Raw genomic sequence first — 57,671 nt, forward strand, 5'->3', positions numbered from 1 at the left:
GCGGCATCGTCAACGACGCCGAGGTCGTGTTCGACCAGGCCAAGACCGGCAGCTACGCGGGCACGATGAGCGGCACGGGCAAGCTGCGCAAGATCGGTGCAGGCACGCTGACGCTGACCAGCGCCAACAGCTATGCAGGCGGCACCTTCGTCGACGCCGGCACGCTGGCCACCGATGTGACCGGAGCGCTGGGCAGCGGCGCGGCCAGCGTGGCCTCGGGCGCCACGCTGCAGTTCGGCGGCAAGGCCGAACTCGGCAGCCTGTCGGTTGCGAACAGCGGCACGGTGCGCCTGCAAGGCAACGCCAGCGCGGGCAGCGCCAGCCTCGTCAATGCTTCGGGAGCCGTGCTGGCTTTCGCGGACGACGCCACGGCCGACAAGGCCACGGTGAGCAACGCGGCCGGCGCGCAGGTGCGCATCGACCAGGCCACGACGGGCGTGAGCATCGGCACCCTCGATGGCGCGGGCGACATTGCACTTGGTGCGAAGGCGCTCACGCTCGGCGGGTTGAATGGCAACGCGACCTTGTCGGGAACGATCGATGGCAATGGCGGTTCGATCGTCAAGGTGGGCAGCGGCACGCTGACGCTCACGGGCGCGAACACCTATACCGGCGGCACCACCGTGGGCGCGGGCACGTTGAGTGTGAACAACAAGAGCGGCAGTGCGACCGGCACGGGCGCGGTGCAGGTGCAATCGGGCGCGACGCTCGCTGGCAGCGGCAGCATCGCGGGCGCGGTCACTATCGACAAGGGCGGCATCCTCGCGGCGGGCAACAGCCCCGGCACGCTGACCTTAGGAGCACTGACCCTAGCCGGCGGCTCCACGCTGAACTACGAACTGGGTCAAGCCGGTGTTCCCGGCGGCGCGTTGAACGATTTGATCAACGTCACCGGCAACCTGAACCTCGACGGCACGCTGAACATCGCGCAGTCGGCAGGCGGCAGCTTCGGCCCGGGCCTCTATAGGCTCATGAGCTACGGCGGCAGCTTCACCGACAACGGCCTGGACATCGGCACGGTGCCGGGCTCCGCGAAGGTGGCGGACCTGCAGGTGCAGACCTCGGTGGCGAACCAGGTCAACCTGGTGAACAAGGCTGGGCTGTCGCTGAACTTCTGGGATGGCGGCGACAGCACCAAGTACAACGACGGCCAGATCGCCGGCGGCTCGGGCACCTGGCGCGTGGGCAACCCGCAGCCCTCGATGGATGCCTGGACCGACATGGACGGCAAGGTCAACGCCAACTGGGCGCAGGGCCAGTTCGCGGTGTTCGGCGGCAAGGCTGGAACCGTGACGGTGGATGCGGCTGGCGGCGCGGTGCGCATCGCCGGTGCGCAGTTCGCCACCGATGGCTATGTGGTGCAGGGCGATGGCATCGTGGTGGACAACGCCAACTCGGTGATCCGCGTGGGCGATGGGACGGCCGCGGGTGCGACGATGACCGCGACCCTCAATGTGGCGCTCAGCGGCACGGGCGGGATCTCGAAGGAGGACGCGGGCCGGCTGATCCTCAGCGGCACCAACACCTACACCGGCGGCACCACCGTCAAGGGCGGCGTGCTGCAGGGCAGTGCGACGAGCCTGCAGGGCAATATCGTCAACAACGCCGAAGTCGCCTTCGACCAGGGCAAGACGGCTGGGACCTATGCGGGTGTGATGAGCGGCACGGGCAAGCTGCGCAAGATCGGCACGGGCACGCTGACCTTGAGCAGTGCCAACAGCTACAGCGGCGGCACGCTGGTGGATGCGGGTACGCTCGCCACCGAAGTGACAGGCGCACTCGGCAGCGGCGCGGCAAGCATTGCATCGGGCGCGACGCTGCAGTTCGGCGGCAAGGCCGACTCGGGCAAGCTCGCGATCGCCAACGCGGGCACCTTGAGCCTGCAGGACACCGCGAGCGCTGCAAGCGCCACGGTGACCAATGCAGCGGGCGGCCAGGTGCGCATCGATCTGACGACCACCGGCACGAGCATTGGCTCGCTCGGTGGTGCGGGCGATGTGGTGCTCGGCACCAAGGCGCTGACCGCCGGTGCGCTCGGCACCGACAACACGATCTCGGGCGCCATCACCGGCACGACGGGCTCGCTCGTCAAGGTCGGCGCAGGCACGCTCACGCTCGCAGGCACCGCGACCTACAGCGGCGAGACCCGTATCGCAGCAGGCACCCTGAAGGCAGGCGCAACCAACGCCTTTAGCGCTGCATCGAGCGCTGTGGTTGCCAGCGGCGCCACGCTCGACCTCGGCGGCTTCAGCCAGAAGATGGCCGGCCTGACCAACGCCGGCACCGTCTCCCTGCTGGGCACCGTCCCAGGCACGACGCTCACCTTGACCGGCCCCTACGTCGGCAACAACGGCGTGCTGCGCCTGGGCGCGAAGCTCGACAACCCCGGCATCGCCGACCGCCTGGTGCTCGACGGTGCATCGGCCAGCGCGAGCGGCAAGACGACGGTGCAGGTCACCAACCTCGGCGGCCTGGGCGCCCGCACCAGCGGCGCGGGCATCGAGCTGATCAGCGCGAAAAACGGCGCGACCACCACCGCGCAGACCAGCAAAGACGCCTTCGTGCTCTCGGGCGGCCGAGTCGACGCCGGCGCCTACGAGTACCGTCTGTACGCAGGCGATGCGGGCGGCGAGGGCGAGAACTGGTACCTGCGCACCGAAGCAGAACCGGGTGCCTCGCTGCCGACCTACCGCGCCGAAGCCTCGCTGTTCGCCGCGCTGCCGAACCAGCTGCGCCAGAGCAACCTGGCCATGCTCTCGAGCCTGAGCCAGCGCATCGGCGACGACGACGTGCGCGGCAGCGGCGGCGCGAGCCAGAGCGTGGACGGCAGCAACCGCCGGGCCTGGGGCCGTCTGATCTCCACCGACATGGACATCCGCCAGGGCGGCACCGTGTCGCCGCATGCCGAGGGCCGCGTGAGCGGGCTGCAGGCGGGCACCGACCTGTGGGCCAATGCGAACTGGCGCGCGGGTATCTACGTGGGCCAGCTCGAAGGCGATACGCGTGTCAGCGGCTTCAGCAGCGGACTCCTGAACGGCGCCGCGGGCCGCAACGACCTGCGCAGCCAGTACCTGGGCCTGTACGGCACCTTCACGAGCGACGACGGCTTCTATGCCGACACGGTGCTGCAGGCGGGCCGCCATCGCTACACGGTGCAGCCGCAGCTGAGCGCGGGCGTGACGGGCAAGGGCAACAGCTTCCTGGCCTCGATCGAGGTCGGCAAGGCCTTCGCGCTGGGCACCGGTGGCTGGTCGGTGGAGCCGCAGCTGCAGCTGATCCATCAGCGCCTGCGCCTGGACGACGTGGCGATCCCCGGCGCGCTGGTGCAGCAGGATGCCGACAGCAGCTGGACCGCACGCGCGGGCGTGCGCATCAAGGGCAGCTTCGCGACCGGGGCGGGCACCTTGCAGCCGTATGCGCGCCTGAACGTCTATCGCAGCTCGAAGGGCAACGACGTCGCGCGCTTCGTGAACCCGGCGGCGATCACGCCGGTGGGCGCGCCGATCGGCGGCACGAGCACCGAGCTGGCGGCAGGCTTCACGCTGGCGGTAAGCCAGCGCACGAGCCTGTACGGTGAGCTCGGCAAGCAGTGGGCTTCGGGCGGCGTCGCTCGCGTGGGCAGCTCGGTCAATGCGGGGGTGGGCGTTCGCGTGAAGTGGTGAGATCGCTCAGTCCAGGGGTTTCCCGCCCTGGGCCTCGGCCCGCGCGGGAATCGCCTCGGTCCACACCGCGATGTCCTCGGGCGTCATCGTGCTCGCGGGCGTGAGGCGTCCGTCGACATAGCCGAGCCGCTCGATGTCGTGCAGGAACTGCTCGCGCGAGAGCAGGGTGCCGGCGCACACGTTGTCCCCCGGGGCCGCCGTCGCGCGCAGCTCGCCGACGAGGCGGCTCATCAGCAGCGTCATCACCCAGCCGGGCACGTGGTCGCGCTCGGCGGGATAGATGTAGCCGAACAGCGTGAGGTGCGCGAGCAGCACGCGCCAGTGCGCGCCGAAGCGCTCGAGCAACCCGGGCCAGTCGAGCCGCTGCGCGTTGACCTGCAGCAGGTGCGCGATGTCGCCGCCGTCGTAGCGCTCGCGCTCCATGATGAAGGCCTTCGACACCAGGCAGTCCTCCACGTTGGCGACGCACACGGAAACGCCGAGCACGTCGGCGCGGCAGTTGCCGAGGAACCAGCGCGCGTCCACGGGCATGAGGCCGTTGCCCGAATTGAAGATCAGGTCGATGAACTCCTGGCCGTCGTAGACCTTGCCGAGCCAATGCGGAAAAGTCATCTCGGTGCGCCAGCCATGCGCGAGCGCGACCTGCGCGATGCGCTCGTAGTCCTCGCGGCGGATGAAGAGGTCGAGGTCCTTGGTCGAGCGGCGGATGCCGGTGTAGCAGGCCTGCGCGAACGCGCCACCGACGAGGAACGGAACGCCGGCCTCGTCGAGCGCACGCAGCGCGCGCCGGTAGAAATCGGCCACCCGCGGCTCGACTTCGTCTTCGAGCGAGGGCGCGAGCATGGTGGAGGGCGTCATGCACGCAGTGAATGCCGCCGCGCCGACGGCAGGGCAGGGGCAAAGGACCCCATCGAATGTCAGACGGGCGCCTACAAGCGCAGCGGGATGAGGCCGATGACGGCGCCCGGCGGCGGGGCGCACGGTGCATTGCATGCCTACCCCCAAATCATCCACCCACGTCCGTTTCGCCGCCGTCGGCGACATCCATGTGCAGAAGGACTCCGCGGGTTCGCTGCGCGACTTCTTCGCGCAGGCCGCCGACGAGGCCGACGCGCTGCTGCTGTGCGGCGACCTGACCGACTACGGCACCGCCGAAGAGGCCCGGGTGCTGGCCGAGGAACTCGGCGGCCTCTCGATTCCCATCGTCGCCGTGCTGGGCAACCACGACTTCGAGTCGGGCACGCCCGAGGTGGTGAACGAGGCGCTGACGCGGATCGGCGTGCGCATGCTCGACGGCTCGGCCTGCGAGATCGAGGGCGTGGGCATCGCGGGCGTCAAGGGCTTCGCGGGCGGCTTCGGCCGCGCCTCGCTCGGCGCCTGGGGCGAGCCCGCGATCAAGATGTTCGTGCAGGAGGCGCTCAACGAGGCGATGAAGCTCGAGTCGGCGCTGGCCAAGCTGCGCACCCGGCGCCGCATCGCGATGCTGCACTACGCGCCGATCGTGGGCACGGTGCAGGGCGAGCCGAGCGAGATCTTCGCCTTCCTCGGCAGCAGCCGGCTCGAGGAGCCGCTGCTGCGCTACCCGATCGATGCCGTGTTCCACGGCCATGCGCACCGCGGCACGCTCGAGGGCCGCACCATCAACGGCACGCCGGTCTACAACGTCGCCAAGCCGCTGCTGCAGCGCAGCCGGCCCGACGTGCCGCCGTTCCATCTCTACGAAGTGCCGCGCGAGCCTGCCTCGGAACCCGAGCTGGCCGCGCACTGAGCCGCCGAGGACGCGGGCTCAACCCTTCGCTCGTTGCAGCCGCGTGGTGATGAAGAAGCGCTCGCCCGGGTGCGTGGCGACCGAGCTCACGAGCACCTCGCCCTCGGCATCGAGGTAGCGCCGCAGGATCTGCAAGGTCGCGCTGCCGGGCTCGATGCGCAGCTTGCGTGCCATCGCCGCCGAGGCATCGACCGCGCGCACCTGCTGCACGATCTCGGCCACGCGCAGGCCGTAGTGCTGCTCGAGCAGCGCGCTGACCAGCGTGTCGGGCGCGGCGCGCACCAACGCCTCGAGCGCGGCGTACTGGGTGTCGACGTAGATGTCGGTCCAGCCCAGCGGCAGGCCCTGCGGGCCTTCCTCCATGCGCAGGCTCGAGATGCGCAGCCAGCGCGTGCCTTCCTCGCAACCGAGCAGGCGCGACAGCGCGGCATTGCTCGCGATGGTGTCGATCTCGGGCGCCAGGCGCAGGTGGGCGGCGCCGTACTGCATGAGGTCCTCCACCGAGGCCAGCGACTGCTGGAAGCCCATGCGCGCCACCGTCGATTCCACGCGCGTGCCCACGTTCTTGCGCCGCGACACCAGGCCCGCGTCCTGCAGCTCCTGCAGCGCCATGCGCACCGTGTGGCGGCTGATCCCGTAGTGATCGCGCAGCTCAAGTTCGGTCGGCAGCAGCGAGCCCAGCGGGAAGCGTCCCGAGGCGATGCCTTCCTTCAGTTCCTGGGCGATGTCGGTGAAGCGCGGCTTGTTCATGGTGGTCCCGATTTTGACCTAAGGGTAAACCCTATTCATTCATATGTCCGGACATATTAAATTAAATATGTCCGAACATATCAAGGCCCGTCCATGTCCTCTGCCTCCCTTCCGATGGCCAGCACCGTCGTCGATTCGATCCTTTTCCGCGATGCCTTCGGCACGGCGGCTATGCGCGCGCTGTTCTCCGACGTGGCGCTGATCCAGCGCTACATCGACGCCGAGATCGCGCTGGCGCGCGCCGAGGCGAAGGTGGGCGTGATCCCGGCCGACGCGGCCGAGGTCATCGCGCGCGAGTCGCGCATCGAGCGCATCGACTTCGACCACATGCGCCACGAGACCGACATCGTGGGCTACCCGATCCTGCCGCTGGTGCACCAGCTGGTGGCCATGTGCGGCGAGGCGGGCCGCTACGTGCACTGGGGCGCGACCACGCAGGACATCATGGACACGGCCGTCGCGCTGCAGGTGCGCGACGCGCTCGACCTGGTCGACGCCGAGATCCGCGACCTGCGCGGCATCCTGGCCGATCTGGCGCGCAAGCACCGCGACACGCCGATGGCCGGGCGCACGCACCTGCAGCAGGCGCTGCCCGTGACCTTCGGCTACAAGGTCGCGATCTGGCTCGCCATGTTCGACCGCCACCAGCAGCGCCTGGCCGAGCTGCGCCCGCGCGTGGCCGTGGTCGAGTTCGCGGGCGCGGCCGGCACGCTGGCCTCGCTGGGCGACAAGGGCTTCGAGGTGCAGGCGGCGATGGCCGAGGAACTCAAGCTCGGCGTGCCCGCGACCACCTGGCACGTGGCGCGCGACGGCTTCGCCGAGGCGGTGAACCTGCTGGCGCTGGTCACCGGCTCGCTCGGCAAGATCGCGCTCGACATCATGATCATGGCCTCGACCGAGTTCGCCGAGGTCTACGAGCCCTTCGTCAAGGGACGCGGCGCGAGCAGCACCATGCCGCAGAAGCGCAACCCGATCTCGAGCGAGCTGATGCTCGCGGCCTCTAAGGCGGTGCGCCAGCACGCGGGCCTGATGGTCGATGCGATGGTGCAGGACTTCGAGCGCGCCACCGGCCCCTGGCATGCCGAGTGGATCGCGATCCCCGAGAGCTTCATCCTCACGGCCGGCGCGCTGCACCAGGCCAAGTTTGCGCTCGGCGGACTGATCGTCGACGAGGCGCGCATGAAGCACAACCTGGGCATCAGCCGCGGCCTGATCGTGGCCGAGGCCGTGATGATGGGCATGGCGCCGCACATCGGCCGCCAGCAGGCGCACGATGTGGTCTACGACGCCTGCCGCACCGTCAACGAGAAGGGCGGCACGCTGGCCGAGGCGCTGGCCGCGCTGCCCGAGGTCACGGCGCATTTCGACCGCGCGGCCATCGATCGCCTGACCGATCCCGCCAACTACCTGGGCCTCGCGCCCCGGATGGTGGACCGCGCGCTGGCGCTGTCCGCGCAGGTCCGGGGCTGAGCCCGGGCACCCAAGGAGACAACCATGCTCAACGATTCCACCCTGGTCGCACCGCCGAAGAAGCAGCCCTGGTACCGCCGGCTCGGCATGCAGGTGCTGGTCGCGCTGCTGCTGGGCATCGCGGTCGGCTTCCTGTTCCCGAAGTTCGCGGGGCAGCTCAAGCTGCTCGGCGACATGTTCCTCTCGCTCATCAAGGCGGGCGTGGCGCCGCTGGTGTTCCTCACCATCGTGCACGGCATCGCCTCGGCCGGCGACGTGCGCAGCGCGGGGCGCGTGGGCTGGCGCTCGCTGGTGTACTTCGAGGTGATCTCGACCATCGCGCTGGTCATCGGCCTGCTCGCGGGCAACCTGCTGCAGACCGGCAAGGGCATGACCTCGGTGGCCGGCGCGGCCGCGGCACCGGCGGTGAAGGCCGCCGCGCCGCAGGGCTTCCTCGAGTTCATGGCCCACATCGTGCCCGACAACTTCGTCGGCGCTTTCGCCAAGGGCGAGCTGCTGCAGGTGGTGGTGCTGGCGGTGATGGTGGGCATCGGCATCCTCGCGATCCCCGAGAGCCGGCGCGAGAAGATCAACGGTGGGCTCGACATCATCTCGGAGGTGCTGTTCTCCTTCATCAACCTGGTGATGAAGCTCGCGCCCATCGGCACCTTCGGCGCGGTGGCCTACTCGGTGGGCAGCAACGGCTCGGCGGTGCTGGTGGCGCTGGCGCAGCTGGTGCTGAGCTTCTATGCGGTGATCGTGCTGTTCATCGCGGTGGTGCTGGGGCTGGTCGCGAAGTTCGCGGGCTTCAGCCTGTGGCGCTTCCTGCGCTACATCAAGGACGAGATCCTGATCGTGCTGGGCACCGCCTCCTCGGAAAGCGCGCTGCCGCGCCTGCTCGTGAAGCTCGAGCGCCTGGGCTGCGCCAAGCAGACCGTGGGCCTGGTGCTGCCCACGGGCTATGCCTTCAACCTCGACGGCACCTCGATCTTCATGGCCATGGGCGTGATGTTCATCGCGCATGCCTACGGCGTGCCGCTCACGCTCGACCACCAGATCGGCATCCTGCTGCTGATGCTGCTGACCTCGAAGGGCGCGGCCACGGTCTCGGGCGGCTCGTTCGTGGTGTTCGCGGCCACCGTCACCTCGACCGGGCTGCTGCCGGTCGAAGGCCTGGCGGTGATCTTCGGCGTCTACCGCTTCCTGTCGATGGCCATCTCGACCTGCAACGTGATCGGCAACAGCGTGGCCACCGTGGTGGTCGCCAAGTGGTCGGGCACCTTCGATGCGCAGCAGGCCGAGCGCCACCTCTATCCCGAGCGCTACCCCGACACCGCGCGCGCGGACCAGGACCTCGACGACGGCGTGGCGCCCGTCGAAGCGCATGCCGCGCGGGCTTGATGCCATGAGTGCCGTGACTGCGATGACCGCCACGACCGCCATGCGCATCGAACGCGACGCCTTCGGTCCGGTCGAGATTCCGGCCGACCGCTACTGGGGCGCGCAGACCCAGCGCGCGCTGGGGGTCTTCGAGATCGGCGAGGAGCGTTTTCCGGCCTGCCTGATCCACGCCTTCGGCCTGCAGAAGATAGCCGCGGCGCGCGCCAACGTGCGCTGTGGCGCGCTCGACGCGGCCCAGGCGGCGCCGATCGTCGAGGCCGCGGCCGAGCTGCGCGACGGCCGCTTCGACGACCACTTTCCGCTCACCGTGTGGCAGACGGGCTCGGGCACGCAGACCAACATGAACGCGAACGAGGTCATCGCCAACCGCGCGAACGAACTGCTGGGGCAGCCGCTGGGCACCAAATCGCCGGTGCATCCGAACGACCACGTGAACGCCTCGCAGTCCTCGAACGACAGCTTTCCGACCGTGATGCACATCGCGACCGCGCTCGAGCTGCGCGAGCGCCTGCGGCCCGCGCTGCAGCTGCTGCGCCAGCGCCTGCAGGAGCGCGGCGAAGCCTTCGCGGACGTGCTCAAGATCGCGCGCACCCACCTGATGGACGCGGTGCCGATGACGCTGGGGCAGAGCTTCGATGCCTTCGCGCGCCAGGTCGGCCACGGCATCGACCGCATCGACGCCACCTTCGCGCGCCTGCAACTGCTGGCCCAGGGCGGCACCGCGGCGGGCACCGGGCTCAATGCGCCGCCGGGTTTCGACGCCGCCTTCTGCGAGGAGCTGGGCGCGCTCTGCGGCATCGCCTTCGCGCCCAATCCCAGCAAGTTCGAGGGCATGGCCTCGCACGACGCGCTGGTGGAGGTGTCGGGCGCGCTCAACGTGCTCGCGGCCTCGCTCGTGAAGATGGCCAACGACCTGCGGCTCTTGGGCTCGGGCCCGCGCTGCGGCCTGGGCGAGCTGCGCATTCCGGACGACGGGCTCACGAGCTCGATCATGCCGGGCAAGCGCAACCCGACCATCGCGGAGGTGGTGGTGCAGGCCGGGCTGCAGGCCATGGGCAACCACCTCACCATCACCATGGCGGGCGCCTCGGGCAGCTTCGAGCTCAACGTGGCCAAGCCGCTGATCATCCAGAACCTGCTGCAGTCGATCCGCGTGCTGGCCGATGCCTCGCGCGTGTTCGCCGAGCGGCTGGTGAAGGACATCGAGCCCGAGCGCGAGCGGCTCGCGGCGAACGTCGACAACGCGCTGCTGGCCGTGACGGCGCTGAACCCGGTGCTGGGCTACGACCGCGTGGCGAGCATCACGCGCGAGGCGCTCGCGCGCGGCATCGCGCCGCGCGCGGCGGCCATCGCGCTGGGACTGATCGACGGCGACGCATACGACCGGCTCGTCGACCCGGCGGCGATGGCGGGAGCCGGCCTCAGGCGGCCTTCGGAATCGTCAGCCCCGCGATGACGGCGGGCCGCGCCACGAAGCGCTCGAGCACGCGCGCCACGTTCGGGAAGCTGTCGAAGCCGACCAGCTCGCGCGCCTCGTAGAAGCCGATCAGGTTGCGAATCCACGGGAAGCTCGCGATGTCGGCGATGCTGTAGTCGTCGCCCATGATCCATTCGCGGCCGGCCAGGTGCTTGTCGAGCACGCCGAGCAGGCGCTTCGATTCGGCCACGTAGCGGTCGCGCGGGCGCTTGTCCTCGAACTCCTTGCCGGCGAATTTGTGGAAGAAGCCGAGCTGGCCGAACATCGGGCCGATGCCGCCCATCTGGAACATCACCCACTGCAGGGTCTCGTAGCGCTTCGCGGGGTCGGCGCTCAGCAGCTTGCCGGTCTTCTCGGCCAGGTAGAACAGGATCGCGCCCGACTCGAACAGCGGCAGCGGCTGTCCGCCCGGGCCGTCGGGATCGATGATCGCGGGAATCTTGTTGTTGGGATTCAGCGAGAGGAAGGCTTCCGACATCTGGTCGTTGCTGCCGAAGCTCACGAGGTGCGGCTCGTAGGGCAGGCCGATCTCCTCCAGCATGATCGAGACCTTCACGCCGTTGGGCGTGGGCAGCGAGTAGAGCTGCAGCCGCTCGGGGTGCCGGGCGGGCCACTTCTGGGTGATCGGGAAGTCGGCGAGGGAGGTCATGGCGAGGGCCTTTCTTGCTTGGAATACGGGAAGAGGGCGCTTCGGCCCGGCGGCCGGCCCCTCGGGGCGAGCCGGCGATATTGCCCGATCCGCGCCTGCGCTGCCGGGCGGCAGGAATGCTTTGGTGTAGCACCGACGTCATATTCGGGCGCCACGATGGCGGGCTTCCAGAATGGCGCACCCATCTTGCCGGCCCGATTCGTCTCCTCGCAGGGTGCGCCCGCTCGCCGCCCGAGGGCAGCGCCATGCCCTGGCGCTGTCGCTGCTGTGCGGGTTCTGGCTGCCCGCGTGGGCCGCGACCGTCGATGGCGACGCGGCGCGCGTGGATGACGCGGCCGCCCTGCCCGAGGCCGCCGCGAGCGGCGTCGATTTCGACATCGCGGCGCAGCCCCTGGCCGCGGCGCTGCAGCGCTATGCCATGCAGTCGGGCCGCCCGACGCTGTTCGACAGCGCGGCAGTGAGCGGTCGCACCTCGGCCGCCGTGCGCGGCCATCACGCCCCCGAAACCGCGCTGCGCCTGCTGCTCGAAGGCACGGGCCTGGCCGCCGAACGCACGCGCGACGGGCCGGCCGATGCCTTCGTGCTGAGGCCGGTCGATGCGCGCGCGCTGGCGGCGCGCCAGCCAGCGGAGGGCGTGGACACCGACTACGGCGCCTGGGTGCAGGCACGCGTCTGGCAGGCCCTGTGCGCCGATGCGCGCACCGCGCCTGGCGACTACCGCACCCTGCTGCGCTTCGAGGTGGATGCGGCGGGCGCGCTGCAGAAGCCGCGTCTCCTGACCTCGACCGGCAATGCGCGCCGCGACGCGGCGGTGCGCGAGGCCCTGCAGCGCGTGCGCGTGGGCCGCGCACCGCCGCCCGCGATGGCGCAGCCGCTGACCCTGGTGCTGCTGCCGCGCGACCCCGCCGACCCCGACGCGCCGCGCTGCGGGAACCGGCCATGACCGAGGATGCGCGCCCGATCCTGTCGGACTACCTGTCGCGGCACTACGCCAGCCTCAAGCGGCGCGTGACGCGGCTTTTGGGCAACGGCGACCTGGCCGGCGACGCGCTGCAGGACACCTGGCTGCGGCTGCAGAGCCGCGAGGAAGAAGACGCGATCCAGAGCCCGGGCAGCTATCTGGTGCGCGTGGCCGTCAACATCGCGATGGACATCCAGCGCCGCCAGAGCCGCTCGCTGTCGATCGACGAGGTGCAGTCGCTGATGGAGCTGTCGGACCCGGCGCCGGGCCCGGCGCGCACCGCCGAACTGCGCTCCGAGGTGACGAGCCTGCTCCAACTGATCGACCGCATGCCCGAGCGCCGCCGCACGATCCTGATGCTGGTGCGCTGGGAAGGGCTGCCGCAGAAGGAGGTGGCGGCGCGGCTGGGACTCTCGGTGCGCGTGGTCGAGCACGAACTCAAGCGCGCCCACGACTTCCTCGATGCGCGGATGAACCATGACAAAAAATAGTTGGGGGTTTGGCGTGTCGCCGTTCGTCTGGATGGGTGAAGCACTTTTCCATCGTTTCCGCGGCGCACCCTTGGCCCGCATGAAGCCATGAGGGCATCGGCCGACGACCGCGACACATCGGGCGACGCGCTGCCGGCGCAGGCGCGCGTCTGGCTGCGCCTGCTCGCTTCGGGCGAGGTCAAGGCCTCGGACGCCGAGGCCTTCCAGCGCTGGCTCCATACCAGCGAGGCGCATCGCGCGGCCTTCCAGGAGGTCAAGCAGCGCTGGGCGGCGCTGCGGCCCGTGAGCGGCGAGTACCTGCGCACCCGCCCGGCGGCGGCCGCGGCGCACGAGCGCGCGCGGCAGGGCCGGAGCTTCGGGCGTCGCGCCTTTCTCGGCGCTGCCGTGAGCGCCGCCGCGGTGGCCGGCGTGGCGGTGGTGGCCTATCCGTCGGGCGGGCTCTGGCCCGCGGCGGGCGAGGACGTGGCCGACGAGCGCACCGGTGTCGGTGAGCAGCGCACGCTGGCGCTGGCCTCGCGGGTGCAGGTGACGCTCAACACCCAGACCCGGATCCGTCGCGAGCGTGTCGCGGGACAGTTCACCGGCATCGACCTGCTGTCGGGCGAGGCCGCGATCGACCTGCTGGCCGAGGGCGGCCCGTTCGGCGTGGTGGCCGGCGCCGGGCGCAGCCTCGCGCACGAGGGGCGCTTCGAGGTGCGGCACCTCGACGGCAAGGTCTGCGTGACCTGCATCGAGGGCGCGCTGCGCATCGAGCATCCGGCCGGCGTGCGCGCGCTGCAGGCCGGCCAGCAGGCGGTGTACGACGCGCGCTCGCTCAGCGGCATCGCGCGCGTCGCGCTCGACAAGGTGTCGGCCTGGCGGCGCGGCGAGCTGGTGTTCGACCAGGCGCGGCTGGCCGAGGTGCTGGCCGAGATCGATCGCTACCGCGCGGGCCGCGTGCTGCTGGTGAACGCCGCCGCGGGCGAGAAGCGCGTCAGCGGCCGCTTCCGATTGGCCTCGCTCGATTCGGCGCTGGCGCAGCTCGAGCACACCTTCGGCCTGCGCGCGCGATCGCTGCCCGGCGGGCTGCTGCTGCTGAGCTGAAACAGCGGCCCAAAAAAAGTTGGGGGTTTGCGCGCGGCCCGTTCGTCTTAGCGCACCGGAAATTCAGCGCGCCGCCCCCGGTGCGCGGAACTCCACGACCTCCACTTTCGGGCAAGCACTTCTCATGAGCACACGCGGATCCCTGGGCGCAAGCACCCCATCGACCAACCAGCCGGCCCGGAGGCGCTTTCGCATGGCACCGATCGCGCGCGCCATTGCCGTGACGCTGGTCGCCAATGGCGCGCTCGCCGATGCGCAGGCGCAGCGCGCCTTCAGCGGCGCCTGGTTCGCCAACAAGACCACCGTGCAGGGCGCGGCCGCGGCCACAGGCCGGCTGCCCAACGGCATGCCCGCGTCGATGCTGACGAACCCCGCCGGACAGCAGCGCGCCAGCGACGAGCTGCGGCGCTCGATCGGCAACCTCGACATGGCGGCGCGCACCATCGCCGCCCAGCAGGCGGCGCAGGCGGCCGCGCGCCAGGCGGCGCAGAACGACGGCACCGACATCCCCGAGGGCCTCGCGCCCGGCGGGCTCGCGGTCGACACCAACAGCCTCACCGCAGGCTGGCTCAACGCCAATGCGCCGGTGCAGACGGCCGCGGGCGGACGCACCCAGGTCGACATCAAGCAGACGGCGGACAAGGCGATCCTCAACTGGGAGAGCTTCAACGTGGGCCGCAACACCACGGTGCGCTTCGACCAGGCCGGCGGTGCGTTGCCCGACGGCAGCAATGCATGGATCGCGCTGAACCGCATCAACGACCCGAGCGGCCGGCCGAGCCAGATCGCGGGCCGGATCAAGGCCGACGGCTCGGTCTACCTGATCAACCGCAACGGCATCGTCTTCAACGGCACCAGCCAGGTCAACACGCGCTCGCTGGTCGCCTCGAGCCTCGCGCTGTCGGACCAGCAGTTCAAGCTCGGCATCAACAACCCGCAGAAGTTCGACGGCCAGGGCAACGACTTCGCGATCCCTCAGTTCGGCCTGTTCACCGCGATCAAGCCCGATGTCTACGGCCCCTCGGGCTTCGTACCCGGCGAGGGCGGCGCGCCCGACCGCATGGGCGGCGTGGACCGCTTCGATCCCGGCGCGGCGCCGGGCGAGGTGCGCGTGGACGCCGGCGCGCGGCTGGCGGTCGAGTCGGGCGGCAAGGTCATGCTGTTCGCGCCCAAGGTGCGCAACGCGGGCCACATCACGGCGCCCGACGGCCAGGTGATCCTGGCGGCCGGCGAGAACGTCTACCTCAAGACGCCCTCGACCCAGGACCCGAACGCGCCGCGCGGCCTCGACGTGGCGGTGTCGGCCGTGCCGGGCTGGGCCTTCACCGGCGGCCAGGTGCAGGGCGCGCTGAAGCTGGTGCCGGTGTATGGCGACGCGAACTTCGTCAACAGCCTGCGCGACGTGGTGATGCCCGAGATGGCCGCGCGCGCCAAGTCCGTGGGCTACGAGGTGGTGAACACCGGCACCGTGCAGTCCGACCGCGGCAACATCACGCTGCAGGCGCAGGACGTGCGGCAGTCGGGCGTGCTGGCCGCGACCACCGCGCTCAACAACCGCAGCGGCTCGATCCTGCTGCGCGCCTGGGGCCTGGGCACGCACATGTACTCGGACGGCGTCGACGATCTGGTCAACTGGTCGGCCGGCACGCTCACGCTGGGCGAGGGCAGTCTCGCGCAGGTGCTGCCCGATGCGGGCGACCGCAGCGAGATCGAGGCCTCGGCGCTCGCCACGCGCTACCAGCCGGGCCGCGTGGCCCTGTACGGCCAGCTGATCGACGTGCGGCCGAAGGCGGGCGTGTTGGTGCCCGCGGGCACCATCGCGGCCGAGTCGGCGGTCAACCCGATGTTCACGCAACTGCCGTATTTCAAGCCCGGCAGCCTCGGCGATGCCAGCCGCATCTACATCGACAGCGATGCCTTCCTGAGCGTGGCCGGGCTGCAGGGCATGCAGGTCGACATGTCGCGCAACTTCGTCGAGGCCGAGCTGCGCATCAACGAGCTGCGCGATTCGCCGCTGCTGCTCGACTCCTGGCTGCGCGGCAAGAAGGTGATCGTCGATCGGCGCGCCAACGGCATGTTCGACGCCGGCCCGATGACGGGCGTGCAATGGGTGACCGGGCCCGACGGCAAGACGCTGGTGCCGGGCGCCTGGGTCGGCACGCCGCTGGCCGACGTGTCGGGCTGGGTCGGCGTGGGCAAGACCGACCTGGCCGAGCTGTCGGCAAGCGCGGGCAGCATCAACCTGCGCGCGGGCGGCGCGGTGATCACGCGCGCGGGCTCGGTGCTCGACGTGTCGGGCGGCTCGGTGCGCTATTCCGACGGCATGAACACCGCGACCAAGCTCATGGGCGCCGATGGCCGCGTGCACACGATGGATAAGGCCCTGCCCGACATCACCTACACCGGCATCGCGGGCGAGTACGCGAGCGAGCACGCGCGCTGGGGCGTGAAGGAGAGCTGGCGCTCGCCGCTGATCGGCGCCAACTACAAGGAAGCCGGCTACACAGAAGGTCGCAAGGCCGGCGACCTGCGCATCTACGCGGGCGACGCGATGGTGCTCGAGGGCGACATGCTCGGCGGCGTGGTGGCGGGCGACCGGCCGCAGGCCAAGGCCGCGGCCAGCCTCGGCGGCCGCCTCGAGCTCGGCGAGAACACGCCCGACGGCCGGCCCTGGTCGCCGGGCACCATCATCGTGAGCCACGATCCGAAGCGGCTGGCCAAGGACTTCGGCGCGCTCACCACGCTCGGCGACGATTTCTACGTGCAACTCAAGCCCGACGAGCAGGGCTCGCGCAAGCTGAGCTTCCTGTCGGACGACATGCTCAGCCGTTCGGGCATGGGCAGCATCGTGCTCAACACCATCAACGGCGACTTCGAACTCGCGGCCGGCGCGGCGCTGCAGCTCTCGCCGGGCGCCTCGCTGACGGTGGCGGGCACCGAGGGCTCGACCCGGGACATCCGCATCTTCGGCCAGATCCGCGCGCCGGGCGGGCGCATCGGGCTGTCGTCGAGCAACGGCGCGCTCGAGATCGGCGCGCAGGGCCGGCTCGATGCCAGCGGCCAGTGGCTCAACACCTGGCGCGAAGGCCCGGCCAGCGGTGCCTGGGCCATCGACGGCGGCGCGATCTCGCTCGGCGTGGCGAAGATCGCGGCCGACCCGGCGGCGGTCTTCGACGTCTCGGGCGGCGGCCGTGTCGACGTCGCGAAGAACGGCCTGCCCACGCTGCGCGTGGGCGACGCGGGGTCGATCACGCTGGTGGGCGTGACGCCCGAGCTCGACCTGGGCGCGCTCAACCTGCGCGCCTTCGCGGCCGGTTCGGCGGGCAGCCTGGTGCTCGACGTGCTGTCGCCGGTGCAGATCGGCGGCAGCGCCGCCACCGATGCCGAGACCGGCAAGCCGCTCGTGACGCTGCTGCCGCCCACGCTCTACGGCGAGCGCGGCTTCGGCCGCGTCACGGTCGCGGTGCGCGGCGAGGGCGGCATCGCGGTGCCCGAGGGCGTGACGGTGTCGCAGCAGGCCGTGAGCCTCGATCTCTCGAACTTCGACTGGCGCCAGCTGCCCGGCGGCGCCAGCCTGGCCGAGGCCGCGCCCATCGGCGTGCTGCGGCCCGAGGAGCGCGCGGCGCGCAAGAACGCGGCGCTGTCGCTGGGCACCGCCAACGGTCCGATCTCGGTCGGGGCGGGTGCGGTGGTGCGCACCGACATCGGCGGCAGCCTGTCGCTCGGCGCCGGTGGCCAACTCGGCACGGTCGACGTGGCCGGGCGCCTCGACGCGCCGGCCGGCGGCATCTCGCTGTCGGGCGGACAGGTCACGCTGCGCTCCGGCGGCGAACTGCTGGCGCGCGGCGTGCCGCTGATCTCCACCGACAGCCGCAGCCGCCAGGTGGGGGAGGTGCGCGACGGCGGCACGGTCGACATCCAGGCCGGCGAGGTGCGGCTCGAGCGGGACGCGCTGATCGACGTGTCGGGCGCCACCGGCGAGATCGACGGCGTGGCCGACACCGGCCGCAACGGCACGCAGCTGCCGAAGCCGACGCCGAAGATCCGGCTCGACAGCGACGGCGGCCTGATCCAGGTCAAGGGCCAGGGCCTGATCGAGAGCACGCTGGTGGGCCACGCGGGCGGCCCCGGCGGTATCGGCGGACGCATCCGGATCAACATGGACGTGCCCGCCGCGCCCGGCGGTTCGCCGCTGGAGCGCCTGAGCCAGACGCTGCAGGACCCAGACTGCTTCGGCTTCTTCGTCGACGGCGCCTGCAACAACTGGCGCCAGGGCCTGGACTACGACTGGGCGCCGGGCCTGCGCAGCTTCGGCTACGAGGTCGAGGGCACGATGATCATTCCGTCGAGCCTGCTGCCGCGGCTCTCGGAGAGCAAGGAGCTGGTGCTGTCCGACCGCCTGCCGGCGCCCGGCCCGGTCGGGGCGCTCGATCCGGCGCAGTTCGGGCTGACGCCGGCCGCGCTCGACCTGTTCCGCGACGCCATGTTCGGCGGCGACCTGCTGCGCGAGATCATGCAGAAGCCGGGCCAGGCCTTTGCGCTGACGCTGCGCCCGCGGTCCTTCGCGAACGGCGGCTTCGCCGACCTCGCGCTGGTGAATTCCTCGCAGGGGCCGATCCGCCTCGACGACGCGCACATCAGGACGGGCCGGGCGATCTCGCTGCAGGGCCGGATCCTCGGACACGCCGGCACCTCGTCGTCGCTGAGCGCGCCGCACCTCACGCTGCTGACCGTGCCGGGGCCGGCCTCGGCCTCGCTCGTGGCCGAGGTGCCCGATGCCCAGGGCGAACTGAAGCTCGCGGGCCGGTTGATCGAGATCGTCTCGGGCAACGAGGCGGGCGTGTCGCCCGAAGGCACGGCGCGCATCGGCGGCTTCGGCCGTACGCGGCTCGAGGCCGGCGAGATCCGCATCGGCGGCGCGCTGCCCGAGCAGATCAACGACGACACCCGGTTGCAGCTGAACCTCGACGTCGACGGGCAACTGGTGCTCGCGGCCGGCCAGGTCTATCCGAGCACCGGCATGACCGGCGTGATCCGCGCCACCGGTTCGATCGCGGTCGAGCGGCTCGGCGAGCCTGGCGACGCGCCGCTGTCGGCCGGCGGCACCCTGCGCCTGGAGGCACCGACCATCGCGCAGAACGGCGTGCTGCGCGCGCCGCATGGCCAGATCGAACTGGCCGCGAGCGAGCGTCTCGCGCTGGGCGCCGACAGCCTGACCTCGGTGTCGGGCGCCGGCGTGGTCGTGCCCTATGGCACCCTGCTCAACGACGAGCACTGGCACGATCCCACCAAGGCGGTGGACGCGGCCAATCCCTCGGCCGGCTCGCTGGCCGCGCCGCCGGAGAAACGCATCACGCTGAAGTCGCCCGACGTGGCGCTGGCGCGCGGCGCGACCGTGGACATCGCGGGTGGCGGCGATCTCTATGCCTGGGAGTTCGTGCCCGGGCCGGGCGGCTCGTACGACGTGCTGAACCGGCCCGGCACCTACGCGATCCTGCCGGGCCAGACCGCCACCGCGCCGGCGAGCGCCGCCGAAGCGGGCCAGCGCGTGTGGCTCGCGGGCGGGCCGGGCCTGGCGGCCGGCTGGTACAACCTGCTGCCCGCGCGCTTCGCGCTCCTGCCCGGCGCCTTCGCGGTGCAGGCCACCGGCAAGGCCTGGGGCGGCGCGCTGGCGCCGGCCACGCTGGCCTCGGACGGCAGCCTGGTGATGCAGGGCCGCGGCGGCAATGCCTTGAGCGGCCAGCAGGACGCGCAGGCCTCGGCCTGGCGCGTGATGTCGGGCGGCACGCTGCGCAAGTACACCGAATACAACGAAGCCACGGCCAACGACTTCTTCTCGTCCGACGCCTTCAAGCTCACGCAGTACCGGCTGACCGGCCAGAACATCGTCACGCCGCGGCTGCCGCGCGACGGCGGCGCCGTGGTGTTCGATGCCGGCAAGCGGCTCACGCTCGACGGCACGCTGCGCTCGGCGCCCGATGCGGGCGGCCGCGGCGGGCTGGTCGACATCGCGGGCGGCAAGATCGCGATCGTCGGCGCCGGCCTGGACGCGGCCGGCCTGCAGGCCGACGGCTACCTCGTGATCGACTCGGCGAGCCTGTCGAACTTCGGCGCCGGCAGCCTGCTGGTGGGCGGCAAGCGCCAGGGCAATGCGCTCGGCCTCGAGATCGACGTGACGGCCACCGACATCGTGGTGCGCAACGGCGAGGGCTCCGAGCTCAGCGGCCCCGAGATCATCCTCGCGGCCAGCGAGCAGGTGGCGATCGAGGGCGGCAGCCGGGTGCGCGCCAAGGGCGCGGGCGGCCGCGGCTCGGGCAACCTGGTGATGAAGCCGAAGGCGCCGGCGGTCTACACCGATCCCGACGGCAACCTCGACGACAACGGCGACGGCGTGATCGACGCCAGGGACGCGGCCGACGACGTGCTCACCTCGCCGACGAAGGACTGGGGCGCGCTGGTGCGCCTGGCCACCGGCGACGCGGTGCAGGTGCTGCGCCAGAACGTGGACACCACGCGCGGCGGCCTGGTCACGATCGGCGCGGGCGCGCTGGTCGATGGCGGCGCCGCGCTGCTGATCGACGCGACGCGCACCACCGAGCTCGCGAGCTCGGCCCGGATCGCCGGCGCCGACCTGTCGGTGGCGGCCGGCCGCATCGGCTTCGGCGGCGGCACCGAGGGCATGGTGCTCGACAGCGGCGCGCTGGCGCAGCTCGCGAACTCGCAGCGCCTGACCCTGCGCAGCTATTCGGACTTCGACTTCTACCGTTCGCTCGATCTCGGCGCGGCCGGCCTGCGTTCGCTGACCTTCGACGGCGCCGCCTTCGTCGGCCGCGGCGCGGGCGACGTGACGATCCGCGGCGATGCGGTCACGCTGATCAACAGCGGCGGCGGCACCGGTGGCAGCGGCACCGGCAACGGCGCCTTCACGCTCGATGCCGGCACGCTGGTGCTGGGCGCGGGCCGCAAGGACTTCGCGGGCTTCGGCGCGGTCACGCTGGCGGGGCGCGACCAGATCGTCGGCGAGGGCGCGGGCGCGGTGGACACCGGCGCCGCGGCGCTGACCCTGGCCACGCCGCTCTTGACCGGCCGCGGCGGCGCGGCCCAGACCATCGCCACCCAGGGTGCGCTGCGCGTGACGGGCGGCGAGGCCGGCGCGGGCACGCCGACCGACCTGCAGGACAGCCTGGGCGCGCGCCTGAGCCTGAGCGGCAGGACCATCGACTTCGGCGGCCGCGCGGTCGCGCTCGGCGGCAGCATCGGCATGACGGCGACCGGCGGCCACCTGGTGGTGGGCGAGGGCGCCCGGATCGACGTGGGCGGCTTCGCCAAGCGCTTCTTCGACCTGGCCGAATACGCCGACGCGGGCCGCATCGACCTCGCGGCCGTGGGCGGCGACGTCCGGCTCGAGGCCGGCAGCCGGCTCGGCCTGGCGGCACACGCGGGCGGCGGCAGCGCCGGCACCCTGGGCCTGGCCGCGTCGAACGGCGGCACCGTGGTGCTCGACGGCACCATCGCCGCGCAGGCCGGCGCCGGCGGCAAGGCCGGCAGCTTCTCGCTCGACATCGAGGCGCTGCCCGACTTCGCGGGCTTCAGCCAGCGCCTGAACGACGCCGGCTTCAACCGCTCGCGCCAGTTCCGCATCCGCCAGGGCGACGTGGTGCTCGGCGGGCTCACGACGGTCGAGGACTTCGGCCTCGCCGCCGACCGCGGCAGCATCGACATCGCCGGCACCGTGGACGCGCGCTCGGCCTATGGCGGCACGATCCGCATCACCGGCGGCAACGGCGTGGCGATGCGCGAGGGCGCGAAGCTGCTGGCCGGCGCGACCGGCGAACTCGGCAGCGGCCGCGTCACGCTCGAGGCGGCCGGCGGCCGGCTCGAGCTGCGCGGCGGCCAGATCGACGTGGCGGGCAACGAGGGCGGCAAGGTGCGCCTGCGCGCGCGGCAGAACGCGGGCCACGACGAGATCGAGGTCGGCGCACTGAACGTCGCGGTCACGGGCGCGCGCTCGGCGGTGCTCGAGGGCACGAGCAGCTACGAGGCGCAGGACGGCACGGTCGATGCGGTCAAGGCCGAGGCGATCGCCGATGCGCGCCGCTTCAGCGCCGCCGCCGGCGCGATCGCCGGGCGCCTGGGCACCGGGCTCGCGGTCATGCCGGGCATCGAGATCCGCAGCGCCGGCGACCTCGCGCTCAACGGCGACTGGAACCTGTTCGCCGATCTGCCGGGCGCGCGCGACGGCACGCTGACCCTGCGCGCCGGCGGCAACCTGCTGATCAACGGCCACCTGAGCGACGGCTTCGACAAGGCGGACCGCGGCGGCGTGCTGCAGCCCGGTGCCTCGTGGAACCTGCGGCTGGTGGCCGGCGGCGACCTCGACTCGGCCAACGTGCTCGCGCTCAAGCCGCTGGCCGCGCAGGCCGAAGGCAAGGGCTCGGTCGTGATCGGCACCGCCAACACGGCGCAGCCCAGCGACAGCGATCCCGCACCCGACAACGGCGCCGGCAAGCTGGTGCGCACCGGCACCGGCGACCTCGAGCTGCGCGCGGGGCGCGACCTCACGCTGGCGCACAAGGAGTCGGCGATCTACACCGCGGGCCGCAAGGACACGACGGCGTGGAGCGACTTCACCACCGCCAACCCGAACGCGAGCTACGGCGTCGACGGTGGCCACCTCGACATCGGCGTGCAGGGCAGCATCGATGCCGCGCCCGCGGGGCAGCGCTTCACCGAGTGGCTCAACCGGCAAGGCACGCTGAACGCGCAGCGCTACTTCGGCCCGTACACCAACGGCGAGAACGCCGTGGGCCCCGACGGCGTGTATGGACCCGTGATCCATCCGACCGAGCAGTCGAGCTGGTGGATCGACTACGGCCGCTTCCAGCAGGGCGTGGGCGCGCTCGGCGGCGGCAACGTGACGGTGCATGCCGGCGGCGACCTGCGCAACCTGCTGGTCGCGCTGCCCACCAACATGCGCGTGCGCGGCGGGCTCTCGGCGGGCGAGGCGATGAGCGTCGAGATGCACAACGGCGGCGCGATGCAGGTCGAGGCCGGCGGCGCGATCCGTGGCGGCCAGTACTACGTGGCGCGCGGCGCGGGCGAGATTCGCGCGGGCGAGACCACGGTGGGCCGCACCGTGACCCTGAGCCGCGACGACAGCGTCGGCGGCATCACGCGCACCAGCTACGGCGTGGCGCCGGTGCTCGCGCTCGGCGATGCCACCCTGAGCCTGCGCACCGCGGGCGACCTGGTGCTGCAGACGGTGGTCGATCCGCTGCTGGTCACTTACGGCGAGGGCCTGCGCGCCGACGGGCAGCAGCTCAACTACGGCGCCTACATGAGCGGCTACACCGACCGCAGCGCGCTGAAGCTGGTCTCCACCGGCGGCGACATCCATTTCGTCAACCGCGACGAGTTCATCTTCCGCGACGTGCTGCTGCGCAGCTTCGACCGCGACACGCTGGTCGGCTTCGGCGGCAACCGCTATCCGGCGCGGCTGTCGGCGGTGGCGCTCAATGGCGGGCTGTCGATCGAGGGGCCGCTGTACGTGCTGCCGGGCACCACCAACGACGTCTCGCTGGCGGCGAAGAACGACATCCGCTTCGCCGCGCCGCTCGCGATGGCCTACGCCACGCCGGCGATGATGCCCTCGCCGACCATGCCCGCCGGTGCCGGTTCGCCCTTCAGCCAGATGAACATGGAGGACATGCTCGACAACATGATCAACTGGTCGGGCGCCTCCTTCATCAAGGACCCCTACCTGCGCAGCGTCAGCAATCCCTCCGTGCTGCCGCTGGCCGGCGACTACCAGCCCAGCCGCATCTATGCCGCGGAGGGTTCGATCTTCGGGCTCGACCTCAAGGCCAACGAGCAGACCTGGGTGCGCGCGGGCACCGACATCCGCGGCGTGCGCGTGGCGGGGCGCAACCTGCGCGCCTCCGACACCACCTTGCTGGAGGCGGGTAACGACATCCTGGCCACCGTGCGGGTGGCGGCGCTCGATCGCGACAACGGCACCGGCACCGGCCTGACCGGCAACATCGAGATGCAGGGCCCGGGCACGCTGACGCTGGCGGCCGGGCGCGACATCTACGCCGACAACCTGCAGGTGCGCACGCTGGCCAACCAGCGCTACGACCGCAACAACCGGCCGGTGCCCGATACCCAGGTCAACGGCCTGCCCGCGAACGGTGCGGCGATCACCGCCATGGCCGGGCTCAACGGCGCCGTGGGCTACGACGCCTTCGCCGCCGCCTACCTCGATCCGGCCCGCGTGGCCTCGATGCCGGACTACCTGAAGACCCGCGAGCCCGACGGCACGCAGGTGCCGATCTACCTGGTGGACCAGCTGGAGACGCGCCCTGGCGGGCAAGAGAAGACCGTGCGCCGCGGCCTTGTCTCGTACATGAAGGACATGACCGGCGAGACCCTCGCACCGCTCGATGCCTGGACCCGCTTCCAGGCCTTGCCCGGACCGGCGCGCCAGCAGTTCCTGCGCCAGGCCTTCCTGCTCGAGCTGCGCGAGGCGGGCCGCGACCAGAACGAGCCGGGCACGGGCGGCCTGCCGCGCAACGGCGGCTACAACCGCGGCTACGCGGCGATCGACACGCTGTTTCCGGGCAAGGACTGGAAGGGCGACGTGGCGGCCAACACCCTGATGCTGCGCACCATGGCCGGCGGCGACATCAACGTGCTCACGCCCGGCGGCGGATTGCAGGTGGCGGCGCTCGGTGCCACCGTGCCGGCCGGCTACGGCCTGGTCACGCTGGCCTCGGGCCACATCGACATCTTCGCCAAGGACGATGTCACGGTGAACCAGTCGCGCATCCTGTCCTTCGTGCCCGAGGTGACGAAGCAGGGCAGCGACCAGATCATCTGGTCCACGGTCGGCAACATCGACGCCGGCCGCGGCGCGAAGACCCTGCGCGTGCCCTCGGCGCCCGAGGTCGTCACCGACCTCGACGGCGTGACCGTGGTGCGCGAGAAGTCGGACATGAGCGGCAGCGGCATCGGCACCGTGGGCGACGGCGACGTCGACCTGGTCGCGCCCAGCGGCACCGTGAATGCCGGCGATGCCGGCCTGCGCGTGGCGGGCAATCTCAACATCGCCGCGCTGCAGGTGCTCAACGCCGACAACATCCAGGTCAAGGGCGAGACCAAGGGCCTGCCGGTGGTCGCGGCCGTGAACGTCGGCGCGCTGACCAATGCCAGCGCGGCCGCGGCCCAGGCCGCGGTGGCCGCCCAGGAGAGCCTGCAGCGCGACCGCGCCGCGGCGCGCCAGGCATTGCCCTCGGTGTTCACCGTGCGCGTGCTCGGCTTCGGCAACGAGCCGGCCGAAGGCGGCGGCCGCAACCCGCCGCCGCCCGCGGCCGGACGCGCGGGCGACAGCGCGGTGCGCTACGACCCCGCGAACCCCGTGCAGCTCGTGGGCAATGGCCGGCAGTTCGATGCCCGGCAGGTGGCCCGGCTGACCGACGAGGAACGCCGCGCCTTGCAGGGCCGGTAGGTCCCACGCCATCCGCTGCCAGCGTCCCGCCTCCCGTGAACCGGGGGCGGGGCGGCAGCGTGCCCCTTTTTCGTCAGCCGATGCCTACCGAGACGGAGCCGTCATGAGCCTGAACATCCCGTGCCGCACTGCAGACCATTCCTTCGACGACGCCGCTTGTGGCGAGCCGCCCGATCCGGCGCCGCGGTGTGCCGCGTTGCAGGCGATCCTGGTCGCGAACTACGAGCACCTGCGACGCCGGCTGCTGCGGCACCTGGGATGTCCCGATCTGGCGAGCGAATGCCTGCACGAGGTCTGGCTACGGCTCGGGGACCTGGGCCTCGCGCACGACGTGCAGAACCCGCTGGCCTACATCCACCGCATGGCGAGCAACCTCGCCGTGGACCGGCTGCGCAGCCATCGGCCGTGGCAGTACGCGGGGGAGGAGCAGGTTGCGCTCGATGAATTGGTCGACCGTGCGCCTGGGCCCGAATCGATTGCACAGGCGCGTTCCGATGTGGCCGCGGTGGAGCGGGCGATGGAGCGGTTGCCGCGGCGCCATCGCGCGGTGCTGATCGCGTTGCGCATCGATGAGATGACGCGGGTGGAAGCGGCGGCGCGCTTCGAGCTGTCGTTGCGCAGCGTGGATACGGCGTTGCGGCAGGCGCTGGACTATTGCGCGGAGAGTGCGGGGCAGGAGGTGCTGACCGGCGTGAGCAGCTCGCGGCGCGCGCTGCGGGCAGTGGTCTAGATCAAGTTGCGCATCGCCTGCGCCGTCTCCCTCAACACCGGCAACACCCGCGCCACCGCGTCCTCCGAGCTTTCGTGCCCCATCGGCATCGTGATGTTGAGCGCGCCCACCAGCGTGCCGTGGCGGTCGCGCAGCGGCACCGCGATGCCGCGCGAGTTGAGGTCGAGCTGCTGCTCGGACAGCGCCCAGCCCTGGGCGCGGATGCGCGCGAGCTCGAGCTTCATGCGTTCCATGCTGGCGATGGTGTGCGAGGTGAAGACGGTGAGCTGGCGCGTGGCGAGCCATTCGTTGAGCTCGGTGTCGCCGCGCAGCGCGAGCATCAGCATGCCCGAGGCCGTGACCTGCGCGGGCACGCGCGCGCCGAGCACGTAGCCGGTGCTCATGCTGCGGTTGGGGCCGTTGCGCGCGATGTAGACCACCTCGTCGCCGTCCATCACGCTGAGGTAGGCGATCTCGTTGGTGCCGGCGGCCACGCGCTGCAGAAAGGGTTGCACCACGCGCGGCAGCCGTGCCGATTCGAGGTAGGACTGGCCCAGCCGCAGCACGCGCGGCGTGAGCCAGAACAGCTTGCCGTCGCTCGCCACATAGCCCATGTGCTGCAGGGTCAGCAGGTAGCGGCGCGCGGCCGTGCGCGTCATGTTCGTGCGCTGGCCGGCCTGGCTCGCCGTGAGGCGCGGGTTGGCGTCGTCGAAGGCCTCGATGATGCTCACGCCGCGCTCCAGGCCGGCGATCCAGTCGCGCTTGTCGAGGCCGGGCGGTGCGGGTGGGTCGTCGTTGCTCATGACCGGGAGTGTGCCTGCGCCGCCGCCCGGCCGCAGTGCCCGATGCGTGGGCAAAAACCCTAGGTTTGAACGATTGACGATCTCGAAAGATCGATGATCGAACGAAATGGTCGTCTGACGTCAGCAGGCTCGGGACGAAAGGACTATAAAGCCGGGCATCCAGCCTCGAAACGAGCGATTGACGAACGGAAAGACGCCCATGAGCCTCCCCATCAGCGGCAGCACCCAGGCCTACCTGATTCCCGGCGACCCGGTGCGCAATGTGCGGCTGCCGCGCATGTTCAACGCCGCCTTCGAGCGCTTCGGCATCGACGCGGTGCTGTTGCCGATGCAGGTGCCGGTGCGCGACTTCGCGGTGTTCTTCAAGTCGGCCTTCCTCGCGCGCAATGTGCGCGGCATGGTGATCGCGCCGCCGCACAAGCCGCTGGTGGTCGACCTGCTCGAAGGCGCGGGCCTGTTCGGCCGCGTGGCCGGCTCGGTCAACGTGGTGCGCCGCACCGAGGCCGGCCAGCTCGAGGGCGACCTGTTCGACGGCGAAGGCCTGATCGGCGCGCTCGACCGCTTCGCGATTCCGTTTCGTGGCAAGCGCGTGCTGATCCTCGGTGCGGGCGTGAGCGCGGCGGCGATCGGCGTGGCGCTGGCCGAGGGCGGCACGGTCGATGGGGCGGAGTACATCGCCTTCTACGACAGCTCCGCGGGCAAGGCCGCGGGCGTGGCCGCCAAGCTCGATGCCTTCTTCGACGCCCGCGTGGTGGCGGTGGACAGCAACGCGCCCGAGGGCTACGACCTGGTCGTCAATGCCACGCCGCTGGGCCTGACCGACGACGATGCAGCGCCGGTCGACGTGGCGCGCATGGACGGCCACGCGGCCCTGTTCGACATCCTGCTGCGCAACCAGCCCACGCCGCTGGTGCGCGCGGCGCGTGCACGCGGCCTCAACGCACAGGCCGGCTTCGAGATGCTGATCCAGCAGATGCCGCACTACTTCGACTACTTCGGCCATGCCGATGCGGCGGCGGCGCTGCGTGCCGACTCGGACTTCCTGCGCGAGATCGTCTACCCCGACGCGATGCGCGCCGAGATCGCCACGCCGTTGCGTTACGGCGCGGCCTGAACCTCTTTTTTTATTTGGCTTCGCGCATGATTTCCGGCAAGACCACGCTCATCGCCCACCTGGGCTATCCCACCGAGGCCTTCAAGGCCCCGATGATCTACAACCCCTGGTTCGAGCAGCAGGGCATCGACGCGGTGGTGGTGCCGATGGGCGTGAAGCCCGAGGACTACGCGGCCTCGCTCGCGCAGATCTTCCGCTTCAGCAACCTGCGCGGCGCGCTGGTGACGATGCCGCACAAGGTCACGACCATGTCGCTGGTCGACGAGGTCACGCCCACCGCGCGCATCGCGGGTGCCTGCAACGCGATCCTCAAGCGGGCCGACGGCACGCTGCTGGGCGACCAGTTCGACGGCGCGGGCTTCGTGCGCGGCGTGGAGCGCAAGGGCCGGCCTTTCCGGGGCACGCGCGTGCTGGTGTCGGGCGCGGGCGGGGTGGGCTCGGCCATCGCGGCCTCGATCGCGGCGGCCGGCGCGGCCGAGCTGATGCTGTTCGATGCGCATGCGGCCTCGGCCGAGGCGCTGGCGGGGCGGCTGCGCGAACACTATCCGCAACTGAAGGTGGCCACCGGCTCGAAGGACCCGGCGGGCTTCGACGTGATCGTCAATGCCACGCCGCTGGGCATGAAGGCCGACGATCCGCTGCCCTTCGACATCGATCGCATCGATGCCGGCACCTTCGTCGGCGAGGTCGTGATGAAGACCGAGTACACGCCGCTGCTCGAGGCGGCGCGCGCCAGGGGCTGCGCGGTGCAGGTCGGCACCGACATGCTGTTCGAGATGATCCCGGCCTACCTCGAGTTCTTCGGCTTCGGCAGCGCGACGGCCGACGAGTTGCGCGCCAGCGCGCGGCTGAGCTACTGAGATGAAAGACAAACAGCCGGACGCAGAGGACGCGAAGGTTTCGCGAAGAACGCAAAAGGGATTCAAGAAAATTTTTGAGACCTTCTTTCGCGACCTTCGCGGAACCTTCGCGTCCTCTGCGTCCGGAAGTCCGCTCCCGTATTCGACCCCCCACATCGCCCCCTGACATGAGCATCTTCGAAGGCTTTCTCTCCACTTCCGAAACCCTGGGCGCCTTCAGCGACCGTGCCTTCGTCGATGCGATGCTGCGCTTCGAGGCCGCGCTCGCGCGCGCGCAAGCGGCCGAGGGGCTGATCCCCGAGAGCGCGGCGCACTCGATCGTCGGCAGCTGCAAGGTCGAGCTGTTCGACGTCGCCAAGATCGTGCGCGAGAGCGGCCGCGCGGGCAGCGTGGCGATCCCGCTGGTGAAGGCGCTGCGCGAGGCGGTCGGGCTCTTCAATGCCGAGGCGGCGCCCTTCGTGCACTTCGGCAGCACCAGCCAGGACGTGATCGACAGCGCGATGTCGCTGGTCACGCGCGAGGCGGTGGCGCTGATCGAGACCGACCTCGCCAAGGCGGCCGAGGCGCTGCTGCAGCTCGCGGTGCAGCATGCCGCCACGCCGATGCTCGCGCGCACGCTGATGCAGCCGGCCTCGGTCACCAGCTTCGGCTTCAAGTGCGCGGGCTGGGCCGCGCCGTTGGTACGCAGCCGGCTGCGGCTGCGCGAGGCCGCGCGCCATGCGCTGCAGTTGCAGCTCGGCGGCGCGGTCGGCACGCTGGCGCAGATGGGGCCGCAGGCGGGCGCGGTGCGCGCGCGCATGGCGAAGGAACTGGGGCTGGCCGATCCGGGCGCGACCTGGCACACGCAGCGCGACGAATGGGTAGCGCTGGGCTGCGAGCTCGGCCTGCTGACCGGCAGCCTCGGCAAGATCGCGGTCGACGTGTCGCTCTTGGGCCAGTACGAGGTGGCCGAGGTGGCCGAGCCCAGCGAGCCCGGGCGTGGCGGTTCGTCGGCCATGCCGCACAAGCGCAACCCGGTGGCGTCGATGGTGGCGATCGCCGCCGCGCATCGCGCGCCGCAGCGCGTGGCGGCCTTGCTCGGCGCCATGCCGCAACAGCACGAGCGCGCGCTCGGCGCCTGGCAGGCCGAGCTCGGCGAATGGCCGCAGCTGCTGATGTCTGCGCACGGCAGCGTGCGCGCCATGGCGGCGGCGCTGCCGGGTCTGCAGGTGGATGCCGCGCGCATGCGCGCCAACATCGACCGGCTGCGCGCCGAGCTGCCGCGCGACGCGGCCGACGAATGGTTCGATCCCGCGCTGGCCGTGCGCGCCGGCGAGATCGCGCTGGCCGAGGTGAAGGCACTGCGCGCGCAACTGCTGCCCACCTGAGATTCGCAAGAACACACGAACAAGGATTCCCGGACATGACTTCCTCTTCCGACACCCCCGCCGACGGCTACGAATCGGGCCTGCTCAACCGCCGCCGCGTGCTCGGCGACGCCTGGGTCGACCGCTCGCTGGCCAACCGCAACAGCTTCAATGCCGAGTTCCAGGAACTGATCACGCGCCATGCGTGGAACGACATCTGGGGCCGCCCCGCGCTGGGCGACAAGACGCGCCGTTTCATGGTGCTGTCGATGATGCTCGGCATCCACGCCTACGAGGAATTCGCGATGCACGTGCGCGCGGCGCTCGACGGCCCGCCCGAGTCGCGGCTCACGCCCGAGGACATCAAGGAAGTGATCATGATGGCCGCCATCTACTGCGGCGTGCCGGTCGCCAACCATGCCTTCGGCATCGCCACCAACATCCTGCGCGAGAAGGGCCTGCTGCCTGCGGCGGCGCAGTGAGGGCGCCGCGAGGGCCGCAAGGGCAGCGGCAAGGCGGCTGGCACGCCGGCTTCGCGCTGCTGCTGCCGTTGCTGCTCGCGGCCCAGCCGGTGGCCACCGACAGCTACCTGCCGGCACTGCCCGCGATCGCCAGGGAACTCGGTTCGGCCAGCACCAGCCTCACGCTGTTCGTGCTGGCCTTCGGCTTCGCGCAACTGCTGTGCGGACCGCTGGCCGACCGCTTCGGCCGCCGGCCGGTGCTGCTGGCGGGCCTGGGCTGCTATGCGCTGGCCGCGCTCGGCGGCGCCTTCGCGGGCAGCGTGTTCATGCTGGCCGGCTGGCGCACCTTGCAGGGCTTCTCGATGGCGGCGATCCTGGTCTGCGCGCGCGCCGCGGTGCGCGATCTCTATCCGGCCCACGAGGGACCGCACGTCATGGCGCGCGGGCTCACGGGGCTGGGCGTGGTCGGGCTGGTGGCGCCGCTGCTCGGTGCCTGGCTGGTGCAGGGCGCGGGCTGGCGCTGGGTGATGGGCGCGATGGCGCTCTATGCGCTGGTGCTGTTCGCGCTGTGCTGGCGCTCCTTCGGCGAGACCCGGCCGAGCTTCGTCGACACGCCTTCGGCGCCGCGCGGCAGCACGCGCGTGGTGTTCGCGAGCCGTGCCTTCCGCGCCTGGGCCTCGGTGGCGGCCTCGACCTATGGCGGCCTGTTCTGCTTCCTGCTGCTGTCGCCGATGGTCTACATCGGCTACCTCGGCTGGTCGCCCGCCTGGTACGGCTGGATCCCGGCCGGCGGTTCGCTGGTCTATATCTTCAGCACCACCATGTGCCGCCGGCTGCTGCGCCGCCACGGGCCGGTGCGCACCGTGCAACTGGGCGCCTCGCTGAGCATGGCGGGCGCCGCGATCCAGGTGCTGGGCTGCTGGCTCGCGCCGCTGAGCGCGGTGCCGCTGCTGGCGGGCCATGCGGTCTATTGCCTGGGCCACGGCATCCACCAGCCCTGCGGCCAGGCCGGCGCGGTGGGCGACCTGCCGCAGCTCGCGGGCCGCGCCGTCTCGTGGTCGGGCTTCGGCATGATGATGGTCGCCTTCTGCGTCGGGCAGTTCGCCGCGCTGTTCGTCGATGCCGACTACTCGAACGGCGCCTGGCCGATGGTGATCCCCATGGTCGCCGCCGCCTGCTCGCTGCTGACCATCGCCTTCTTCTGGCTCCCCCGTCTTCATCCCCTCTCGAAGGAACCCGCACCATGACCCGTCTGAACCTCGTACGCGAAGGCAATGGCCCGATCGTCGTGCTGAGCCATGCGCTCGGCTGCGACCTCCGCATGTGGGACGGCGTGGCCGCGCAGCTCGCGCGTGCCCACACCGTGCTGCGCTACGACCACCGCAACCACGGCGCCTCGGAGCGCGTGCCGGGCGCTTTGCGCATCGAGACGCTGGCGCAGGACGCGGCCGAGCTGATCCAGCGCGAGGCCGGCGGCGAGCCGGTGCACTTCGTCGGCCTGTCGATGGGCGGCATGACGGCGCAGGCGCTGGCCGTGCGCCATCCCGAGCTGCTGCGCACCGTGACCATCGCGAACTCCTCGGCCCACTATCCCGACCAGGCACCCTGGCGCGCGCGCGCCGAGACCGTGGCCGCGCGCGGCGTGGCCGCGATCGCGCCGGGCGCGGTGTCGCGCTGGCTCACGCCGGCCTTCGCGGCCACGCCCGAGGGCCAGGTGGCGGCCCAGCAGCTGCAGGCGGTGTTGCTGGCCAACGATCCGCAGGCCTACATCGAGAGCTGCAACGCGGTGGCGGCCATCGATTTCCGCGACAGCAACCGCCGCATCGCGGTGCCCACGCTGGTGATCGGCGGCCTGCAGGACGAGGCCACGCCGTTCGCGATGTCGGAAGCCATCGCCGCGGCGATCCCCCACGCGCGGCTCGCCAGCATCGATGCCGCGCACGTGAGCGCGGTCGAGCGGCCGGTCGAATTCGCGCAGCTGCTGATCGATTACTGGCGCAGTCTCTGATTCGGCGGGGGCATCGATGGTCCGCCGGACCTAGGTGTAACCCCTGATTCGTGCGAAATTCGCACGATGGCGTTCGATGATCGATCAAAGGCCGCGCTAAATGGTTGTGGGCACGGGCCGGCGTTCCTAAAGTCGCTCCCGTGAACACGCTCCAGCCCTCCGCCGACCTTTCGCAGCGCGCCGCGCCGCGCATGCACCGCTCGATCGCCACCGTCTCGCTCAGCGGCACGCTGCGCCAGAAGCTCGAGGCGATCGCGGCAGCGGGCTTCGACGGCATCGAGCTGTTCGAGAGCGACTTCGTCAACTTCAAGGGCACGGCCGCCGAGCTGCGCGGCCTCGCGGCCGACCTGGGCCTCGCGATCGACCTCTACCAGCCGTTCCGCGACTTCGAAGGCATGCCCGAGCCGCAGTTCCGCCGCGGCCTGGAGCGCGCCGAGCGCAAGTTCGAGCTGATGGCCGCGCTGGGCGTGCCGCTGATGCTGTGCTGCTCGAACACCTCGCCGCTCGCGCTCGACGATCCCGCGCGCGCCGCCGCGCAGCTGCATGCGCTGGCCGAACGCGCCGCGACCCATGGCCTGCGCGTGGGCTTCGAGGCGCTGGCCTGGGGCCGCTTCACCTCGCGTTACGGCCAGGCCTGGGACATCGTGCGGCGCGCCGGCCATCCCGCGCTGGGCCTGATCCTCGACAGCTTCCACACGCTCTCGCTGCGCGACGACCCGGCCGGCATCGCCGACATCCCGGGCGAGAAGATCTTCTTCCTGCAGATGGCCGATGCGCCGCAGCTCTCGATGGACGTGCTGCAGTGGGCGCGCCACCACCGCGTGTTTCCGGGGCAGGGCGACTTCGACGTGGCGGGCTTCTATGCGCAGGTGCTGCGCGCCGGCTACACCGGGCCGCTGTCGCTCGAAATCTTCAACGACCTGTTCCGTGAGACGCCGAACCGCCGCACCGCGGTCGATGCGATGCGCTCGCTGCTGTACCTCGAGAGCCAGGTGCGCGAATGCGTTCCGGCAGCACGGCCTTTGCTGTTCGACCCGCCGCATGCGCCGGCCTTTCGCGGCCTGTCCTTCATCGAGTTCGCGGCCGACGAGGCCTCGGCCGACGCGCTCGGGGCTTTGCTCCAGCAACTGGGCTTTCGCCGCGCGGGCCGCCATCGCTCGAAGGCCGTCACGCTCTACCGCCAGGGCGACATCCACATGGTCGTGAATGCGCAGCCCGAGAGCTTCGCGCGCACTCGCTTCGAGGCGCACGGCACCTCGGTCTGTGCGCTGGGCGTGCGCACCGACGATCCGCAGGCCGCGGTGGGGGGCGCCCCCCCGCTGTGCTCGCAGCGGCACGACAGCCCGGTCGGTCCCGGCGAGCAGGCCGTGCCCGCGATCGTGGTGCCGGGCGGCAACCTGCTGCATTTCATTCCGTCGTCGCTCGGCGCCACGGGGCTCTACGAGGCCGACTTCATCCTCGAGCCTGGCGAAGCGCAGGGCGAAGAGGAGAGCGATGGCGCCGGCCTGCGCGCCATCGACCATGTCGCGCTCGGCCTCGCGCTCGACCAGCTCGACACCTGGGTGCTGTTCTCGCGCGCCGTGCTCGGACTCGAGGTCGGCGAGAGCCTGGAGCTGGCCGATCCCTTCGGCCTGATCAAGAGCCGTGGCGTGGCCGATGCCACGCGCAGCCTGCGGTTCGTGCTCAACGTCTCGCTGAGCCAGCGCACGCGCACCGCGCGCACCGTGCATGCGCAGGGTGGCGGCGCGGTGCATCACGTGGCGCTGCGCAGCGACGACATCTTCGCGTCGGTGGCGCGGCTGCGTGCCAACGGCGTGCGCTTCGTGCCGATCTCGGACAACTACTACGACGACCTCGCCACGCGCACCGAGCTCGATGCCGCGCTGGTCGAACGCATGCGCGCGGCGGGCGTGCTGTTCGACCGCTCGCCGGCCGGCGACTACCTGCACATCTACACCGAGAGCTTCGAGGACGGCCTGTTCTTCGAGGTGGCGCAGCGCATCGGCGGCTACGACGCCTACGGCGCGCTCAACGCGCCGGCGCGCATGGCCTCGCAGGCCCAGGACTGATTTCCCTTTCGTTCATCCATTCACCCGCTCATCCTCGTCCACACCGGAGACAACCCATGGCGAACACCAAGGCTCACGAGCCACAAGGCAAGCACCAGTCGAAGAAGGCCGCCGCCAGCGGCTGGATCGGCTCGGCGCTCGAGTACTACGACTTCTTCATCTACGCCACCGCCGCGGCGCTGATCTTTCCGCAGATCTTCTTTCCCAAGGGCGACCCGACCACGGCCATCATCGCCTCGCTCGCGACCTACGGCGTGGGCTATGTCGCGCGGCCCATCGGCGCCTTCGTGCTCGGCCACTGGGGCGACACGCACGGGCGCAAGCAGGTGCTGATCCTGTGCATGTTCCTCATGGGCTTCTCGACCGTGGCCGTGGGCCTGCTGCCCACCTACGACCAGATCGGCCTGGCGGCGCCCGCGCTGCTGGTGATCCTGCGGCTGATCCAGGGCTTCGCGGTGGCCGGCGAGATCTCGGGCGCGAGCTCGATGATCCTCGAGCACGCGCCCTTCGGCCGGCGCGGCTTCTTCGCGAGCTTCACGCTGCAGGGCGTGCAGGCCGGCCAGATCATGGCGGCCGCCGTGTTCCTGCCGCTCGCGCACTACATGCCCGAGGAGGCCTTCAACTCGTGGGGCTGGCGCATCCCGTTCCTGCTGAGCTTCGTCGTCATCATCGCGGGCTACATCATCCGCCGCGAGGTCGACGAGACCCCGGCCTTCGCCGAGGCCGACAAGAAGGGCGAGGTGCCGCGCTCGCCGATCGTGCAGGCCTTCACCGACAGCTGGGCCGACATGCTGCGCGTGGTCTGCATGGCGCTGATGAATGTGATCCCGGTGGTCGCCACCATCTTCGGCGCCGCCTACGCGGTGCAGTCGGCCTACGGCATCGGCTTCCAGAAGGACGTCTACCTGTGGATCCCGGTGCTCGGCAACATCCTCGCGGTGCTGGTGATCCCGTTCGTGGGCAACCTCTCGGACCGCATCGGCCGCAAGCCGCCGATCATCGTCGGCGCGCTGGCCTCGGGCCTGCTCTCGTTCGCCTACCTCTATGCCATCAGCGTGCGCAACGTGCCGCTCGCGATCTGCATGTCGTTGCTGATGTGGGGCATCGTCTACCAGGGCTACAACGCCACCTTCCCGAGCTTCTATCCCGAGCTGTTCCGCACCCGCAACCGGGTGTCGGCCATGGCTATCTCGCAGAACATCGGCACCACCTTCACGGCCCTGCTGCCCGCGCTGTTCGCCGCGGTCGCGCCGCCCGGCTCCAGCAACATCTGGCTCACCGTGGGCAGCATCACCTTCGCCGTGACCGTGCTGGCCGCGCTGGCCGCGATCAGCGCGCGCGAAACCTACCGCGTGCACATGAACGACCTCGGCGATCCGGATGCCGTGCCGGTCGACAAGGCCGAGTACGACCGCCTGCGGGCCCAGACCCTGGGCGCGAGCCCGGTGACGGCGCGCGCCACGGCCTGACGCCGCAGGGGTGGGGCGGCGGAAGACCTTGCACCTGACAAGGCCGCCGCCGCGCGGAAGAATGGCGGCCATGACCAGCCCATCCTCCTCCCACCTCAAGATCGATTTCGTCTCGGACGTCTCCTGCCCCTGGTGCGCCGTCGGCCTGGGCTCGCTGGAGGCCGCGATCGCCCGCGTGGCGCCCGGGGTGACGGCCGAGCTGCACTTCCAGCCCTTCGAGCTCAACCCGCAGATGCCGCCCGAGGGCCAGGACACCTTCGAGCACCTGAACCAGAAATACGGTTCCACGCGCGAGCAGCAGGCGCAGATGCGCGAGGCCATCCGCCAGCGCGGCGAGGCCGTCGGCTTCGTCTTCAATCCCGAGGGCCGGCCGCGCATCTACAACACCTTCGACGCGCACCGGCTGCTGCACTGGGCCGAGCTCGAGGACGCGGCCAAGCAGGTCGCGCTGAAGAAGTCGCTGCTCAAGGCCTACTTCACCGATGCCGAGAATCCTTCCGACCCCGAGGTGCTGGTGCGGCTCGCGGCAGCGGCGGGTCTCGATCCGGCACGGGCGCGCGAGATCCTGGCCAGCGACGAATACGCGGCCGAGACCCGCGCGCGCGAGCGCATGTACACCGACGCGGGCATCCACTCGGTGCCCGCGATCATCATCAACGACCAGCACCTGATCTCGGGCGGCCAGCCGGTGGAGGTGTTCGAGCGCGCGCTGCGGCAGATCGCGGGCGCGCAGCCCAGCGCGGTGGCGTCGGCCTGAGCCACGGGGGCGTTTCGCCTTGAAACGAAGCTGACGGGCAGCTTTACACGGCGCTGGCATCCTGGGTCAACCGCGCACCGACGGCGCGGGTTGAACCCACCATGCACATCTCTTCGATCCGGTCGCGCCTCGCACGGGGCGCATGGATGGCAGCCGCCGCGCTGTGGCTCGCGGGCTGCGCGCTCGGCACGCGGCCCGACGCGACGCCGCTCGCTTTGCGCGGCGCACCGCCCGATGCACTGACCCAGCTGCGCTGGCTCGACCGCGTGAGCTGGGGCGCGAACGCGAGCGGCCAGGCCGAAGTCGAGAAGCAGGGCCTCGTGGTGTGGATGGGCCGGCAACTGAAGCCCGCGCCGCAGCCGCTGCCGGCAGAAGCCCAGGCGCAGATCGACACGATGGAGATCGCGCGCACGCCCGTGGACACGCTCGCGATCGCGCTCGATGCCGAGCGCAAGTCCGCCGATGCGCTGGCCGACGAGGACCAGAAGAAGGCCGCGCGCCAGGCCTACCAGCAGCACCTGAGCCGGCTCGCGCGCGAGGCGCAGCAGCGCTTCGTGTTGCGCGCGCTCTATTCGCCGAACCAGTTGCAGGAGCAGATGACCTGGTTCTGGATGAACCACTTCAACGTCAGCCAGCGCAAGGGCGGCGACATGCGCGCGCTGATCGGCGACTACGAGGAGAACGCGATACGCCCGCATGCGCTGGGGCGTTTCCGCGACCTGGTCGGTGCCACGCTGCACCATCCCGCGATGCTGCGCTATCTCGACAACGCGCAGAACGCCGCCAACCGCATCAACGAGAACTACGCGCGCGAGCTGATGGAACTGCACACGCTGGGCGTGGGCAGCGGCTATTCGCAGGCCGACGTGCAGGAGCTCGCGCGCGTGCTCACCGGCGTGGGCGTGAGCCTGCAGCCGGCCGATGCGCCGCCGCCCAAGCTCAGGCCCGCGATCGCCGCCGACTACCGGCGCCAGGGCCTGTTCGAGTTCAATCCCAACCGCCACGACTACGGCCCCAAGACGCTGCTGGGCGAGCCGATCCGTGGCCGCGGCCTGGCCGAGGTCGACGAGGCGCTCGACCGCCTCGCGCGCGCGCCGGCCACCGCGCGCTTCGTCTCGCGCAAGCTCGCCGTCTATTTCGTGGCCGACGATCCATCGAACGCGCTGGTCGAGCGCATGGCCGCGAGCTTCACGCGCAGCGACGGCGATATCGCCGCCACCCTGCGCACGCTGTTCGAGTCGCCCGAGTTCACGGCCTCGCTGGGCCGCAAGTTCCGCGACCCGGTGCACTACGCGATCGCGGGCGTGCGGCTGGCCTACGACGGCCGCGTGGCGGCGAACGTCGGCCCGTTGCTCAACTGGATCGACCGCATGGGCCAGCCGCTCTACGGCCACGAGACGCCCGACGGCTATCCGCTGCACGAGGCTGCCTGGGCCAGCGCGGGGCAGATGAACACGCGCTTCGAGATCGCGCGCATCCTCGGTGCGAACGGTGCCGTGCTGTTCCGCACCGATGCCAAGGCGCCGCTCGAGAGCCCGGCCTTCCCGCCGCTGGCCGAGTCGCCCGCGGTGCGCGAGATGCAGACCGGCTTCGGTGCCGGCACGCGCGAGGTGCTCGCGCAGGCGAAGAACCCGTCCGAATGGAACACGCTGCTGCTGGCCGCGCCCGAGCTGATGCGCCGCTAGCGCCCCCTTGAAGAAGGACAAGCCGATGCAACGCCGAGAACTGCTCCGTTTCGCCGCCGCCGCGCCGCTGGCCGGCGCCGCCGCCCGCCTGATCGCCGCGCCGGCCGCCGAGGGCGCCAAGCTGCTGGTCGTGTTCCTGCGCGGTGCCTACGACAGCACCAGCCTGCTGGTGCCCACCTCGAGCGATTTCTACTACGCCTCGCGGCCCGGCATCGCGATCGGGCGACCGGGCACCAGCGGCGGCGCGCTGCCGCTCGATGCCGACTGGGGCCTGCATCCCGCGCTCGCGCAGAGCGTGATGCCCCTGTTCCAGCAGAAGCAGGCTGCGTTCATCGCCTTCGCCGGCACCGACGACCTCACGCGCAGCCACTTCGAGACGCAGGACGGCATCGAGCTGGGCCAGGCACTCGACCGCCGGCGCGACTACCGCTCGGGCTTCCTCAACCGCCTCGCCGGCGTGCTCGGCGCGGGGCCGCTCGCCGACGTCTCGCCGATGGCCTTCACCGACCAGTTGCCGATCTCGCTGCGTGGCGATGCGAGGGCCGCCAACATGGCGCTCGCGGGCAATGCGCGGCCCACCCTCGATGCGCGCCAGAGCCAGCTCATCGCCTCGATGTACCGCGACACCCCGCTCGCGCAGACCGTGGCCGAGGGCTTCCAGGTGCGCGACGAGGTGCGGCGCGCGATGCAGGCCGAAATGGATGCAGCAAGCCGCAACGCCATGACCTCCAAGGGCTTCGAACTCGTCGCCCGCCGCATGGCCGCGCTGATGCGCGAGCGCTACGACCTCGGCTTCGTCGATGTCGGCGGCTGGGACACCCACGTGGGGCAGGGGGCGGCCACCGGCTACCTCGCGAACCGCTTCGAGGAACTGGGCCGCGGCCTCGCGGCCTTCGCGCAGGAGATGGAGCCCGAGAACTGGCGCCAGACCGTGGTGGTGGTCATCAGCGAGTTCGGCCGTACCTTCCGCGAGAACGGCAACAAGGGCACCGACCATGGCCATGGCACGGTCTACTGGGTGCTCGGCGGCGGCCTCTCGGCGCAGGCCGGCGGCCGCGTGGTCGGCGAGCAGCAGGCGCTGACGGCCGCCACGCTGTTCCAGAACCGCGACTATCCGGTGCTCAACGAATACCGCGCGGTGCTCGGCGGTCTGTTCCAGCGCATGTACGGACTCTCGCCCGCGCAGGTCGCGAAGGTGTTCGACGGCGTGACGCCGAAGGACCTGAAGCTGGTGTGAGGTTCACCAGAACTTCCACCAGGGCCTGCGCACCGGCGCGGGTGCGGCCGAGGTTGCGGGCCGCTTCGCGCGCCCGGGCACGCCGCCCAGCGCATTCGCGCTGAAGCGCACGCTCGGCGAAGCCTTCGCGGTGGCGGCGGCGCGCGCACGGCCGTAGTTCATCGTCGGCGGTGCGAAGTTCGACGGCATGCCGTCGTCGTGCACGGCCAGGGTGCCGCCCGCGCGTTCCACCAGCAGCTGGTAGTAGTGCCAGACGTTGTCCTCGGGGCCGTTGACGATGCGGTTGTAGGCGCGGCGCCAGGGCCAGAACAGCTGCTCGCGCTGAGCGCTGCGCATGCCGGGGTAGCTGTCGTCGCCGAGCGCGACCACGCCCCATTCGGCGCCATGGTTGCGGCGGAACACCTCGCCCACGTAGCTGCCCAGGCCCTTGGCGTAGTCGAAGACCTGCGCGTCGCTGGGCTTGTCGTTGCGCGCGCGCAGGTGCAGTTGCTGCAGCAGCGCCTCGACCTTGCGGATGCTGGCGTCGGTGAAGTCGAGCGCCACGTCGAAGTTGCGGCGCGCGCGCTCGATCATCTCGGCCGCGGCCTCGGTGGCCTCGGCTTCGATGCGGCGGTCGGGGATGAAGCCCATCGCTCGGCGTCCGTCTCAGAACGAGGGCACGGGATTGCGGCCCTGCACCAGCGCATAGGCGCCGTTGCGCAGGCTGTAGACCAGCTGCTCGTCGACGGTCTGCACGCGCAGGTCGTTCGCATCGCGCGTGCGCGCGCCCTTGAAGACGATCTGCAGCTCGCCCGGATCGTCCTGCGTGCCGAGCGCGAACTCGGACTTGCCGTCGATGCGGAAGCAGGCGCCGCGCGGCGCTTCCTCGGGGCGCGTGGCCTGCAGCACCGACTCGCAGGCGCCGTCGGCACCGCCGTTGTCGGCGCCCAGCGGCACGCCCTCGATCAGTTGGCGCACCTCGGCCGCGCCGATCTCGTAGACCGAGAGCCAGCTGCCGCAGTAGCCCTGCCAGCAGCTGCCGCTCGTGACGGTCAGCACGAAGCGCTGCGGCGCGATGCGCTCCACGCGCGTGAGGCCGATGTTGCCCGAGAAGCCGAGGTAGTCGACGCCGTCGTTGCGGCCCGCGAGCTTCCAGCCCGCGTCGCCGTGCTCGAAGAAATAGGCACCGAGCCATGCGCCGGCCACATGGGCATCCATCGGCTGGCCGCGGTCGTCCACCGGCACGGTCTCGGTGAGCAGCACGGCATGCGTGTCGTCGAGCCGGACCACCTCGCGCGCCGAGACCTGCGCACGGGTCGGAGAGAAGCCCTCGGTCATCGGTTTGCCGTCGTTGCCGATCTCGGGCAGCTGCACGTCATCGGTGCGGCTCGCGGTCTCGCCGGCGGGCGGCGGCTCGAACAGCAGCGCCATCAGCGCGTCGCGCTGCAGCGTGGCCGAGAATTCGGGCCGGGGCGTGGCGGGCGGCGCCGGGTCCGCGGCGGCGGGCATGGCCTCCGCGGCGGCCGTGTCCTGTGCCGAAGTCGCACTTTCGGATTCGTTCTTCGTGCAACCCGCGAGCAGCATGAACATCACGGTACTAACGGCGAGCCCCGCGAGCGATGCAAGGGGCCGGCGGTGCGGAACAGGGCGGTTCGACGGGGTCGTTGTGCGCATGCGGGCATTGTTGCTCAAGCCGCACCGATGACCCCGCGCGGGCGGCGCGACCGCGCTTCCCTTCAGAATCGGGCGTGCGGCGCGCGCATCGGCACGCCGCCCCTTCCGAAGAATCCCCGTTCGCACTGGAGCCTCTTTCATGACCACCACCTCGACGCTGTTGCAACTGCTGGGCACCGAACTGCCGCTGATCCAGGCTCCCATGGCGGGCGTGCAGGGCAGCGCGATGGCGATCGCCGCGAGCAATGCGAGCGCGCTGGGCTCGCTGCCCTGCGCGATGCTCTCGAACGACGCGATCCGCACCGAAGTCGCGGCGATCCGCGCGGGCACGACGAAGCCCTACAACCTCAACTTCTTCTGCCACCAGCCGCCGGTGCCGAGTGCCGAGCGCGAGGCCACCTGGCGCGCCGCGCTCGGTCCCTACTACGCCGAGTTCGGCATCGACCCCGCGGGCATCGCGGCCGGCCCGGGCCGCAATCCGTTCAGCGCCGAGATCGCCGAGCTGCTGGCCGAATTCCGTCCGCCGGTGGTGAGCTTCCATTTCGGACTGCCCTCGGCCGAGCTGCTCGCGCGCGTGAAGGGCTGGGGCGCCAAGGTGCTGGCCTCGGCCACCACGGTCGAGGAGGGCCGCTGGCTCGCGGCGAACGGCGCCGACGCGGTGATCGCGCAGGGCCTCGAGGCCGGCGGGCATCGCGGCCATTTCCTGTCGCACGATCTCACGGCGCAGCTGGGCACCTTCGCGCTGCTGCCGCAACTGGCGCAGACCTTGCGCGTGCCGGTGATCGCCGCGGGCGGCATCGCCGATGCGCAGGGCGTGGCGGCCGCGATGGCGCTGGGCGCGGCGGGCGTGCAGGTGGGCACGGCCTACCTGCTGGCCAACGAGGCCACCACCAGCGCCATGCACCGCGGTGCGCTCAAGAGCGAGGCGGCGCGCCATACGGCGCTGACCAACCTGTTCACCGGCCGGCCCGCGCGCGGCATCGTCAACCGCGTGATCCGCGAGCTGGGCCCGATCGGTCCCGCGCCCGAGTTCCCGCTCGCCACCTCGGCGATCGCGCCGCTGCGCGCCAAGGCCGAGGCGCAGGGCAGCGGCGACTTCTCGCCGCTGTGGTCGGGCCAGAACGCGAGCGGTTGCCGCGAGCTGCCCACCGCCGATATCACGCGCTCGCTCGCCGAAGGCTTCAAGGCCTCGGTGCGCTGACAGGACCTTCCGCTTTCCTCTTCCATCGACATGACCACGCTCCAACTGCCGCTCCAATTCCTCGAACAACCGACCGCCGCCGGCACGCGCGATCCCTGGCTGCTGGTGCTGATGCATGGCGTGGGCAGCAACGAGCAGGACCTGTTCGGCCTCGCGCGCCTGATGCCGCCGCAGTTCCATGTGCTGAGCCTGCGCGCGCCCTACGTGCTCACGCCGGGCTCCTATGCCTGGTTCGAGTTCGAGGTGCTGCCGGACGGCCAGCGCCGCATCGACGAGGACCAGGAGCGCGAGAGCCGCTTCCTGGTCGGCGAGATGCTGGCCTCGGCCTCGGCGCAGCTGGGCATTCCACCCGAGCGCGTGGTGGTCGGCGGCTTCAGCCAGGGCGGGATCATGGCGCTGTCGCTGCTGCTGACCAGGCCCGCGTCGATGCGCGCCGCGATGGTCTGGCACAGCCGGCTGCTGCCGCAGGTGCTGCCCCAGGTGGCCGCGCCCGAGGCCTTCGAGGGCAAGTCGCTGTGGGTGAGCCATGGCAGCGCCGACAACGTGATTCCGCCCGCGGCCGCGCAGGCCACGCGCGAACTGGCGCGCGGCCTGCCGCTCGCGCTCGCGGGCAGCGATTTCCCCGGCGGCCACGAGATCCGGCCGGCCGAGCTGCAGGGCACGCTGGCCTGGCTGCAGTCGCTCACGGCGGCGCACTGAGCGCCGAGCGCGCGCCCCGGAAACCGGTGGCGCCGCAGGCGTGTCGAAGGTGGGCTGAACTTCCGTGTGGCGAGGGCGTCACACGGGGTTACGAGGACCGGCGCGTTCCGGTCCTCTTGTTCGTGCAACATGACGGTACGTCATCACGCACCGCACGCCACAGGAGAGACACGCCGCCATGCCCGAGAACGACAACAACGACTTCCGTGCCGAACGCGACATGAGCACCGCGGGCGAGACCCGCGACTACGCACCGCGCCGCGAACGCTCCATGCTGCCGTGGGCACTGCTCGTGCTGGTGCTGCTGGTGGCCGGCTACTTCGGCTGGCGCTGGTACCAGCAGCAGCAACAGCCCGTGGCTCCGCCGGTGGCCGCCACCACGCCCGAGGACGCACCGCCCGCACCCGCGCCGGCCCCCGTGGCCTCGGGGCCGCAGAATCCGGTCGACGCGCTCGCGCCGCCTGATGCCGCGCTGCCCTCGCTGGCCGATTCCGACTCGCGCGTGCTGAAGGCGCTGGCCGAACTGCTCGGCGGCAAGAACGCCAATGCCTTCCTGCGCCCCGACGGCGTGGTGCGGCGCTTCGTCGCCACGGTCGACAACCTCGCGCGCGAGCAGGCGCCCGCCAGCGCCTGGCCGGTGCAGCCCACGGGCCAGCGCTTCATCACCGAAGGGCAGGGGGCCAACCAGACCATCGCGGCCAACAATGCCGCGCGCTACAACGGCTTCGTGCTGCTCGCCGAATCGGTCGATCCGGCCAAGGCCGCGAGCGTGTATGCGCGGCTCTATCCGCTGTTCCAGCAGGCCTATGAAGAGCTCGGCTATCCGGGCCGCTATTTCAACGACCGGCTGATCGCCGTCATCGACCACCTGCTGGCCGCGCCCGAGCCCAAGGGGCCGGTGCAGGTGCGCCTGGTCGAGGTCAAGGGCGACTATCCCTCGCAGCGCCCGTGGACGCGCTACGAGTACGTCGATCCCCAGCTCGAGTCGCTCAGCGCGGGCCAGAAGATCATGGTGCGCATGGGCCCGGAGAACGAGCGCAAGCTCAAGGCCAGCCTGCGCGCGCTGCGCCAGCAGATCGCCACGGGCGAGGTCGCGAAGAAGAAGTCCTGAGCGCGGGCCGGCAGCGCGCCGGCCACGCCCCTGGCGACGCCTTTGTTCCCGCGGGGACAAACAGCATGGCTCGCCGTTCCTAGAGTCGCGTGCTTCGAAAGACACGACGAGGAGCGAACGAGACATGAAGACCCTGATCCACGCCATCGCGCTGTGCGCCGCCGCCTGCATGGCCTTGCCGGCGGCGCACGCGGCCACGGTGCAACAGCACGCGCTGCAATCGACGGTGCCCGATCCGCTCGCGGGCGCCGACGCGGCCAGGGGCACGAAGGTCGCGTTCACGCTGTTCCTGCCCGATGCGAAGCCCGAGGGCGGCTATCCGCTGGTGCTGCATGCGAGCGGCTTCGGCCTCGGCCGGCTGCGCGAACTGCCGCCGCGCGACACGGACCCGGGCGCGAGCTACTGGTCGCGCGTCGACCGCCTCGTGCCCACGCTGGTCGAGCGCGGCTATGCGGTGATCAGCTTCGACCATCGCGGCCATGGCGACAGCGGCGGCGACAGCCGCATCATGGATCCGCGGGCCGAGATCGTCGACATCCGCAGCCTGATCGACTGGGCCGAGCGCGAGCTGCCGCTGCGCAAGGGCGCCGACGGCAGGCCGCGCATCGGCAGCATCGGCGGCTCGTACGGTGGCGGCTACCAGATGCAGCTCGCGCAACTCGAGCCGCGCATCGCGACCGCGATCCCGTCGATGACCTGGTACGACCTGCAGCATTCGCTGGCGCCGCAGGGCGTGCTCAAGCAGGGCTTCGTGCAGTTCGAATGCTTCATGGCGCAGCGCGGCAAGGTGCGCGACGGCGGCCTGCTGCGGCCGCTGTGCGAGACGGCGCCGAAGCCCGGTGCCTGGGCCTGGAACGACATGGGCGCCGACGCGCAGCGGCTGCGCGAGGCCTACCAGGCGCACGGGCCCTCGGGCCTGAGCTGGGCTGGGCAGCCTTCGCGCCGTGTCGATGCGCTGGTGGTGCAGGCCAGCGAGGACGTGCTGTTCGACATGGACGAGGGCCTGCGCAACTGGCGCCAGCTGAAGGCCGGCGGCGGCGACGTGCGGCTCATGGTGCTGCGCTCGGGCCATGTGAATCCGCGCGCGGGGCAGCGCGACAAGCCCGCGCGCTGCGGCAGCGTCGATGCCATGGACGCGATGCTCGGCTGGCTCGATGCCAAGCTGCGCGACATCGAGCCGTCCGCGCCTTCGGTGCCCCAGCTGTGCATCGCGCTCGACGACGGCACGGCCTTCGAGGGCACGGCGCCGATCGCGGCGCAGTTCGGCGCGGCACTCGCGCGGACCGAGGTGCGCGCCGGTTCGCCGGCACCGGTCTTCGTTCCCTTGCCCACCGATGCGCCACGCGGCGCAGTGCTGGCCGGCGTGCCCGAGGCCGAGCTCGACGTGCGGGCGGCCGGCGGACCCGGCGTGGCGTTGGTGGGGCTCGCGCTGCGCCGCAACGGCGAACTGATGCTGCTGTCGGACCAAGTGGTGCCCGCGCCGCCGGGGCGGCAGCGCATCGCGCTCGGCGGCGTGGCCGCGCGCCTGCGGCCCGGCGACGAGCTCGGCGTGGCGCTGTTCGCCACCCATGCGCAGTATGTCTGGGCGCCCGTGTCGGGCACGCCGGTGGCCGGCATTGCCGGCGACAACGCCTATGCGGTCTCGGGCCGCGTGTGGCTGCCGCTCGCGGCCGAGGGCGCGGCGCGGTAGGCGCGCAGCGCATCGAGGTCGCGCAAGGTCACGACCTGGTAGCCCAGCGTCAGCAGGCCCTCGGCCTCGAGCCGCCGCAGCGCCGCGTTGAGCCGCGGGCGCGACATGTTGCAGTAGAGCGCGAGCTCGGCCTGCGACACCTGCAGCTCGAGCGAGCGCGGCGGAAAGCCCGCCGGGCTGAACAGCGATGCCAGGCTCTGCGCGACCTTGGCGACCGGGTCGAGCGTGCGGTCCGACAGCGTGACGGCCATCGACTGCGTGAGCCGCTCGCTCAGCAGCTGCAGCACGAAGCGGTTGAAGGCGCGGTTGCCGTCGAGCAGGTGGAAGAAGGCGGCCTTCGGCATCTTGATGATCACCGCGTCGGACAGCGCGACCGCGTCGCAGAAGCGCGGTTCGTTGCGGATCAGCTCGACCTCGCCGACCCAGCTGAAGGCCTGGCCCATGAAGGTCACGGGCTTGCCCGAGGCCGAGGTGGTGCACAGCTTCATGCTGCCGCGCCCCATGCCGACCCAGTGCTCGGCCGGGTCGCCGCGATGCCAGATGGCCTGGCCCGCGGCGAGTTCGACGAAGCGCAGCTGCGGCAGCAGCACTTCGGCCTCGTCGTCGCTCAGCGTGTGGGCCCAGACGCAGCCGCGCCAGCGCGACTTGAGCGAGGCGATCTCGCCGGGGTCCATGCGGCTCAGGCCGCTTCGGTTTCCTGGTACTCGCCCACGGGCACGCAGCTGCAGAACAGGTTGCGGTCGCCGTAGACGTTGTCGACGCGGCCGATCGGCGGCCAGTACTTGGCGTCCTTGAGCCCGGCCAGCGGGAAGGCGCCGAGCTCGCGCGCATAGGGATGGCCCCATTCGCTGCCGAGCAGGCTTGCGGCCGTGTGCGGTGCGTGCTTGAGCGGGTTGTCGTCCTTCGGCCAGACGCCTTCCTCGATGCGGCGGATCTCGCCGCGGATGGCGATCATCGCCTCGATGAAGCGGTCGAGCTCGGCCAGCGGCTCGCTCTCGGTCGGTTCCACCATCAGCGTTCCCGGCACCGGGAAGCTCAGCGTGGGCGCATGGAAGCCGTAGTCGATCAGGCGCTTGGCGACGTCCTCGGCGGTGACGCCGCTGGTGTCCTTGAGCGGGCGCAGGTCGAGGATGCACTCGTGCGCGACGTGGCCGTTGGGGCTCGCGTACAGCGTGGGGTAGTGGTCCTTGAGCCGCGCGCTGATGTAGTTGGCGCTGAGGATCGCGGTCTCGGTCGCGGCCTGCAGGCCCTTCGCGCCCATCATGCGGCAGTACATCCAGCTGATCGGCAGCACGGCCGCGTTGCCCAGCGGCGCCGCGGACACGGCACCCACGCCATGGCCCGACACGCCCGCGGTCGCATGGCCCGGCAGGTAGGGCACGAGGTCCTCGACCACGCAGACCGGGCCCACGCCCGGGCCGCCGCCGCCGTGCGGGATGCAGAAGGTCTTGTGCAGGTTCAGGTGGCTCACGTCGCCGCCGAACTCGCCCGGCGCGGCCACGCCCACCAGCGCGTTCATGTTGGCGCCGTCCACATACACGCGCCCGCCGTGCGCATGCACCAGCTCGCACAGCTCCTTCACGCGGGTCTCGAACACGCCGTGCGTGCTCGGGTAGGTGATCATCACCGCGGCCAGGTTCTTGCCGTGCTTCTCGCAGGCGCGCTTCAGGTCGTCGAGGTCGACGTTGCCCTGCGCGTCGCAGGCCGTCACCACCACCTGCAGGCCCACCATCTGCGCGCTAGCGGGATTGGTGCCGTGCGCCGACGAGGGGATCAGGCAGATGTTGCGGTGGCCCTCGCCCTTGGCCTCGTGGAAGGCGCGGATCGCCAGCAGGCCCGCGTACTCGCCCTGCGAGCCGGCATTGGGCTGCAGGCTGATGCCCGCGTAGCCGGTGGCTTCGCAGAGCCAGGCGCGCAGCTGGGCGTCGAGCTGGGCATAGCCCTGCAGCTGCTCGGCCGGCGCGAAGGGATGGATGTTCGCGAACTCGGGCCAGGTGATCGGGATCATCTCGCTGGTCGCGTTGAGCTTCATGGTGCAGCTGCCCAGCGGGATCATGCTGCGGTCGAGCGCGAGGTCCTTGTCCGACAGGCTGCGGATGTAGCGCAGCATCGCGGTCTCGCTCTTGTGGGTGTTGAACACCGGGTGCGACAGGAAGGCGCTCGCGCGGCGCAGTTCCTGCGGAATGCGCGGCGCGGTGTTGGCGGCCAGTTCCTCGAAGCGCGGCATCGGCGTGCCGGCGGGCACGAACAGCGCCCACAGGGTCTCGACGTCGGCGCGCGTGCTGGTCTCGTCGAGCGAGATGCCCAGGTGCTGCTGCAGCCGCTGGCGCAGGTTCACGTTGGCGGCCTGCGCGCGCTCGAGGATCTTCGCGGTGTCGTCGCCGGTGCGGATGGTCAGCGAATCGAAGGCGGTCTCGTTGACCGGCTCGCGGCCCATCTGGGCCAGGCCGCGCGCGAGGATGGCGGTGAGCGCGGCCACGCGCTGCGCGATGCGCGTGAGGCCGTCGGGCCCGTGGTAGACCGCGTACATGCTTGCGACCACGGCGGGCAGCACCTGCGCGGTGCAGATGTTCGAGGTCGCCTTCTCGCGCCGGATGTGCTGCTCGCGCGTCTGCAGCGCGAGGCGGTAGGCGGGGCGGCCATGGGTGTCGACGCTCACGCCGACCAGGCGGCCCGGTAGCGAGCGCTTGAAGTCGTCGCGGCAGGCCAGGTAGGCCGCGTGCGGGCCGCCGTTGCACAGCGGCATGCCGAAGCGCTGGGTGGTGCCGCAGACGATGTCGGCATCCCATTCGCCGGGCGGCGCGAGCAGGGTCAGCGCCAGCAGGTCGGCCGCGACGCAGAAGGCCGCGCCGTACTGATGCGCGTGGCCCGCGAGCGGGCGCAGGTCGTGCACGTGACCGGTGGTGGCCGGGTACTGCGCCAGCACGCCGAAGAATTCGCCGCTGGCCATCAGGTGCGGCAGGGTTTCCGAGGCGGTGCTGACCTTGACCTCGATGCCCAGCGGCGCGGCGCGGGTCTTCACCACCTCGATGGTCTGCGGATGGCAGTCGCCCGAGACCAGGAACACGTTGCTCTTGCTTTTCACGCTGCGCTTGGCCAGCGTCATCGCCTCGGCGGCGGCGGTGGCCTCGTCGAGCATCGAGGCATTGGCGATCGCCATGCCCGTGAGGTCGCACACCATGGTCTGGAAGTTGACCAGCGCCTCCATGCGGCCCTGCGAGATCTCGGCCTGGTAGGGCGTGTAGGCCGTGTACCAGGCCGGGTTCTCGAGGATGTTGCGCAGGATCACGCCCGGCGTGTGGGTGCCGTAGTAGCCCTGGCCGATGAAGTTGCGGAACACCTTGTTCTTCGCCGCGATCGCCTTGAGCTCGGCCAGCGCATCGGCCTCGGTGGCCGGTGCCGGCAGCCGCATCGGCTTGCTGCGCCGGATCGCCGCGGGCACGATGCCGTCGATGAGTTCGGCGCGCGTGGCCGACCCGATCACGGGCAGCATGCGCGCCTCGTCGTCGGCATCGATGCCGATGTGGCGGGCGATGAATTCCTCGGCGTTCTCGAGTTCTTGCAGGGTGGGCAGGGCGGCGGGGGTGGGCATGGCGGGCGGGGGAAGAAGAGGCAGGGGAGCGGACTTCCGGACGCAGAGGACGCGAAGGTTGCGCAAAGGGCGCGAAAGAACTCAGTGAAAAAAGGACCAGGCAGGGGGCGATGCCGAAGCCAGTTCTCTTTTTTGCGTTCTTCGCGAAACCTTCGCGTCCTCTGCGTCCGGCAATCCGATTTCAGGACTTAGGCTTCGTCGGCAAATTTGCCGTAGGCGGTCTCGTCCATCAGCGCGTCGAGCTGCGCCGGTTCGGACAGCTTGACCTTGAAGAACCAGCCTTCGGCCAGCGGTGCACTGTTGGCGAGCGAGGGATCGGCGCGCAGGGCCTCGTTGACTTCGGTGATCTCGCCCGAGACGGGCATGAACACGTCGGCCGCGGCCTTCACCGACTCGACGACGCCGGCGACATCGCCCTGGGCGAAGCTCTTGCCGACCTCGGGCAGGTCGACGAAGACCACGTCGCCCAGCGCGTCCTGCGCATGGACGGTGATGCCGACCGTGGCGTTGCCGCCCTCGGCCTGCACCCATTCATGGTCCTTGGTGTACTTGATGCTCATGTCGAAAAACTCCTCGTGGATAAAAAGTGGCCGATGCCGGGGCGTAGGTTAGCCGCGGTAGTAGCGGGTCGGCACGAAAGGCAGCGTCGAGACCTCCATCGGCACCGGCTTGCCGCGCACGATGGCCTGCACCCGGGTGCCGGGCTCGGCGAAGGCGGTGGCCACGTAGCCCATGGCGACCGGCCGGTCGGCCGTCGGACCCAGCAGGCCGCTGGTGACCTGGCCGATGTCCTGGCCCTCGAAGGACTGCAGCGGCGTGCCGTCGCGCACCGGGATGCGCTCGAGCGCGACCAGGCCGACGCGGCGGCGCTTGAGCGTGTCGTGGTCGAGATGGCCGGCCGCGCCGGTGGCGGCGGTGAGCTGGGCCAGGATCTTCTCGGCGCCGGGGAAGCCACCCGCGCGCGCGCCGCCCGTGCGGCGCACCTTCTGGATCGCCCAGTTGAGCGAGGCCTCGACCGGCGTGGTACTGGTGTCGATGTCGCTGCCGTAGAGGCACAGGCCGGCCTCGAGCCGCAGCGAGTTGCGCGCGCCCAGGCCGATGGGCTTGACCTCGGGCTGGGCCAGCAGCAGTCGCGCCAGCGCCTCGGCGTCCTTCGCGGCGACCGAGATCTCGAAGCCGTCCTCGCCGGTGTAGCCGCTGCGCGTGACGAAGGCGGCTATGCCGCCGATCTGCACCGCGCCGCCGGTCATGAACACGAAGCGCTCGATGCCGGGCGAGAGCCTTGCCAGCGTGGCCGCGGCCTGCGGTCCCTGCAGCGCGAGCAGCGCCTGCTCGGGCAGCGGCTGCACCTGGCAGCGCTGGCCGATCTTCTGCTGGATGTGGGCGATGTCGGCCACCTTGCCGGCGCCGTTGACGATCACGAACAGCGAGCCGTTGCCTTCGTTGAAGAACATCAGGTCGTCGAGGATGCCGCCCTGGTCGTCGAGCAGCAGGCCGTAGCGCTGCTTGCCCGCGGGCAGGTCGATCACGTCGACCGGCATCAGGGTCTCGAAGGCGGCCGCGGCATCGGGCCCGGACAGGCGCAGCTGGCCCATGTGGGAGATGTCGAACAGGCCCGCGGCTTCGCGCGTGTGCCTGTGCTCGGCCATCAGGCCGGCGGGGTACTGGACCGGCATCGAATAGCCGGCGAAGGGCACCATGCGGGCGCCGAGTTCCAGGTGCAGCGCGTGCAGCGGGGTCTTGAGCAGTTCGGATTCGGGGGCGGAAGCAGCCACGGGGCACTCCTGGGGGCAGCAATCGAATGCCATGGCTCGCGCCATGGGGCCACCCCTGCTGTCCGCTTTACCTGAGAGATTCGCCCCACGATCGGGGTTTGCTCCTTCGGTGGACCGGGCGCCTGCGGCACCGGCCTCTCTCCAGCAAGGAAACGCCGTCCCGCGAGGGCCGGCGCTGTGTCAGTCCTTTTGCCTGAGCGTTCGGGGGTTCCCTGCGCCTTCGGCGGCCCCGTGCGGGGCTCTCTCCTGACCCGGGCGAGTGTAGTGGATTGCGGCGCCGGTTCAGTGCATCACTTCGGCCGGCGGCAGCAGCCGCTCGATGCGCTCGCGCAATGACTCCGCGCGCTCGGCGCCGGCCGTCTTCTCGACCTCGGTCAGCATCAGCGCGGCGATGGTCAGCATGGCCTCGCGGTCGCGCGCCTCGCGCAGCGCGTCGCGCATCTGCAGCGCGAAGCGCGGATCGCGGCGCACGAACATGCGCTCGCAGATGTCGAACAGGAACATGCGCGTGGTGGCCAGCGAGCGCTTGCCGTCGAAGGCGTCGGCGGCGGTCGAGACGTGGATGGGTTCGGCGGCCGGCGCGGGCTGCGGTTCCGGCGCCGCGGCCTCCACCGTCTCCACCACCGCCACCGTGCGCGGGTCGTGCAGGTAGCCGCGCTCCACCAGCGTCATCAGGGCCTGCTCGGCATCGCCGCGGCTCGCGAACAGCGGGCTGAAGTCGGTCAGCGAGCGGCGGCCGTCGGCCATCAGCAGCAAGGCCCGTTCGCGCTGGCTCAGGGTGCGCTGTCCGCCCTGGAGTTCGTCGCGCGCCTTGTCGGTCTTGGTGGGAAACATGCGGTGCCGCCGGGTCCGGGATGGAGCCCGAGCATCGCGGATGCGCGTGACATCTTCATGAAGCGCGGAACACCAAAGGCTTAAGCGTCGCCCGTGCGTGCGCTGCGGGTTTCGCGCTTCCGTTCGGCAACCCGGCAAGCCCTCGCGACAAGACCGGAACGCGCTCCGGACGGCGCGGGCTGCACCGGATGTTGCCGACCCCGATGAGCACGAGCCCGACCTTTCGCGACCTGCCGATGCGCGCGCCGGCCATCGCGGCGAACACCGCCGCGCGGGCCGAAGCCTATCGCGCCGACATCGACGGCCTGCGCGCCGTCGCGGTGCTCGCGGTGGTGTTCTTCCACGCCTTTCCGCGCGCGGTGCCCGGCGGCTTCATCGGCGTCGATGTCTTCTTCGTGATTTCGGGCTTCCTGATCACCTCGATCCTGCTGCGCGCGCAGGCCGAGGGCCGCTTCAGTTATCGCGACTTCTATGCGCGGCGCGTGCGGCGCATCTTCCCGGCGCTGCTGCTGGTGCTTGCCGCGGTGCTGGCCTTCGGCTGGTGGGTGCTGCTCGACGACGAGTTCAGGGCGCTCGGGCGGCAGGCGGGCGGCGGCGCCTTCTTCGTGGCCAATCTGGTCTTCTGGCGCGAGGCCGGCTACTTCGACGCCGCGGCCGAGCTCAAGCCGCTGCTGCACCTGTGGTCGCTGGGCATCGAGGAGCAGTTCTACATCCTGTGGCCGGTGCTGATCGCGCTGAGCTGGCGCCGGCGCTGGCCGCTGCTGCGCGTGCTGTGGCTGGTGGCGATCGCCTCCTTCGCGATCAACGTGCTGGGCATCCATTCGCATCGCGGGGCCTCGTTCTATTCGCCGCTGTCGCGCGCCTGGGAACTCGCGGCCGGCGGCATCGTGGCCTGCCTGCAGCTGCGGCCGGGCCACGCGCCGCCCGCGGGCTGGCGTGCCCACCTGCTGTCGCTGGCGGGCGCGGCGCTGATCGCGCTCGGCCTGGCGACGGTGCGCGCCGACAAGGCCTTTCCGGGTGGGTGGGCGCTGCTGCCGGTGGCGGGCGCGGCCTGCTGCATCGCGGCCGGCGGCGGCGGCGTGCTGAACCGGCGCCTGCTGTCGAACCGCGTGCTGGTGTGGATCGGCCTGCTGAGCTATCCGCTGTACCTCTGGCACTGGCCGGTGCTGAGCTTCCTGCGCATCGTGCTGCCGCGCGAACCGCACGAGCTCACGGGGCTGGCCGCCTCGGTGCGCGTGGCGGCGCTGGCCGCGAGCCTGCTGCTGGCCGCCGCGACCCATGGCTGGCTCGAGCGCCGGCTGCGCGCTCGCGCGGGCGGCGCCACCGTGCGCTGGCTCGGCGCGGGCATGGTGCTGGTCGCGCTCGCGGGTTGCGCGGTGCAGGCCGGGCTGCCGGCGCGGCTGCACGGGCCGGCGCTGCAGCGCATGGCCGATGCGGCGGCCGACCGCGACTACCACGACGGACCGACCACCGGCGAACTCGGCCCCTTCGTCACCTACCGCATCGGCGAGGGCGCGCACAAGGTGCTGCTGATCGGCGACAGCCACGTGATGCAGTACGCGCCGCGCGCCGCGGCGCTGGCACAGCGCGCGCCCGGGCGCATGGCGAGCTCGTACTTCACGGTGTTCCTGGCCTGCCCGCCGATCCCCGGCGTGTTCGCGCGCCAGGGCATCGAGTGCGGCGCGCGGCGTGACGAAGGGCTGCGCATGGCGCTCGAGGGACCGTTCGAGACGGTGCTGGTCGGCGCCTGCTGGAACTGCTACTTCACCGAGACCCTGGGCCTGCCGATGGGCTTCGACCTGCGCGAGGGCGAGGCCGCCTATCCGATCGAGCGCAGGGAAGGGGAGGCGCGCGCGCTGGCCGCGCTCGAGGGCCTGCTGGCAGCGCTGGTGCAACGCGGCAAGAAGGTCTACCTGCTGCTCGACAACCCGGGCGGCAGCGGGTTCGACCCGGCGCGCATGCTCGAGGGCAGCCGGCTCGGTTCGTTGCGGGTGTCGCGCGAGGTCACGGCGCCGCAGCCGCTGTCGCAGGCCGCGCTCAACGACCAACTGCTGCGCATCGCGGCGGCCAGCGGCGCCGAGGCCATCGACGTCACGCGCCGGATGTGCCGCGGCGGCCGGTGCGATCGCACCCTGCCGGACGGCAGCCCGGCCTTCATCGACGAGCAGCACCTGCGGCCGGCCTTCACGCGCGCGCATGCGGACTGGCTCGACGAGGTGCTGCTGCGCGGCCCGCCGTCCTGAGTCATGCCGTCCTGAAGCACATTGTTGCAATCGGGCATTGCGGGTTTTGCGGCGCCGTTCGTCAAACGGGGGATGCGACAGACACCGATGCACCGTTCTCCACCCTCCGCCCCGGGCGCCGGACCGCGCCGCGGGCTCGCCGATAATCGGGCGCCCCGCGGCCGGCGGGGCGCCTTCTTCCCGTGCCAGCCATGACGGATCTCGTCTCCACCCCCAGCATCGAAACGCTCTACGGCGACCACCATGCGTGGCTGCAGGGCTGGCTGCGCCGCAAGCTCGGCAATGCCTGCGATGCGGCCGACCTGGCGCAGGACACCTTCATGCGCGTGCTCGGCCGGCCGCGCGAGCTCGCCGAGCTGCGCGAGCCGCGCGCCTGGCTCACGACCATCGCGCACGGCCTCGCGGTCGACCACGTGCGGCGCAAGACGCTCGAGCGCGCCTGCCTCGACGCCATCGCCCACCTGCCCGAGCCGCAGGCGCCGTCGCCCGAGGCGCAACTGATGCTGGTCGAGGCGCTGGTGCGCATCGACGCCATGCTCGACGGGCTCGCGCCCAAGGCCCGCAGCGCCTTCCTGCTGTCGCGGCTCGAGGGCCTGGGCTACAACGAGATCGCGCGGCAGCTCGGCGTGAGCCTGAGCTCGGTCGAGAAATACATGGCGACCGCGATCCGCCACTGCCTGTCGCTGCGATGAGCGGCCGCGCGGCGCCGGAGGGCGGCGCTCCACCCGAGGTGCTCGACGAGGCCATCGCCTGGGCGGTGCGCCTGGGCTCGGGCAGCGCCGGCGCCGAGGTCCAGGCCGCCTGCGAGGCCTGGCGCGCGGCCGATCCTCTGCACGAGCAGGCCTGGCGGCAGGTGCAGTCGGTCGAGGAGGCCTTCCGCCAGGTGCCGTCGGGCACGGCCTCGCTGGCCCATGGCGCGCTGCAGTCGGCCGCCGGCCTGCAGGCCCGCGGCCGGCGTCGCGCGATTCGGCTGCTGGGGCTGGTCGCGGCCGGCGGCGTGTTCGCCGCCTGGCTGTGGCGCGAGGCGCCCTGGCTGCAGCGCACCGAGTACCTCACGGCGATCGGCGAACGCCGCCGCGTCGTGCTGGCCGACGGTACCGAGCTGAGCCTCAACACCGGTTCCGAGGCCGAGGTGCTGTTCTCGCCGCTGCGCCGGCTGATCGTGCTGCGGCGCGGCGAGTTGTTCGTGCGCACCGGCGCCGACGCCGACTCGCTGGTCGGCCGCCGCAGCTTCTGGGTGCACGCGGCGCAGGCCCGCTTCGAGGCCATCGGCACGCGCTTCGGCGTGCGCCAGGCCGGGAGCGAGACACGGCTGTCGATGAGCGAGGGCCAGGTCGCGATCCACGCGGGCGACGCGCCACCCGTGTTCGCGCAGGCCGGCGACCGCTTCGTGGTGCGCGCGAACGGCGCGGCGCCCGAGCGCGCCGCCGAGGCCGGCTTCGAGGCCGATGCCTGGACCGATGGCGCGCTGGTCGCGCGGCAGATGCGGCTCGATGCCTTCGTGGCCGAGCTCGCGCGCTACCGCCAGGCGCCGCTGGCCTGCGATGCCGAAGCCGCGTCGCTGCGCGTGTCGGGCGTGTTCCAGCTCGGCGGCGCCGATCCGGTGGGCCGCGCGCTCGACGCGCTGGTGCGCACCCTGCCCGTGAAGGTGGTGCGGGGCGCCGGCGATGCATTGACCGTGGTACGGCGCTGAGCATGCGCGTGCCGATCCGTTCGCGGCGGCTGCCGGCCCGCCAGGGCGTGCTGGCGCTCTGCCTCGGGCTCGCGCTGTGCGGCCAGGCCGCCGCGCAGCCGGCCGACGGCATGGCGCGGGAACGCATCGAGCTGCCGGCCGGCACGCTCGAGGACGCGCTCAATGCCTTCGCGCGCCGCGCGGGCATCACGCTGTCCTTCGATCCCGCGCTGGTGCGCGGCCGCGCGAGCGCCCCGCGCTCGGTGGCGAGCGCGCCCGCCGAGGGGCTGGCCGCGCTGCTCGCGCCGCATGGCCTGCAGGCGCAGCGCAGCGAGGCCGGCGGCTACCTGGTGCGGCCCGGCACGCCGCAGCCGGCGCAGCAGGCGCAGGAAGGGCAACTCGCCCCCGTGATGGTCGAGGCCGAAGCGGAGCGCGCGGAGGGCCCGGTGAACGGCTACGCGGCCCGGCGCAGCGCCACCGCGAACCGCATCGACACCGCGCTGGCCGAGACGCCGCGCGCGGTCAGCGTGGTGTCGCGCGCGCAGATCGAGGACCAGGGCGCGCAGACCGTGGGCCAGTCGCTGCGCTACACGGCGGGCGTGCTGACCGAGGTCGCGGGCTACGACCCGAGCACCTCGGCGATCACGGTGCGCGGCTTCTCGCCGGCCGAGCTCCTCGATGGCTTCCGGCTCTTCGCCTCGGGCGACTACGCGGGCTGGCAGGTCGAGCCGCAGGGGCTGGAGCGCGTCGAGCTGCTCAAGGGGCCGGGCTCCGCGCTCTACGGTCAGGGCGCGCCCGGCGGCGTGCTCAACCTGGTGTCGAAGCGGCCCACGGCCGACGCGGTGCGCGAGGTGGGCCTGACGCTGGGCAGCCATGCGCGCAGGCAGGGCAGCGTCGACCTCGGCGGCGCGATCGACGAGGACGGGCGCTGGACCTACCGGCTCAACGGCCTGCTGCGCGACAGCGGCGGCCAGACCGACTTCTCGCGCGACGACCGCCAGTTTCTCGCGCCCGCGCTGCGCTGGAGGCCCTCGGCCGACACCAGCCTCACGCTGCTGGCCGACATCACGCGCGACCGCGTCACGCCCAAGAGCTGGTGGCCCGACTACGCGCTCGTCGTGCCCAATCCCCACGGCCGCATCCCGCCGAGCCGCTCGATCGGCGAGCCGGCCATCGACCGCTACGACCGCGACACGGCCTCGCTGGCCTACCTGCTCGAGCACCGCATCGACGCGCGCTGGAGCTTCCACCAGAAGGCCCGCTTGTCGCACTCCGCGCTCGACTATGCGCAGGTGCGCGGCACCGGCTTCGCGGCCGACAGGCGCACGGTGGAGCGCAGCACGCTGCTGTCGCGCTCGCGCGGCCGCGCCATCGCCTTCGACAACAGCATCGAGGGGCGCCTGCGGCACGGCGACTGGTCGCATGTGCTGCAGTTCGGCGCCGACCAGCAGTACTTCCGCGGCAGCGACGAGTTCGGCGCGGTCGC

Annotated in this window: 40 protein-coding genes and 2 riboswitches (1 of these 42 running past the window's edge); of the genes, 29 read left to right on the forward strand and 11 right to left on the reverse strand. The window is 71.4% G+C overall.

What is annotated here, in order from left to right:
* A partial coding sequence (locus ACODT0_RS35295) for an autotransporter outer membrane beta-barrel domain-containing protein (RefSeq protein WP_489043374.1) occupies positions 1 to 3,662 on the forward strand: 3,662 nt, incomplete at its 5' end.
* Positions 3,663 to 3,668: 6 nt separating this feature from the next.
* On the opposite strand, the gene ACODT0_RS35300 is transcribed toward ACODT0_RS35295, so the two are convergent.
* Positions 3,669 to 4,520 carry a nucleotidyltransferase gene (locus ACODT0_RS35300; protein ID WP_489043375.1) on the reverse strand — a complete coding sequence of 284 codons (852 nt, stop codon included), beginning with the start codon at positions 4,518 to 4,520 and terminating at the stop codon, positions 3,669 to 3,671.
* Positions 4,521 to 4,653: 133 nt separating this feature from the next.
* Between ACODT0_RS35300 and ACODT0_RS35305 the strand changes: the two genes are divergently transcribed.
* Positions 4,654 to 5,430 carry a metallophosphoesterase family protein gene (locus tag ACODT0_RS35305; RefSeq protein ID WP_057597394.1) on the forward strand — a complete coding sequence of 259 codons (777 nt, stop codon included), beginning with the start codon at positions 4,654 to 4,656 and terminating at the stop codon, positions 5,428 to 5,430.
* 18 nt (positions 5,431 to 5,448) lie between these two features.
* On the opposite strand, the gene ACODT0_RS35310 is transcribed toward ACODT0_RS35305, so the two are convergent.
* Positions 5,449 to 6,180, reverse strand: a complete 732-nt coding sequence (locus tag ACODT0_RS35310; RefSeq protein WP_209542800.1) for a GntR family transcriptional regulator — start codon at positions 6,178 to 6,180, stop codon at positions 5,449 to 5,451.
* Between the two features lie 93 nt (positions 6,181 to 6,273).
* Here ACODT0_RS35310 and ACODT0_RS35315 point away from each other — a divergent pair, with 93 nt between their 5' ends.
* Genes ACODT0_RS35315 through ACODT0_RS35325 form a run of 3 tightly spaced genes read left to right on the forward strand, consistent with a single transcriptional unit; the run spans position 6,274 to position 10,486 of the window.
* Positions 6,274 to 7,650: a class-II fumarase/aspartase family protein gene (locus ACODT0_RS35315; RefSeq protein WP_489043376.1), complete on the forward strand. Its 1,377-nt coding sequence runs from the start codon at positions 6,274 to 6,276 to the stop codon at positions 7,648 to 7,650.
* Between the two features lie 24 nt (positions 7,651 to 7,674).
* A complete protein-coding gene (locus ACODT0_RS35320) occupies positions 7,675 to 9,030 on the forward strand; it encodes a cation:dicarboxylate symporter family transporter (RefSeq protein ID WP_489043377.1) in 1,356 nt (451 codons plus the stop codon).
* Positions 9,031 to 9,052: 22 nt separating this feature from the next.
* Positions 9,053 to 10,486, forward strand: a complete 1,434-nt coding sequence (locus tag ACODT0_RS35325) for a class II fumarate hydratase (protein WP_489043378.1) — start codon at positions 9,053 to 9,055, stop codon at positions 10,484 to 10,486.
* Here the strand turns inward: ACODT0_RS35325 and ACODT0_RS35330 are convergent.
* Entirely contained in the window at positions 10,452 to 11,156 is a 705-nt protein-coding gene (locus ACODT0_RS35330) for a glutathione binding-like protein (protein ID WP_489043379.1), read from the reverse strand. The two genes, ACODT0_RS35325 and ACODT0_RS35330, sit on opposite strands and share 35 nt — an antisense overlap.
* Positions 11,157 to 11,370: 214 nt before the next feature.
* Here ACODT0_RS35330 and ACODT0_RS35335 point away from each other — a divergent pair, with 214 nt between their 5' ends.
* From ACODT0_RS35335 to ACODT0_RS35355, 5 genes are all read left to right on the forward strand, one after another.
* The gene (locus ACODT0_RS35335) at positions 11,371 to 12,099 is read left to right on the forward strand and encodes a secretin and TonB N-terminal domain-containing protein (protein ID WP_489043380.1); all 729 of its coding nucleotides are present in this window, start codon (positions 11,371 to 11,373) and stop codon (positions 12,097 to 12,099) included.
* Positions 12,096 to 12,608, forward strand: coding sequence for an RNA polymerase sigma factor (locus ACODT0_RS35340; RefSeq protein WP_057597401.1), 513 nt, complete (start codon positions 12,096 to 12,098; stop codon positions 12,606 to 12,608). Before ACODT0_RS35335 ends, ACODT0_RS35340 begins: the two co-directional genes overlap by 4 nt.
* Before the next feature lie 87 nt (positions 12,609 to 12,695).
* Positions 12,696 to 13,691, forward strand: a complete 996-nt coding sequence (locus ACODT0_RS35345) for a FecR family protein (protein ID WP_489043381.1) — start codon at positions 12,696 to 12,698, stop codon at positions 13,689 to 13,691.
* Positions 13,692 to 13,884: 193 nt separating this feature from the next.
* Positions 13,885 to 25,197: a filamentous hemagglutinin family protein gene (locus ACODT0_RS35350; RefSeq protein ID WP_489043382.1), complete on the forward strand. Its 11,313-nt coding sequence runs from the start codon at positions 13,885 to 13,887 to the stop codon at positions 25,195 to 25,197.
* A gap of 103 nt (positions 25,198 to 25,300) precedes the next feature.
* Complete coding sequence (locus ACODT0_RS35355; RefSeq protein WP_489043383.1) at positions 25,301 to 25,927, forward strand: RNA polymerase sigma factor; 627 nt, start codon at positions 25,301 to 25,303, stop codon at positions 25,925 to 25,927.
* On the opposite strand, the gene ACODT0_RS35360 is transcribed toward ACODT0_RS35355, so the two are convergent.
* On the reverse strand, positions 25,924 to 26,709 hold the full coding sequence (locus ACODT0_RS35360) for an IclR family transcriptional regulator domain-containing protein (RefSeq protein WP_296782130.1): 786 nt from the start codon (positions 26,707 to 26,709) through the stop codon (positions 25,924 to 25,926). The genes ACODT0_RS35355 and ACODT0_RS35360 overlap by 4 nt on opposite strands.
* Before the next feature lie 199 nt (positions 26,710 to 26,908).
* Here ACODT0_RS35360 and ACODT0_RS35365 point away from each other — a divergent pair, with 199 nt between their 5' ends.
* The 11 genes from ACODT0_RS35365 to ACODT0_RS35415 all read left to right on the forward strand — a co-directional run bounded on the left by ACODT0_RS35365 (position 26,909) and on the right by ACODT0_RS35415 (position 39,715).
* Complete coding sequence (locus ACODT0_RS35365) at positions 26,909 to 27,823, forward strand: shikimate dehydrogenase family protein (RefSeq protein WP_261206631.1); 915 nt, start codon at positions 26,909 to 26,911, stop codon at positions 27,821 to 27,823.
* A 26-nt stretch (positions 27,824 to 27,849) separates the two neighbouring features.
* Positions 27,850 to 28,683, forward strand: a complete 834-nt coding sequence (locus tag ACODT0_RS35370) for a shikimate dehydrogenase family protein (RefSeq protein WP_489043384.1) — start codon at positions 27,850 to 27,852, stop codon at positions 28,681 to 28,683.
* A 167-nt stretch (positions 28,684 to 28,850) separates the two neighbouring features.
* Entirely contained in the window at positions 28,851 to 30,050 is a 1,200-nt protein-coding gene (gene pcaB / locus ACODT0_RS35375; RefSeq protein WP_057596429.1) for a 3-carboxy-cis,cis-muconate cycloisomerase, read from the forward strand.
* Between the two features lie 35 nt (positions 30,051 to 30,085).
* Positions 30,086 to 30,511, forward strand: coding sequence for a carboxymuconolactone decarboxylase family protein (locus ACODT0_RS35380; protein ID WP_296724900.1), 426 nt, complete (start codon positions 30,086 to 30,088; stop codon positions 30,509 to 30,511).
* On the forward strand, positions 30,508 to 31,737 hold the full coding sequence (locus ACODT0_RS35385; protein ID WP_489043385.1) for an MFS transporter: 1,230 nt from the start codon (positions 30,508 to 30,510) through the stop codon (positions 31,735 to 31,737). The genes ACODT0_RS35380 and ACODT0_RS35385 overlap by 4 nt, the downstream gene beginning before the upstream one ends.
* Positions 31,734 to 32,498 (forward strand): alpha/beta fold hydrolase, encoded by a 765-nt coding sequence (locus tag ACODT0_RS35390; RefSeq protein WP_208509884.1) that lies wholly within the window; start codon positions 31,734 to 31,736, stop codon positions 32,496 to 32,498. Before ACODT0_RS35385 ends, ACODT0_RS35390 begins: the two co-directional genes overlap by 4 nt.
* A gap of 191 nt (positions 32,499 to 32,689) precedes the next feature.
* Positions 32,690 to 34,567, forward strand: coding sequence for a bifunctional sugar phosphate isomerase/epimerase/4-hydroxyphenylpyruvate dioxygenase family protein (locus ACODT0_RS35395; RefSeq protein ID WP_489043396.1), 1,878 nt, complete (start codon positions 32,690 to 32,692; stop codon positions 34,565 to 34,567).
* 56 nt (positions 34,568 to 34,623) lie between these two features.
* Positions 34,624 to 36,036 carry an MFS transporter gene (locus ACODT0_RS35400; RefSeq protein WP_261206643.1) on the forward strand — a complete coding sequence of 471 codons (1,413 nt, stop codon included), beginning with the start codon at positions 34,624 to 34,626 and terminating at the stop codon, positions 36,034 to 36,036.
* Between the two features lie 61 nt (positions 36,037 to 36,097).
* Positions 36,098 to 36,793, forward strand: a complete 696-nt coding sequence (locus tag ACODT0_RS35405; RefSeq protein ID WP_057596432.1) for a DsbA family oxidoreductase — start codon at positions 36,098 to 36,100, stop codon at positions 36,791 to 36,793.
* A gap of 146 nt (positions 36,794 to 36,939) precedes the next feature.
* Positions 36,940 to 38,478, forward strand: coding sequence for a DUF1800 domain-containing protein (locus ACODT0_RS35410; RefSeq protein WP_489043386.1), 1,539 nt, complete (start codon positions 36,940 to 36,942; stop codon positions 38,476 to 38,478).
* A gap of 25 nt (positions 38,479 to 38,503) precedes the next feature.
* Positions 38,504 to 39,715, forward strand: a complete 1,212-nt coding sequence (locus ACODT0_RS35415; protein WP_261206648.1) for a DUF1501 domain-containing protein — start codon at positions 38,504 to 38,506, stop codon at positions 39,713 to 39,715.
* Between the two features lie 3 nt (positions 39,716 to 39,718).
* On the opposite strand, the gene ACODT0_RS35420 is transcribed toward ACODT0_RS35415, so the two are convergent.
* Positions 39,719 to 40,345, reverse strand: coding sequence for a hypothetical protein (locus ACODT0_RS35420; protein ID WP_422096608.1), 627 nt, complete (start codon positions 40,343 to 40,345; stop codon positions 39,719 to 39,721).
* Positions 40,346 to 40,360: 15 nt separating this feature from the next.
* Complete coding sequence (locus ACODT0_RS35425; RefSeq protein ID WP_489043387.1) at positions 40,361 to 41,368, reverse strand: hypothetical protein; 1,008 nt, start codon at positions 41,366 to 41,368, stop codon at positions 40,361 to 40,363.
* A 139-nt stretch (positions 41,369 to 41,507) separates the two neighbouring features.
* On the opposite strand from ACODT0_RS35425, the gene ACODT0_RS35430 reads away from it, so the two are divergent.
* The 4 genes from ACODT0_RS35430 (at position 41,508) to ACODT0_RS35445 (ending at position 46,069) form a co-directional block, all read left to right on the forward strand.
* Positions 41,508 to 42,569, forward strand: a complete 1,062-nt coding sequence (locus tag ACODT0_RS35430) for an NAD(P)H-dependent flavin oxidoreductase (protein WP_489043388.1) — start codon at positions 41,508 to 41,510, stop codon at positions 42,567 to 42,569.
* A gap of 30 nt (positions 42,570 to 42,599) precedes the next feature.
* Complete coding sequence (locus ACODT0_RS35435; protein ID WP_057596437.1) at positions 42,600 to 43,268, forward strand: alpha/beta hydrolase; 669 nt, start codon at positions 42,600 to 42,602, stop codon at positions 43,266 to 43,268.
* A gap of 178 nt (positions 43,269 to 43,446) precedes the next feature.
* Entirely contained in the window at positions 43,447 to 44,379 is a 933-nt protein-coding gene (locus ACODT0_RS35440) for a DUF3014 domain-containing protein (RefSeq protein WP_057596438.1), read from the forward strand.
* Between the two features lie 124 nt (positions 44,380 to 44,503).
* A complete protein-coding gene (locus ACODT0_RS35445; RefSeq protein ID WP_489043389.1) occupies positions 44,504 to 46,069 on the forward strand; it encodes an alpha/beta fold hydrolase in 1,566 nt (521 codons plus the stop codon).
* On the opposite strand, the gene ACODT0_RS35450 is transcribed toward ACODT0_RS35445, so the two are convergent.
* The 5 genes from ACODT0_RS35450 to ACODT0_RS35470 all read right to left on the reverse strand — a co-directional run bounded on the left by ACODT0_RS35450 (position 46,012) and on the right by ACODT0_RS35470 (position 52,270).
* Positions 46,012 to 46,743, reverse strand: coding sequence for a Crp/Fnr family transcriptional regulator (locus ACODT0_RS35450; RefSeq protein WP_261206674.1), 732 nt, complete (start codon positions 46,741 to 46,743; stop codon positions 46,012 to 46,014). The genes ACODT0_RS35445 and ACODT0_RS35450 overlap by 58 nt on opposite strands.
* A gap of 5 nt (positions 46,744 to 46,748) precedes the next feature.
* Positions 46,749 to 49,661: an aminomethyl-transferring glycine dehydrogenase gene (gene gcvP, locus ACODT0_RS35455; protein WP_057607547.1), complete on the reverse strand. Its 2,913-nt coding sequence runs from the start codon at positions 49,659 to 49,661 to the stop codon at positions 46,749 to 46,751.
* A gap of 188 nt (positions 49,662 to 49,849) precedes the next feature.
* Positions 49,850 to 50,221, reverse strand: a complete 372-nt coding sequence (gene gcvH, locus ACODT0_RS35460) for a glycine cleavage system protein GcvH (protein ID WP_057597616.1) — start codon at positions 50,219 to 50,221, stop codon at positions 49,850 to 49,852.
* Between the two features lie 48 nt (positions 50,222 to 50,269).
* Positions 50,270 to 51,469: a glycine cleavage system aminomethyltransferase GcvT gene (gcvT, locus tag ACODT0_RS35465; RefSeq protein WP_489043390.1), complete on the reverse strand. Its 1,200-nt coding sequence runs from the start codon at positions 51,467 to 51,469 to the stop codon at positions 50,270 to 50,272.
* Positions 51,470 to 51,484: 15 nt separating this feature from the next.
* A riboswitch (glycine riboswitch) is annotated at positions 51,485 to 51,591 on the reverse strand.
* Between the two features lie 20 nt (positions 51,592 to 51,611).
* Positions 51,612 to 51,695: riboswitch (glycine riboswitch) on the reverse strand.
* Positions 51,696 to 51,718: 23 nt separating this feature from the next.
* Complete coding sequence (locus tag ACODT0_RS35470; RefSeq protein ID WP_057597615.1) at positions 51,719 to 52,270, reverse strand: hypothetical protein; 552 nt, start codon at positions 52,268 to 52,270, stop codon at positions 51,719 to 51,721.
* Positions 52,271 to 52,473: 203 nt separating this feature from the next.
* Between ACODT0_RS35470 and ACODT0_RS35475 the strand changes: the two genes are divergently transcribed.
* The 4 genes from ACODT0_RS35475 to ACODT0_RS35490 all read left to right on the forward strand — a co-directional run.
* Positions 52,474 to 54,513 carry an acyltransferase family protein gene (locus ACODT0_RS35475; RefSeq protein ID WP_489043391.1) on the forward strand — a complete coding sequence of 680 codons (2,040 nt, stop codon included), beginning with the start codon at positions 52,474 to 52,476 and terminating at the stop codon, positions 54,511 to 54,513.
* 191 nt (positions 54,514 to 54,704) lie between these two features.
* The gene (locus ACODT0_RS35480; RefSeq protein WP_489043392.1) at positions 54,705 to 55,205 is read left to right on the forward strand and encodes a sigma-70 family RNA polymerase sigma factor; all 501 of its coding nucleotides are present in this window, start codon (positions 54,705 to 54,707) and stop codon (positions 55,203 to 55,205) included.
* The gene (locus ACODT0_RS35485) at positions 55,202 to 56,206 is read left to right on the forward strand and encodes a DUF4880 domain-containing protein (RefSeq protein WP_489043393.1); all 1,005 of its coding nucleotides are present in this window, start codon (positions 55,202 to 55,204) and stop codon (positions 56,204 to 56,206) included. The genes ACODT0_RS35480 and ACODT0_RS35485 overlap by 4 nt, the downstream gene beginning before the upstream one ends.
* Before the next feature lie 8 nt (positions 56,207 to 56,214).
* Positions 56,215 to 57,671: the 5' portion of a TonB-dependent siderophore receptor gene (locus tag ACODT0_RS35490; RefSeq protein WP_489043394.1), read on the forward strand. The gene runs 916 nt beyond the window's last position; only the first 1,457 of its 2,373 coding nucleotides appear in the window; it begins with the start codon at positions 56,215 to 56,217; its stop codon lies off the right edge, out of view.

This window comes from Variovorax sp. FG153, from assembly GCF_057809595.1.

What these genes read in the sequence shown, in the direction of transcription:
- ACODT0_RS35370 (WP_489043384.1), top strand. Translation starts at nt 27,850, where the DNA reads ATGATTTCCGGCAAGACCACGCTCATCGCCCACCTGGGCTATCCCACC.
- ACODT0_RS35485 (WP_489043393.1), top strand. Translation starts at nt 55,202, where the DNA reads ATGAGCGGCCGCGCGGCGCCGGAGGGCGGCGCTCCACCCGAGGTGCTC.
- ACODT0_RS35420 (WP_422096608.1), bottom strand. Translation starts at nt 40,345, where the DNA reads ATGGGCTTCATCCCCGACCGCCGCATCGAAGCCGAGGCCACCGAGGCC.
- ACODT0_RS35480 (WP_489043392.1), top strand. Translation starts at nt 54,705, where the DNA reads ATGACGGATCTCGTCTCCACCCCCAGCATCGAAACGCTCTACGGCGAC.
- ACODT0_RS35405 (WP_057596432.1), top strand. Translation starts at nt 36,098, where the DNA reads ATGGCGGCCATGACCAGCCCATCCTCCTCCCACCTCAAGATCGATTTC.
- ACODT0_RS35355 (WP_489043383.1), top strand. Translation starts at nt 25,301, where the DNA reads ATGAGCCTGAACATCCCGTGCCGCACTGCAGACCATTCCTTCGACGAC.
- ACODT0_RS35390 (WP_208509884.1), top strand. Translation starts at nt 31,734, where the DNA reads ATGACCCGTCTGAACCTCGTACGCGAAGGCAATGGCCCGATCGTCGTG.
- ACODT0_RS35415 (WP_261206648.1), top strand. Translation starts at nt 38,504, where the DNA reads ATGCAACGCCGAGAACTGCTCCGTTTCGCCGCCGCCGCGCCGCTGGCC.
- ACODT0_RS35445 (WP_489043389.1), top strand. Translation starts at nt 44,504, where the DNA reads ATGAAGACCCTGATCCACGCCATCGCGCTGTGCGCCGCCGCCTGCATG.
- ACODT0_RS35300 (WP_489043375.1), bottom strand. Translation starts at nt 4,520, where the DNA reads ATGACGCCCTCCACCATGCTCGCGCCCTCGCTCGAAGACGAAGTCGAG.
- ACODT0_RS35345 (WP_489043381.1), top strand. Translation starts at nt 12,696, where the DNA reads ATGAGGGCATCGGCCGACGACCGCGACACATCGGGCGACGCGCTGCCG.
- ACODT0_RS35350 (WP_489043382.1), top strand. Translation starts at nt 13,885, where the DNA reads ATGGCACCGATCGCGCGCGCCATTGCCGTGACGCTGGTCGCCAATGGC.
- ACODT0_RS35435 (WP_057596437.1), top strand. Translation starts at nt 42,600, where the DNA reads ATGACCACGCTCCAACTGCCGCTCCAATTCCTCGAACAACCGACCGCC.
- gcvT (WP_489043390.1), bottom strand. Translation starts at nt 51,469, where the DNA reads ATGGCATTCGATTGCTGCCCCCAGGAGTGCCCCGTGGCTGCTTCCGCC.
- ACODT0_RS35325 (WP_489043378.1), top strand. Translation starts at nt 9,053, where the DNA reads ATGACCGCCACGACCGCCATGCGCATCGAACGCGACGCCTTCGGTCCG.
- ACODT0_RS35340 (WP_057597401.1), top strand. Translation starts at nt 12,096, where the DNA reads ATGACCGAGGATGCGCGCCCGATCCTGTCGGACTACCTGTCGCGGCAC.
- ACODT0_RS35425 (WP_489043387.1), bottom strand. Translation starts at nt 41,368, where the DNA reads ATGCGCACAACGACCCCGTCGAACCGCCCTGTTCCGCACCGCCGGCCC.
- pcaB (WP_057596429.1), top strand. Translation starts at nt 28,851, where the DNA reads ATGAGCATCTTCGAAGGCTTTCTCTCCACTTCCGAAACCCTGGGCGCC.
- ACODT0_RS35320 (WP_489043377.1), top strand. Translation starts at nt 7,675, where the DNA reads ATGCTCAACGATTCCACCCTGGTCGCACCGCCGAAGAAGCAGCCCTGG.
- ACODT0_RS35400 (WP_261206643.1), top strand. Translation starts at nt 34,624, where the DNA reads ATGGCGAACACCAAGGCTCACGAGCCACAAGGCAAGCACCAGTCGAAG.
- ACODT0_RS35315 (WP_489043376.1), top strand. Translation starts at nt 6,274, where the DNA reads ATGTCCTCTGCCTCCCTTCCGATGGCCAGCACCGTCGTCGATTCGATC.
- ACODT0_RS35440 (WP_057596438.1), top strand. Translation starts at nt 43,447, where the DNA reads ATGCCCGAGAACGACAACAACGACTTCCGTGCCGAACGCGACATGAGC.
- ACODT0_RS35310 (WP_209542800.1), bottom strand. Translation starts at nt 6,180, where the DNA reads ATGAACAAGCCGCGCTTCACCGACATCGCCCAGGAACTGAAGGAAGGC.
- ACODT0_RS35450 (WP_261206674.1), bottom strand. Translation starts at nt 46,743, where the DNA reads ATGGACCCCGGCGAGATCGCCTCGCTCAAGTCGCGCTGGCGCGGCTGC.
- gcvH (WP_057597616.1), bottom strand. Translation starts at nt 50,221, where the DNA reads ATGAGCATCAAGTACACCAAGGACCATGAATGGGTGCAGGCCGAGGGC.
- ACODT0_RS35305 (WP_057597394.1), top strand. Translation starts at nt 4,654, where the DNA reads ATGCCTACCCCCAAATCATCCACCCACGTCCGTTTCGCCGCCGTCGGC.
- ACODT0_RS35395 (WP_489043396.1), top strand. Translation starts at nt 32,690, where the DNA reads ATGCACCGCTCGATCGCCACCGTCTCGCTCAGCGGCACGCTGCGCCAG.
- ACODT0_RS35365 (WP_261206631.1), top strand. Translation starts at nt 26,909, where the DNA reads ATGAGCCTCCCCATCAGCGGCAGCACCCAGGCCTACCTGATTCCCGGC.
- ACODT0_RS35410 (WP_489043386.1), top strand. Translation starts at nt 36,940, where the DNA reads ATGGCAGCCGCCGCGCTGTGGCTCGCGGGCTGCGCGCTCGGCACGCGG.
- ACODT0_RS35475 (WP_489043391.1), top strand. Translation starts at nt 52,474, where the DNA reads ATGAGCACGAGCCCGACCTTTCGCGACCTGCCGATGCGCGCGCCGGCC.
- gcvP (WP_057607547.1), bottom strand. Translation starts at nt 49,661, where the DNA reads ATGCCCACCCCCGCCGCCCTGCCCACCCTGCAAGAACTCGAGAACGCC.
- ACODT0_RS35430 (WP_489043388.1), top strand. Translation starts at nt 41,508, where the DNA reads ATGACCACCACCTCGACGCTGTTGCAACTGCTGGGCACCGAACTGCCG.
- ACODT0_RS35360 (WP_296782130.1), bottom strand. Translation starts at nt 26,709, where the DNA reads ATGAGCAACGACGACCCACCCGCACCGCCCGGCCTCGACAAGCGCGAC.
- ACODT0_RS35380 (WP_296724900.1), top strand. Translation starts at nt 30,086, where the DNA reads ATGACTTCCTCTTCCGACACCCCCGCCGACGGCTACGAATCGGGCCTG.
- ACODT0_RS35330 (WP_489043379.1), bottom strand. Translation starts at nt 11,156, where the DNA reads ATGACCTCCCTCGCCGACTTCCCGATCACCCAGAAGTGGCCCGCCCGG.
- ACODT0_RS35470 (WP_057597615.1), bottom strand. Translation starts at nt 52,270, where the DNA reads ATGTTTCCCACCAAGACCGACAAGGCGCGCGACGAACTCCAGGGCGGA.